This is a genomic window from Streptantibioticus cattleyicolor NRRL 8057 = DSM 46488 (genome assembly GCF_000240165.1).
Lineage (GTDB): Bacteria > Actinomycetota > Actinomycetes > Streptomycetales > Streptomycetaceae > Streptantibioticus > Streptantibioticus cattleyicolor.
Map to the genome: position 1 here is coordinate 1123526 of NC_017585.1, position 57032 is coordinate 1180557.

General features: G+C 74.5%; 50 protein-coding genes and 1 pseudogene (2 of these 51 running past the window's edge). 25 read left to right on the plus strand and 26 right to left on the minus strand.

What is annotated here, in order from left to right; genetic code table 11:
• Both SCATT_RS32685 and SCATT_RS32690 read right to left on the minus strand, forming a co-directional pair.
• Positions 1 to 1644: the 5' portion of a non-ribosomal peptide synthetase gene (locus tag SCATT_RS32685; RefSeq protein ID WP_014151071.1), read on the minus strand. It extends 1554 nt beyond the left edge of the window; the window shows 1644 of its 3198 coding nt (coding positions 1-1644); the start codon lies at positions 1642 to 1644; its stop codon lies off the left edge, out of view.
• Positions 1641 to 6032, minus strand: a complete 4392-nt coding sequence (locus tag SCATT_RS32690) for a condensation domain-containing protein (RefSeq protein ID WP_014151070.1) — start codon at positions 6030 to 6032, stop codon at positions 1641 to 1643. Before SCATT_RS32690 ends, SCATT_RS32685 begins: the two co-directional genes overlap by 4 nt.
• Positions 6033 to 6355: 323 nt before the next feature.
• Here SCATT_RS32690 and SCATT_RS32695 point away from each other — a divergent pair, with 323 nt between their 5' ends.
• Positions 6356 to 7744 (plus strand): glycoside hydrolase family 16 protein, encoded by a 1389-nt coding sequence (locus tag SCATT_RS32695; protein WP_014626989.1) that lies wholly within the window; start codon positions 6356 to 6358, stop codon positions 7742 to 7744.
• A gap of 84 nt (positions 7745 to 7828) precedes the next feature.
• On the opposite strand, the gene SCATT_RS32700 is transcribed toward SCATT_RS32695, so the two are convergent.
• Complete coding sequence (locus SCATT_RS32700) at positions 7829 to 8497, minus strand: hypothetical protein (RefSeq protein WP_014151068.1); 669 nt, start codon at positions 8495 to 8497, stop codon at positions 7829 to 7831.
• 275 nt (positions 8498 to 8772) lie between these two features.
• Between SCATT_RS32700 and SCATT_RS32705 the strand changes: the two genes are divergently transcribed.
• A complete protein-coding gene (locus SCATT_RS32705) occupies positions 8773 to 9033 on the plus strand; it encodes a hypothetical protein (protein ID WP_157894781.1) in 261 nt (86 codons plus the stop codon).
• Positions 9034 to 9047: 14 nt separating this feature from the next.
• Here SCATT_RS32705 and SCATT_RS32710 read toward each other — a convergent pair whose 3' ends face one another.
• The 3 genes from SCATT_RS32710 to SCATT_RS32720 all read right to left on the minus strand — a co-directional run bounded on the left by SCATT_RS32710 (position 9048) and on the right by SCATT_RS32720 (position 11379).
• Positions 9048 to 9317 (minus strand): GlsB/YeaQ/YmgE family stress response membrane protein, encoded by a 270-nt coding sequence (locus tag SCATT_RS32710; protein ID WP_014151065.1) that lies wholly within the window; start codon positions 9315 to 9317, stop codon positions 9048 to 9050.
• Between the two features lie 102 nt (positions 9318 to 9419).
• Positions 9420 to 11018 (minus strand): fatty acyl-CoA synthetase, encoded by a 1599-nt coding sequence (locus tag SCATT_RS32715; protein WP_014151064.1) that lies wholly within the window; start codon positions 11016 to 11018, stop codon positions 9420 to 9422.
• A gap of 61 nt (positions 11019 to 11079) precedes the next feature.
• A complete protein-coding gene (locus tag SCATT_RS32720) occupies positions 11080 to 11379 on the minus strand; it encodes a hypothetical protein (protein ID WP_014626991.1) in 300 nt (99 codons plus the stop codon).
• A 265-nt stretch (positions 11380 to 11644) separates the two neighbouring features.
• Between SCATT_RS32720 and SCATT_RS32725 the strand changes: the two genes are divergently transcribed.
• Both SCATT_RS32725 and SCATT_RS32730 read left to right on the plus strand, forming a co-directional pair.
• Positions 11645 to 12391 (plus strand): (2Fe-2S)-binding protein, encoded by a 747-nt coding sequence (locus SCATT_RS32725; RefSeq protein ID WP_014151062.1) that lies wholly within the window; start codon positions 11645 to 11647, stop codon positions 12389 to 12391.
• A 186-nt stretch (positions 12392 to 12577) separates the two neighbouring features.
• Complete coding sequence (locus tag SCATT_RS32730; protein WP_014151061.1) at positions 12578 to 14182, plus strand: FAD-dependent monooxygenase; 1605 nt, start codon at positions 12578 to 12580, stop codon at positions 14180 to 14182.
• A 21-nt stretch (positions 14183 to 14203) separates the two neighbouring features.
• Here SCATT_RS32730 and SCATT_RS32735 read toward each other — a convergent pair.
• The 7 genes and pseudogenes from SCATT_RS32735 to SCATT_RS40045 form a co-directional block, all read right to left on the minus strand.
• A pseudogene (locus tag SCATT_RS32735) lies at positions 14204 to 15376 on the minus strand (winged helix DNA-binding domain-containing protein).
• A gap of 37 nt (positions 15377 to 15413) precedes the next feature.
• The gene (locus SCATT_RS32740; protein ID WP_042507724.1) at positions 15414 to 16388 is read right to left on the minus strand and encodes an alpha/beta fold hydrolase; all 975 of its coding nucleotides are present in this window, start codon (positions 16386 to 16388) and stop codon (positions 15414 to 15416) included.
• The gene (locus SCATT_RS32745) at positions 16375 to 16608 is read right to left on the minus strand and encodes an acyl carrier protein (protein ID WP_014151058.1); all 234 of its coding nucleotides are present in this window, start codon (positions 16606 to 16608) and stop codon (positions 16375 to 16377) included. The genes SCATT_RS32740 and SCATT_RS32745 overlap by 14 nt, the downstream gene beginning before the upstream one ends.
• Positions 16609 to 16634: 26 nt before the next feature.
• Positions 16635 to 17642: a beta-ketoacyl-ACP synthase 3 gene (locus tag SCATT_RS32750; protein WP_014151057.1), complete on the minus strand. Its 1008-nt coding sequence runs from the start codon at positions 17640 to 17642 to the stop codon at positions 16635 to 16637.
• Between the two features lie 177 nt (positions 17643 to 17819).
• Positions 17820 to 18563, minus strand: coding sequence for an SDR family NAD(P)-dependent oxidoreductase (locus SCATT_RS32755; RefSeq protein ID WP_014151056.1), 744 nt, complete (start codon positions 18561 to 18563; stop codon positions 17820 to 17822).
• A gap of 113 nt (positions 18564 to 18676) precedes the next feature.
• Entirely contained in the window at positions 18677 to 19198 is a 522-nt protein-coding gene (locus tag SCATT_RS32760; protein WP_014151055.1) for a CGNR zinc finger domain-containing protein, read from the minus strand.
• Between the two features lie 7 nt (positions 19199 to 19205).
• A complete protein-coding gene (locus SCATT_RS40045; RefSeq protein WP_231904899.1) occupies positions 19206 to 19361 on the minus strand; it encodes a hypothetical protein in 156 nt (51 codons plus the stop codon).
• Positions 19362 to 19627: 266 nt separating this feature from the next.
• On the opposite strand from SCATT_RS40045, the gene SCATT_RS40050 reads away from it, so the two are divergent.
• The gene (locus tag SCATT_RS40050) at positions 19628 to 20041 is read left to right on the plus strand and encodes an MFS transporter (protein WP_014151054.1); all 414 of its coding nucleotides are present in this window, start codon (positions 19628 to 19630) and stop codon (positions 20039 to 20041) included.
• Positions 20008 to 20595: an MFS transporter gene (locus tag SCATT_RS40055; RefSeq protein ID WP_065762360.1), complete on the plus strand. Its 588-nt coding sequence runs from the start codon at positions 20008 to 20010 to the stop codon at positions 20593 to 20595. The genes SCATT_RS40050 and SCATT_RS40055 overlap by 34 nt, the downstream gene beginning before the upstream one ends.
• A gap of 159 nt (positions 20596 to 20754) precedes the next feature.
• On the opposite strand, the gene SCATT_RS32770 is transcribed toward SCATT_RS40055, so the two are convergent.
• From SCATT_RS32770 to SCATT_RS32790, 5 genes are all read right to left on the minus strand, one after another.
• A complete protein-coding gene (locus SCATT_RS32770; protein WP_014151052.1) occupies positions 20755 to 21318 on the minus strand; it encodes a hypothetical protein in 564 nt (187 codons plus the stop codon).
• A gap of 71 nt (positions 21319 to 21389) precedes the next feature.
• Positions 21390 to 21950 (minus strand): hypothetical protein, encoded by a 561-nt coding sequence (locus SCATT_RS32775; protein ID WP_014151051.1) that lies wholly within the window; start codon positions 21948 to 21950, stop codon positions 21390 to 21392.
• A 113-nt stretch (positions 21951 to 22063) separates the two neighbouring features.
• Positions 22064 to 23095 (minus strand): phytoene/squalene synthase family protein, encoded by a 1032-nt coding sequence (locus SCATT_RS32780; RefSeq protein ID WP_014151050.1) that lies wholly within the window; start codon positions 23093 to 23095, stop codon positions 22064 to 22066.
• Positions 23092 to 23907, minus strand: coding sequence for a class I SAM-dependent DNA methyltransferase (locus tag SCATT_RS32785; protein ID WP_014151049.1), 816 nt, complete (start codon positions 23905 to 23907; stop codon positions 23092 to 23094). The genes SCATT_RS32780 and SCATT_RS32785 overlap by 4 nt, the downstream gene beginning before the upstream one ends.
• Before the next feature lie 131 nt (positions 23908 to 24038).
• Entirely contained in the window at positions 24039 to 24905 is an 867-nt protein-coding gene (locus SCATT_RS32790; protein WP_014151048.1) for a neprosin family prolyl endopeptidase, read from the minus strand.
• Positions 24906 to 25122: 217 nt separating this feature from the next.
• On the opposite strand from SCATT_RS32790, the gene SCATT_RS32795 reads away from it, so the two are divergent.
• The gene (locus tag SCATT_RS32795) at positions 25123 to 26481 is read left to right on the plus strand and encodes a helix-turn-helix domain-containing protein (protein WP_014151047.1); all 1359 of its coding nucleotides are present in this window, start codon (positions 25123 to 25125) and stop codon (positions 26479 to 26481) included.
• Positions 26482 to 26512: 31 nt separating this feature from the next.
• Here the strand turns inward: SCATT_RS32795 and SCATT_RS32800 are convergent, their stop codons facing one another.
• Positions 26513 to 27070, minus strand: a complete 558-nt coding sequence (locus SCATT_RS32800) for a quercetin 2,3-dioxygenase (protein WP_014151046.1) — start codon at positions 27068 to 27070, stop codon at positions 26513 to 26515.
• Between the two features lie 133 nt (positions 27071 to 27203).
• Between SCATT_RS32800 and SCATT_RS32805 the strand changes: the two genes are divergently transcribed.
• Positions 27204 to 27647 (plus strand): MarR family winged helix-turn-helix transcriptional regulator, encoded by a 444-nt coding sequence (locus SCATT_RS32805; RefSeq protein ID WP_014151045.1) that lies wholly within the window; start codon positions 27204 to 27206, stop codon positions 27645 to 27647.
• A 99-nt stretch (positions 27648 to 27746) separates the two neighbouring features.
• A complete protein-coding gene (locus tag SCATT_RS32810; RefSeq protein WP_014626995.1) occupies positions 27747 to 28571 on the plus strand; it encodes a M55 family metallopeptidase in 825 nt (274 codons plus the stop codon).
• 37 nt (positions 28572 to 28608) lie between these two features.
• Here the strand turns inward: SCATT_RS32810 and SCATT_RS32815 are convergent, their stop codons facing one another.
• A complete protein-coding gene (locus tag SCATT_RS32815; RefSeq protein ID WP_014151043.1) occupies positions 28609 to 30153 on the minus strand; it encodes a glycoside hydrolase family 3 protein in 1545 nt (514 codons plus the stop codon).
• A gap of 473 nt (positions 30154 to 30626) precedes the next feature.
• Between SCATT_RS32815 and SCATT_RS32820 the strand changes: the two genes are divergently transcribed.
• Genes SCATT_RS32820 through SCATT_RS32845 form a run of 6 tightly spaced genes read left to right on the plus strand, consistent with a single transcriptional unit; the run spans position 30627 to position 36249 of the window.
• Positions 30627 to 31694 (plus strand): phytanoyl-CoA dioxygenase family protein, encoded by a 1068-nt coding sequence (locus SCATT_RS32820; protein ID WP_014626997.1) that lies wholly within the window; start codon positions 30627 to 30629, stop codon positions 31692 to 31694.
• Positions 31676 to 32992, plus strand: coding sequence for a DUF6271 family protein (locus SCATT_RS32825; protein WP_014151041.1), 1317 nt, complete (start codon positions 31676 to 31678; stop codon positions 32990 to 32992). Before SCATT_RS32820 ends, SCATT_RS32825 begins: the two co-directional genes overlap by 19 nt.
• Position 32993: 1 nt before the next feature.
• Entirely contained in the window at positions 32994 to 34175 is a 1182-nt protein-coding gene (locus SCATT_RS32830; protein ID WP_014151040.1) for a type III PLP-dependent enzyme, read from the plus strand.
• Positions 34172 to 34768: a GNAT family N-acetyltransferase gene (locus SCATT_RS32835; RefSeq protein ID WP_014151039.1), complete on the plus strand. Its 597-nt coding sequence runs from the start codon at positions 34172 to 34174 to the stop codon at positions 34766 to 34768. The genes SCATT_RS32830 and SCATT_RS32835 overlap by 4 nt, the downstream gene beginning before the upstream one ends.
• Before the next feature lie 5 nt (positions 34769 to 34773).
• On the plus strand, positions 34774 to 35943 hold the full coding sequence (locus tag SCATT_RS32840) for an MFS transporter (RefSeq protein ID WP_014151038.1): 1170 nt from the start codon (positions 34774 to 34776) through the stop codon (positions 35941 to 35943).
• A 30-nt stretch (positions 35944 to 35973) separates the two neighbouring features.
• Positions 35974 to 36249 carry a hypothetical protein gene (locus SCATT_RS32845; protein ID WP_014151037.1) on the plus strand — a complete coding sequence of 92 codons (276 nt, stop codon included), beginning with the start codon at positions 35974 to 35976 and terminating at the stop codon, positions 36247 to 36249.
• A gap of 105 nt (positions 36250 to 36354) precedes the next feature.
• Here the strand turns inward: SCATT_RS32845 and SCATT_RS32850 are convergent, their stop codons facing one another.
• A complete protein-coding gene (locus SCATT_RS32850) occupies positions 36355 to 37299 on the minus strand; it encodes a sensor histidine kinase (protein ID WP_014151036.1) in 945 nt (314 codons plus the stop codon).
• Positions 37296 to 38174 carry an MEDS domain-containing protein gene (locus SCATT_RS32855; RefSeq protein WP_014151035.1) on the minus strand — a complete coding sequence of 293 codons (879 nt, stop codon included), beginning with the start codon at positions 38172 to 38174 and terminating at the stop codon, positions 37296 to 37298. The genes SCATT_RS32850 and SCATT_RS32855 overlap by 4 nt, the downstream gene beginning before the upstream one ends.
• A 461-nt stretch (positions 38175 to 38635) precedes the next feature.
• On the opposite strand from SCATT_RS32855, the gene SCATT_RS32860 reads away from it, so the two are divergent.
• From SCATT_RS32860 to SCATT_RS32870, 3 genes are all read left to right on the plus strand, one after another.
• A complete protein-coding gene (locus tag SCATT_RS32860) occupies positions 38636 to 42598 on the plus strand; it encodes a HAMP domain-containing protein (RefSeq protein WP_014151034.1) in 3963 nt (1320 codons plus the stop codon).
• Positions 42595 to 44913 carry a SpoIIE family protein phosphatase gene (locus SCATT_RS32865; RefSeq protein WP_014151033.1) on the plus strand — a complete coding sequence of 773 codons (2319 nt, stop codon included), beginning with the start codon at positions 42595 to 42597 and terminating at the stop codon, positions 44911 to 44913. Before SCATT_RS32860 ends, SCATT_RS32865 begins: the two co-directional genes overlap by 4 nt.
• 107 nt (positions 44914 to 45020) lie before the next feature.
• On the plus strand, positions 45021 to 46463 hold the full coding sequence (locus SCATT_RS32870; RefSeq protein WP_014151032.1) for a glutamate decarboxylase: 1443 nt from the start codon (positions 45021 to 45023) through the stop codon (positions 46461 to 46463).
• 36 nt (positions 46464 to 46499) lie between these two features.
• On the opposite strand, the gene SCATT_RS32875 is transcribed toward SCATT_RS32870, so the two are convergent.
• The 3 genes from SCATT_RS32875 to SCATT_RS32885 all read right to left on the minus strand — a co-directional run bounded on the left by SCATT_RS32875 (position 46500) and on the right by SCATT_RS32885 (position 48939).
• Positions 46500 to 46745: a DUF5133 domain-containing protein gene (locus SCATT_RS32875; protein WP_014151031.1), complete on the minus strand. Its 246-nt coding sequence runs from the start codon at positions 46743 to 46745 to the stop codon at positions 46500 to 46502.
• Positions 46746 to 46932: 187 nt separating this feature from the next.
• On the minus strand, positions 46933 to 48039 hold the full coding sequence (locus SCATT_RS32880) for a glutamate--cysteine ligase 2 (protein ID WP_041823909.1): 1107 nt from the start codon (positions 48037 to 48039) through the stop codon (positions 46933 to 46935).
• A gap of 93 nt (positions 48040 to 48132) precedes the next feature.
• Complete coding sequence (locus SCATT_RS32885) at positions 48133 to 48939, minus strand: sulfite exporter TauE/SafE family protein (RefSeq protein ID WP_014151029.1); 807 nt, start codon at positions 48937 to 48939, stop codon at positions 48133 to 48135.
• A 91-nt stretch (positions 48940 to 49030) separates the two neighbouring features.
• Here SCATT_RS32885 and SCATT_RS32890 point away from each other — a divergent pair, with 91 nt between their 5' ends.
• From SCATT_RS32890 to SCATT_RS32920, 7 genes are all read left to right on the plus strand, one after another.
• Complete coding sequence (locus SCATT_RS32890) at positions 49031 to 49825, plus strand: AraC family transcriptional regulator (protein WP_014151028.1); 795 nt, start codon at positions 49031 to 49033, stop codon at positions 49823 to 49825.
• Positions 49826 to 49995: 170 nt separating this feature from the next.
• Entirely contained in the window at positions 49996 to 50562 is a 567-nt protein-coding gene (locus SCATT_RS32895; protein WP_014151027.1) for an Rv1733c family protein, read from the plus strand.
• Between the two features lie 168 nt (positions 50563 to 50730).
• Positions 50731 to 53112 (plus strand): carbamoyltransferase HypF, encoded by a 2382-nt coding sequence (gene hypF, locus SCATT_RS32900; RefSeq protein ID WP_014151026.1) that lies wholly within the window; start codon positions 50731 to 50733, stop codon positions 53110 to 53112.
• A gap of 20 nt (positions 53113 to 53132) precedes the next feature.
• The gene (locus SCATT_RS32905; protein ID WP_014151025.1) at positions 53133 to 53459 is read left to right on the plus strand and encodes a HypC/HybG/HupF family hydrogenase formation chaperone; all 327 of its coding nucleotides are present in this window, start codon (positions 53133 to 53135) and stop codon (positions 53457 to 53459) included.
• Positions 53456 to 54586: a hydrogenase formation protein HypD gene (hypD, locus tag SCATT_RS32910; protein ID WP_014151024.1), complete on the plus strand. Its 1131-nt coding sequence runs from the start codon at positions 53456 to 53458 to the stop codon at positions 54584 to 54586. Before SCATT_RS32905 ends, hypD begins: the two co-directional genes overlap by 4 nt.
• The gene (gene hypE, locus SCATT_RS32915; protein WP_014627004.1) at positions 54579 to 55655 is read left to right on the plus strand and encodes a hydrogenase expression/formation protein HypE; all 1077 of its coding nucleotides are present in this window, start codon (positions 54579 to 54581) and stop codon (positions 55653 to 55655) included. Before hypD ends, hypE begins: the two co-directional genes overlap by 8 nt.
• 195 nt (positions 55656 to 55850) lie before the next feature.
• Positions 55851 to 56345 carry an inorganic diphosphatase gene (locus SCATT_RS32920; protein ID WP_014151022.1) on the plus strand — a complete coding sequence of 165 codons (495 nt, stop codon included), beginning with the start codon at positions 55851 to 55853 and terminating at the stop codon, positions 56343 to 56345.
• 15 nt (positions 56346 to 56360) lie between these two features.
• Here the strand turns inward: SCATT_RS32920 and SCATT_RS32925 are convergent, their stop codons facing one another.
• Positions 56361 to 57032: the 3' portion of an amidohydrolase family protein gene (locus tag SCATT_RS32925; RefSeq protein ID WP_014151021.1), read on the minus strand. Its footprint extends 105 nt past the window's final position; 672 of the gene's 777 nt are visible here — the last part of the coding sequence; its start codon lies beyond the right edge, outside the window; it ends in the stop codon at positions 56361 to 56363.

The window sequence follows — 57032 nt, forward strand, 5'->3', positions numbered from 1 at the left end:
GCCGCCCGCCTTGAGCACCGCCAGCAGCCACACCACCAGGTCGGCCGAGCGTTCCAACAGCAGCGCCACCGGGGTCTCCGGGCCCACCCCGGCCGCGCGCAGCCGTCGCGCCGCGAGCCCGGCCGCCCGGTCCAACTCCCCGTGGCTCAGCCGCCGTTCACCGCAGACCACGGCGGTGGCGTCGGGGCACCGCGCGGCCCGGGCGGCGATCAGCGCGTGCAGGGATCCGGGGACGCGACCGGGCGGCCGGGGCGTGTTCCACCCGTCGACCAGCCGCGACCGCTCGGCCGGCGTCAGCAGCGGCAGCCGCGCCACCGGCCGCTCCGGGGCGTCCAGCGCGGCCCCCAGCAGCGTGGTGAAGTGGCCCGCCAGCGCCGTGACGCGCTCGGCGTCGAAGAGTTCGGTGCTGTACTCGAAGGCGCCGCGATGGCCGCCCGCCCACGGCTCGATCTCCAGCAGCAGCTCGTACTTGGCCCGCCGCGCGGCGATCGTCAGCGGCTCGAAGACCAGGTCGCCGGCGCTCCACGGCTCCTGCGGGATGTTCTGGAACGAGAACATCGTCTGCGCCAGCGGGGAGCCGAGGGTGTTGGTGCGCGGTGGCCGGAGCAGTTCGACGACCTTCTCGAAGGGCGCGTCCTGGTGCGCGTAGGCGCCCAGGCAGTGCTCGCGCACCTGGTCCAGCACCTCGGCGAAGCAGGCGCCCCCGGCCACCCGGGTACGGATCACCACGGTGTTGACGAACAGGCCGATCAGCCCGGCGAGTTCGGGGCGGCCCCGGCCGGCCACCGGGGTGGCCACCGCGATGTCGTCACCGCCGCAGATCCGGGCCAGCAGCACCTGGTACGCGGCGAGCAGCACCATGAACGGGGTGGCCTGGTGGCGTGCCGCCAGCGCCCCGACCCGGTCCATCAGGCCGTCCGGCAGGTCGAAGAAGTACACCGCGCCGGCCGAGGAGGGCCGTGCCGGACGCGGCCGGTCGGTCGGCAGCGCGAGCGGGGCCACCCCCGCGAGCCGTTCCCGCCAGTAGTCCGCCGCCTCCTCCAGCGCCGTGCCCTCCAGCGTCTCGCGCTGCCAGACCGCGTAGTCGGCGTACTGGAGCGCGGGCGGCGGCAACCGCGGCTCGCGCCCGGCCGCGTACGCCTCCAGGCAGGCCGCCAGCTCCTGGAAGAGCACCCCGGACGACCAGCCGTCGGTGACGATGTGGTGCATCACCACCACCGCCACGTGGTGGTCGGCGGCCAGCCGCAGCAGCCGCATCCGCAGCAGCGGACCGCGCGCCAGGTCGAACGGCGTGTCCGCCTCGGCCTCGATCAGCCCCGGCACCTGGTCCTCGGTCACCTCGGTCACCGGCACCACCGGACGCGCCCCGGGCGCGATCACCTGCATCGGGACCTCGGGACCTGCCTCGAACACGGTGCGCAGCGACTCGTGCCGCCGCACCACCTCGCCCAGCGCCCGCTCCAGCGCCCCGGCGTCCAGCGCGCCGCGCACCCGCACCGCCGCCGCCACGTTGTAGGTGGGCGTGCCCGGCTCCAACTGGTCGAGGAACCACAGGCTCTGCTGCGCGAAGGAGGTCTCGACCAGCAACTCGCCCTCGGCGGCGGCCGGTTCCGGCTCGGGGGGCCGGATCAACGCGTCGGTCATGTACGTGTCCTCCGCCGGTAGCGGTCTCGGTCGATGCGCGGGATCGGGGCCCGCGCGGACGCGGGGGAGGGGCCCGCCGCCGTGGCGCCGTTCGCGCGTTCGGCGTCGATGTACCGGGCGACGGCGGCCACCGTCGGCGACTCGAAGAGCCGGGCCAGCGGGAGGTCGGCGTCGAGCACGTCCCGCAGCCGGTCGGCGATCTCGGCGGCGAGCAGCGAGTGGCCGCCGAGGGCGAAGAAGTCCTCGTCCACCCCGACCCGGTCGATGCCCAGCGCGTCCGCCCACACCCGGGCCACCGCCCGCTCGGTCTCGGTACGCGGCGCCACCGGGCCGTCGCCGGTGCGCCCGGCGTCCGTGCCGGGCAGCGGCAGCAGCTCCGGTGCCACGGTGCCGTCCGGGCCCAGCGGCCAGCGGCCCACCGCGATCAGCTCGACGCGGTCCGCCGCCTCCGGCAGCCGCTCCCGCAACCGGGCCCGCAGCCGTGGCAGCAGCGCCTCGGCCCGGGCCGGTGCCGCCGGGTCGTTGACCAGGGGCCCGGTGGGCGGCGCGTCGACGGTGAGCCGCAGCGCCTCGGGCGGGCCGCCACGCCGGCGGTCCTCGCCGGTGCGGCGGCGCAACGCGTAGTCCAGCACCCCGGGCCGCGCGGTGGCCACCGCGTCGGTGTCGTAACCCGCCTCGGCGGCGAGGACGGCCAGCGCCTCGGGGTCGGCCCCGGGCACCCCGGGCGGCGCGTCGGCGGTCAGCTCGGCGACGGTGCCCGGGGCGTCCGGCGGCCATCCGGACAGCCGCCGCCACAGTGCGGCATCGGCGGCCACCCTGGCGTCCGGCACGTCACGCAGCACCAGCCGCTCCGGGCGCGCGGCGAGCCGCCGCCCCACCGCCGCCAGGTCCAGCCCCTCGGCGCCCCAGTCCGCCTCCGGCCACGGTTGACCGTCCGGCGGCCCGTCGCCCACCCGCAGCAGCACGTCGTACCGGTACGCCGTCAACTCCCGGGCCGCCCCCGCGGTACGCGCCCACGCCGTCACCGCGGCCACCCCGGGCAGCCGGCCGGCCAACGCGGCGAACAGCCGTGGATCGGCGGCCAGTTCACGCCGTTCGTCCACCCGGGCCGCGACCCCCGCGGCCAGCGCCGCCACCGTCGTCCCCGGCGGCGCCTGCGCGAGCGCGCCCGCCGTCTCCCGTACCGGCAGCAGCGCCAGGTGGGCGACGTCGGTCAGCAGCACGTGGCCGCCGGGCCGCACCGCCCGCACGGCTGCCGCGAGGACGCGTTCGAGGTAGCCGGGGCCGGGGAAGTACCCGGCGAGCACGGGCAGGACGACGACGTCGAAGGCGCCCTGCGGCAGCCCGGAGAAGTCATGGGGCGCGCGCTGGAGCAGCCGCACCCGGTCGGCGTGGCCGGCCAGCCGGTCGCGGTCCTCGCGGATGTGGCCGAGGCTGCGCGCGGACGGGTCGGTGGCCCAGTACTCGGCGCAGCGCGGCGCCACCCGGAACAGCAGCGCGCCGGTACGGCAGCCGACCTCCAGCACCCGCCGCGGGGCGAACCCCAGCACCCGCGCCGCCGTCGCCTCCAGCCAGGCCCGCATCTCGCCCGCCGCCACCGGCTCCGCGCCCCGGCCGGGGGACCACCCGGCCAGCCCCAGCATCGGGTCCTCCTCCGGGGCCCGCCCGGCGAACGCGGCGGCGAACGCCGCCTCCTGCTCCTCGGCGCCGCCTGGCGGCACGGCACGCGGTGCCACGTACGCCCGGCAGCCGCCGTCGCCGTCGGCGGTCACCTCCGCCCGCGCCACCTCCGCCCGCTCCAGCAACACCGCCCGCACCCGCCCCGCCGTCGCGTCGGAGTCGGCGGGACCGAGCAGCCGCAACTCCCCGCCAGGCGTCAGCACCGCCCGCTCCCCGGTACGCCACAGCCGCCGCCCGGGCCGGAACGGATCGGCCACGCCGGTCCCGTCCCCGGCCAGGTGGAGCAGCCCGGGCACGCCGAAGGGCACCGGCATCCCGTGGTCGTCCAGGAGTTGCCAGCGGGTCCGCGAACGGACGCGGTGGGCGGGGGTCGGCGAGGTCGGCTCGGCCGGGGAGGGGACGCGTTCCACCAGGAGTTCCCCGGCGGCGCCGGCCGGTCGGCGTACCACGTACAACTCGGCGGCGGGCAGCGTGCGGTGGCAGCGTTCGATCAGCCGCGGCCACAACTCCTCGCCGGAGCAGACCACATGGCGGACCCGGTCGGCCCACCGGTCGTCGTCGGGGGCGTCGGTCAGCGTGGCCAGCAGTGACGGCGTGGTGTGGAGCACGCCGGCGCCGGAGGCGGCCACCAGTTCCCGGGTCCGCCGCGCCCATTCCGGCGAGCCGGGGGGCGCCGTCCGCTCCGGCAGCACCACCGTGCGTCCGGCGGCCACCGGCCACAGCAGGAAGGGCCGGGCCGACTCCAGCAGCGCCGGGCCGACGACCGCGACGGCGCCGCCGGACGGATCGTCCAGCGTCCGCGCCAGCCAGCGCGCCACCGCGTCCCGCACCTTCGGCGGTCGCGCGCCGGGCACACCGTCGTCCGGCCGCACCAGGCGGGTGTCCGGCGGCAGCAGGACCCCCGGGTCGCCCGGCCGGTCGCCGACCGCGATCCGGGCGCCGCACCGCCGTGCGACGGACCGGATCTCCTCGTCGGGGCGGCCCGGGTCCACCGCGACGGCCACCGCCCCGCAGTCGTCCACCGCGAGCAGCGTGGCCACCGCCGACGGCGACGTCCGCTGGAGCACCAGCACCGGGTCGCCGGGTGCCACCCCGAGCGCGCGCAGCCGCGCGGCGAGCGCGCCCGCGCGCTCCCGCAACCCCCGGTGGCTCCACCGGACGCCGTCCGCCAGCACCGCGGGGGCGTCGTCGGCCGGCTCCGGGGCGGCGGGCTCCCGTGCCCCGGGGCGGTCGGCGGTGCCCCGGGAGAGCGCGTCGAGCGCGGCCCGTTCCCTCGGCCCGACCGCGGGCAGCCGGCGCACCGGGGTGTCGGGGGCGGCCACCGCCGCGTCGAGCACGGCCCCGAGGGCGTCGGTGATCCGGTCCACGTCGGCCTTGTCGAACAGGTCCACCGCGTACCACACCAGGCCGTCGATCCCGCCGTCCGGCGCCGGGGAGAGCTCCAGCTCCAGGTCGAACCGGGCCTTGCCGGTGCCGACGCCGACCAGTTCGATGCCGACGCCGGGCAGGTCGAGCGAGGGCCGGGGCATGTTGTGCAGCCCCAGCATGTGGCGGATCAGCGGGGTCCGGCCGCTGGCGTCGCGCTCCGGGTTGACCTCCTCGACGATCTTCTCGAACGGCACCTCCTGGTGGGCGTACCCGCCCAGGCAGACCTCGCGGGCCTGCCGCAGCACCTCGCGGAAGGCCGGATCACCCGAGACGTCCATGCGCAGCGGCAGGGTGTTGACGAAGCAGCCGACGATGCCCTCGGTCTCCGAACGCCCCCGGTTGGCCACCGGCGCCCCGATCACCAGGTCGTCCTGGCCGCTGCGCCGGGCGAGCACCAGCGCGTACGCGGCCAGCAGCACCATGTACGGGGTGGCGCGCTCGGCGTCGGCCAGCGCCGAGATCCGGCGCATCGTCTCCGGTGGGATCCGGAACGAGGAGGAGCCGCCGTCCCAACCGCGCGCGGCGGTCGGCGGACGCGCCGACGGCAGCTGCAACAGCCGTGCCCCGGTGAGCCGTTCACGCCAGTAGGCGAGCTGCCGCTCCAGCGTCTCCCCGGTGAGCCATTCGCGCTGCCAGTCCGCGTAGTCGGCGTACTGCACGGGGAGTTCGGGCAGGCGTGGCTCCCGGCCGCGCACGGCGGCCTCGTAGAGCGTGCCGACCTCGCGCAGCAGGATGTTGAGCGACCAGCCGTCGGTGGCGATGTGGTGCTGGACGAGGAGGAGCAGGTGCTCGTGGTCGGCCAGGCGCAGCAGTACCGGGCGCAGCATGGGCCCGTTCTCCAGGTCGAACGGGCGGGCCACCTCCTCCTCGCACCGCCGCGTGACGGCGGCGTCCCGCTCGGCGGGCGGCAGGCCCCGCAGGTCGTGCACCGGGACGGCGAGCGGACGCGGCGGCTCCACCCGCTGCACCGGGCGCCCCTGATGGAGGTGGAAGGTGGTGCGCAGCGCCTCGTGGCGGCGGACCACCTCGTCCAGGCAGTGCCGCAGCACGCCCTCGTCCAGCGGCCCGCGCATCCGGGCGGCCCCGGCCACGTTGTAGACCGCCGAGGTCGGCGCCAGCCGGTGGAAGAACCAGATCCGCTGCTGCGCGAAGGACAACGGCAGGGCGGAACGGTCGCGTGGCGAGCGGGGGATGCCCGGCACCCGGGGGGCGACCCCGCGTTGGTCGAGCAGGCGGGCGAGCAACCGCTGCCGCTCCGCGGTCGGTGTGGCGTTCGGCATGCTCTGGCAGCACCTCCGCGACGTCGGGCGGGCTCGGCCCACGGCCCCTCGCGGCCCCGGTGCCCGACCGCGCGGCATGGCCTCGTCCCGCACGACCAGTCTGCCGATGGCGTCCGGCGCCGGTAGTCGGGAGACTCCCGGACTGGTCCGGGGACCGGCGGTTCCGCATCGCGCCGCCAACTCGCCCTCGCGCACGGCCCCGTGTTCACAAGTCAAAGGAATCACAGCATGGGGGGCGTGTTGACGCGTAAGGTCTTGACGTTGTCATGCTCGCGGCGCATTGTTCCTGCGGTCCCACTCCACCAGTGACCGGAGGAACCCCCATGCCTCCCGCAACCACGCCTTTCCCGCCACCCCGGACCGTCCGGCGCCGGGTGCGGCGGGGTGCCGTGCTCGGCGCCCTGGCCGCCGCCGCGGCACTCGTCGGTTCGTGTTTCGCCGCTCCCGGCGCCGCCCGCGCCTCCGTCCCGCCGCCGCCCTCCGGGTGGACGCAGGTGTGGTCGGACGACTTCGACGGCCCGGCCGGCACCCCGCCCTCGGGCGCCAACTGGAAGTACGACCTCGGCACCGGCTTCGGCACCGGCGAGATCGAGACGATGACCAACAGCACCGCCAACGTCGCCCTCGACGGCAACGGCGACCTGCGGATCACCGCGCTGCGCGACGCAGGCGGCAACTGGACCTCGGGCCGCATCGAATCGCTGCGGGACGACTTCCAGCCCCCGGCCGGCGGCAAACTGCGCATCGAGAGCCGCATCCAGATGCCCGGCCTCACCGGCGCCGCGGCGGCCGGCTACTGGCCCGCGTTCTGGACACTCGGCCAGCCGCTGCGCACCGGCGGCACCTGGCCGAGCGTCGGCGAGTTCGACATCCTGGAGGACGTCAACGGGCAGAACCTGGCGTACGGCACCCTGCACTGCGGGGTCGACCCCGGCGGCCCCTGCAACGAGAGCTCCGGCCTCGGCGGCCGTACCGCCTGCCCCGGCAGCCCCTGCCCCGGCAACTGGCACACCTACGCGCTGGAATGGGACCGCAGCGTCTCACCCGAGCAACTGCGCTGGTACGTCGACGGCCAGCAGTACTGGTCGGTCAACTCCTCCCAGGTCGACGCCACCACCTGGGCCAACGCCACCAACCACGGGGTCTTCGTCATCTACGACCTGGCGATGGGCGGCGGCTTCCCCAACGGCGTGGCCGGCACCACCACCCCGACCGGCGCCACCCAGTCCGGCGGCTCCATGCTGATCGACTACGTCTCCGTGCTCAGCAGCGGCGGCGGCTTCACCCCGCCGCCGAGCGGCCAGAGCGCCTACGGCACCATCCAGGCCGAGTCCTACTCCGCCCAGTCCGGCACGCAGACCGAGAACTGCTCGGACTCCGGCGGCGGCCAGGACGTCGGCTGGATCGCCAACGGAGACTGGCTGGAGTACAACGGCCTGGACTTCGGCTCCAGCGGCGCCACCCAGTTCAGAGCGCGGGTGGCCTCCGGGGCCGCGGCCGGGGTCAGCGGACTGGTGCAGGTGCGCCTGGACAGCCCGACGGCCACCCCGGTCGGTGACTTCGCGGTCGCCAACACCGGCGGCTGGCAGAGCTGGACGACGGTCCCGGCCAACATCTCCCGGGTCACCGGGGTCCACGACGTCTATCTGACGTTCGCCAGCGGCCAGCCCGCCGACTTCGTCAACGTCAACTGGTTCACCTTCGGTTCCTGAACCCGGCCGGCGGCGTCGGTGACGACACCGGCGTCCGCCGTCCGGCAGGCCGTGTCCCGCGCCCGGCGCGGGGCACGGCCGTCCTCACGCGGCGAGGGCGGCCAGCGGCGAGCGGCGGTCGCGCTCGACGGAACGCAGCGCCGTCCAGTCGATCTCCGGATGGGTGGCCGGCAGCGCGTCGATGTCGGCGGTGCGGAACAACGGCAGGTCGGCCACCCCGCGTCCGGCGCCGAACCGCACGGCCCGCCACTCCACGGGGTGCACCCAGCCCAGCCGGACCATGTGGTCGAAGTCGGTGCGGCGCACCCCGATCCGGTCGGACGCCTGGGCCGGGGTGAGCGGCGACTCCTCGGCCACCAGGCGGGCCAGATCGGGGCGGGCGCACACGGCGTCCACCTGGTCGGGGTTGAGCAGCTCGGCGGCGGAGGCCACGGCGAGGTCGGTGAGCAGCCGGCGCTCGATGAGCCGGCGGACCACGAAGGCGGTGACGGCGCCCTTGTCGCCGCCCCGGTCGCGCAGGTCCAGGGCGGCGGCGACGCGGTCGGCGGCGGCCTCGGCGGAGATCGCCTCGCGGGGCATGGCCGCCTTCACCGCCTCGGCGTCCATCGCCTCGACCGCCTCCGGCGACCACTGCCAGGAGGACGCGTCCGGAGCCGGGACGACACCGGTGTGCCAGGCCCACCGGAACGCGGCGGCCGGCACACACAGCTGTCCGGCGACCTCGTCGGCATCGTATCCGGAGCGTCGTGCCATCGCGGATCTTCCTTCCTCGGTCGGCCGGGGGCGAGCGAACAGACGGTGACAGAACACGTGAAAGGCTGTCAACAAGCGACCCCGGCGGCGGGCGGCCGGTACGGGCCGGAAAACCACCCCTTCCACCCCTGTGTCCGAGGCGGATACCGGTTTCAGCGCGCCAGTGCGGTTACCCGTACCGTATGGGAGAGCCTTGCTCGCAGTTGCCGCAGCCCTGGATCGGTGGCCGGTCCCGGCACGCGGTGGAACATGCGTACGAAGAGTTGACCGATCAGGTGACGCGGACGGACGCCCGCACCCCGTACGCCGACGGCGCACTCGCCGCCTACCGGTGGGCGCTGGGGGCCGGCGGCAGCGGTCCGATCACCGGCACCCCGGGCGCGGCCCCGCCGGACGTGGAACGGCTCACCGCCGAGGTGGACGCCTCCGTGGTGCAGACCGAGGACCGCACCCAGTCGGCGGCCGGCCACGCCTTCGCCGAGGGCGTGCACGACGTGCTGACCTGGGTCTGCGGGCTGCGGGACGGGGCGCCCTGAGGCCGGGCACCGGGTCACGGCTGCCGGTTCCTGCCCAGCGTGAGCCGGTACAGCAGCAGCACGATGACCGAGCCGACGATCGCGGCGATCCAGGTCGACAGATGGAAGAACCCGTTGATCGAGTGGACCCCGAAGATCACCTTGCCGAGCCACCCGCCGAGCAGCCCTCCGGCGATGCCGATCAACATGGTGACCAGGCAGCCGCCCGGGTCCTTCCCTGGCATGAGAGCTTTGGCGATGAGGCCGGCCAGCAGGCCGAGCACCGCCCAGGCAATGATTCCCACGGCAGTCCTCCGATCGTCGGGGTACGTTCCGACCACCGGTTGCCCCGTGTCGGACGGGGGAAACGCACGCCGTACGGGTGATCGCCGAAGGCAGCCGCCGGATCAGCCGGAACCGGCCAGCGACGCGTACTCCTCGCGCAGCCGCCGCTTGAGGATCTTGCCGCTGGGGTTCTTCGGCAGCGTGCCGGTGACCACCACGTACTTGGGGACCTTGAACCCGGCCAGGTGCGCGCGGCAGTGGGCGATCAGCTCCTCGGGGGTGGGCCGCACGCCGTCGCGGGGGACCACCGCGGCGGTCACCGCCTCGACCCAGTAGGGGTGGGCGATCCCGAAGACCGCGGCCTCGGCCACCCCGGGGTGGCGGTGCAGCACCTCCTCGACCTCGCGGCCGGAGACGTTCTCGCCGCCGGTCTTGATCATGTCCTTCTTGCGGTCCACCACGTACAAGAACCCCTCGTCGTCGAGGAAGCCCAGGTCACCGCTGTGGAACCAGCCGCCCCGGAACGCCTCGGCGGTGCGCCGCGGATCGTTCCAGTAGCCGAGCATCGCCTGCGGAGAGCGGTGGACGATCTCCCCGGTCACCCCGGGCGCCACCGGCCGCCCCGCGTCGTCCACCACCCGCGTCTCGACGTTGAGCACCGGCCGCCCGGCCGAACCGGGACGCGCCGCGTGCTCCCCGGGGCGCAGCACGGTGGCCACCGGGGACATCTCCGTCTGGCCGTAGAAGTTGGTCAGCCCCATCTCCGGCAGCCGCCGCCGCAGCTCCGCCAGCACCTCACGCGGCATCGCGCTCGCCCCGTAGTACCCCTTGCGCAGCGACGACAGGTCGTGGCGGTCGAACTCGGGGCTGCGCAGCAACGCCACCCACACCGTCGGCGGGCAGAACAGCTTGGTGGCCCGCTCCCGCTCCACCGCGCGCAGGATCGCCACCGGGTCGGGACCGGGCAGCACGACGCTGGTGGCGCCGAGGTAGACGTCCGGGGTGAGGAAGCCGTGCAACTGGGCGCAGTGGTACAGGGGGAGCGCGTGCACCTCGATGTCGTCACCGGTCATGGCGCCGCCCTCGATCGCGCTCACGTAGTTGGCGATCAGCGACCGGCTGGAGAGGACCGCGCCCTTGGGCCGCGACTCGGTGCCGGAGGTGTACATCAGCTGCACCGGTTCGTCCTCGCCGAGCAGCACCCCCGGAACGCCGGTGTGCTGGTGGGCCTCCCACGCCGCGACGTCCTCCCAGCCGTCCGGGGCCGCCCCGGCCGGCCCGCCGATCCGGCCGCGCAGCCGCACCCGCCCCGGTGCCAGGGCGGCGAGCGCGGCGGTCGCCGGGGCGAGCAGGGCGTCCTGCGCGACCAGCCCGGTCGCGCCGCTGTGGTCGAGCACGTAGGCCAACTCCTCGGCGCCGAGCATGAAGTTGACCGGCACCGAGATCGCGCCCAGCCGGGCCAGCGCGAAGTAGACCACCACGAACTCGCGGCAGTTGCGGGAGAAGAGCGCGACCCGGTCGCCCTTGGCCACCCCGCGCGCGGCGAGCGCCCCTGCGGTGCGGCCGACCGCCGCGTCCAGCTCGGCGAAGGTCTCCCGGCGCTCCCCCCACACCAGCGCGGTCTTCGCCGGCAGCCTCGCCGCGGTTCGCCGCAGCAGATCCGCGATGGTCTGCCCACGGGTCGCGCCCACGGCCGCCCCCGCGTCCGGTTCGTCGCCCACACCGGCCTCCCTCCAGATGCGCCGCCGCACCGCACGCGACGCCGGGGGCGGCCCTCCTGGGTCAGATGCCGTCGACCGCCGCCACCGAGAACGGTACCGGGGTCCCCGGGCCCATCGGGCCGCCCTTGTCGAACTGGGAGCGTACGACGAGCAGACGGCCGTGGACGCGGACGGCGGTGGTGGGGATCTGGAGCGCCGGGTTGGTGACGCTCCGCTCCAGCCGGGCCGAGGCGCCGTCCGGCGAGACGTGCCAGCGGCTGGCGGTGTCGGTCACGTTCCGAACGACCCACAGCGTCCGGCCGCGCATCTCCAGCCCGTCGCCGTGGCGCATGTCGCCGCCGCGCAGGGCGACTTGGCGCACCGCGCCCGACGCGGTGTCGATCCGGAACAGGGTGGAGGAACGCGCCGCCCTCGTCGGCCTCCTGAACCGCTGCGCCGCCTTCCTCGACTCCGTCCGTCCCTAGGGCCGCGTCAGTCAGGGTTCGCCCCGTCGCGGCGCCTCGCGGCGTTGCCGGACCGACCGAGGGGCAGGGGGAACGCGGCCGATCCGGCGCCTTGCGACGCACCGCACCGGACGCCGCTCCTCACCGGGCGAACCCCGGCTGGCGCGGCCCTAAACTCCCCCCATGACCGAGTCGACGGCGGACAGGGCACGGCGGGTCGCGGCGCTGGGGCCGTTCTTCGCTTTCGAGGCGCACGACGTGGGGGCGGCGGCCATGGGGCCCTGGCGACCGCTGGACCAACTGGTGCGGGAACCGGGGGCGTTGGCGGAGCGGGTGGCCTCGGTGCGGGGCCGGCTCGCGGCGGGCAACGGGCGGCGGCCGGAGGAGGTCGCGGCGCGGGTCGCGGCCTCGGTGACCCATCTCGGCGTCGTCGCCCGCCTGGTGTCGCCGTTGCTGGCAGTGGCCGCGGCGTACGGGTTGCCGTCGGCCCCCGGTCTGGCCGAGATGTGGTGGCGGCCCGGGTCCGGCGGGGCGTTCCCGCTGTCGCTGCCGTTCGGCGCGCCGGCGGACGAGGGGCGGCCGGGGCGCGGGTTGTCCGAGCCGGTGGCGGCCGGGCTGGTCGACGGGGCGCTCGGCCAACTCGTCGGTGTCTTCGCCGAGTTGTCGGTCTCCCGGCGCGTGCTGTGGGGGAACGTCGCCTCCGCGGTCAACGGCGCTGTGGCCGCCGCGGCCTACTCGGCGCCCGGCGCGGCGGGGCCGATACGCCAGGCCGCCGATGTCCTGCTGGCGCAGCCGGCTCTGCGGGCCGCTCACGTCCGCACGGGCGCCGCCGGGGCGTTCCGGCGCCGCAGCTGCTGCCTGATCTACCGCGCGGCGCCGGGCGGGACGGGCGCGGTCTGCGGTGACTGCGTGCTGGCGTCGCGCCGCTGACGCCGCCGCACCGCCGAGGCCGTCGCGCTGTCGCGTCGTGCCACTGTATCGCGTTTCCCTGATACCGCGCCCAAACCCGCTCCGACCAGCGGCACTTGACGTCACGCTAACGCGATATAACGTGTTGCTCGACGGCGGTCGACCGCTGCCGTCATACGGATGCGTGACCATGGGGAGGGGATCGGTATGTCCGAAACACGGGTTCCGGTGCTGGTGGTGGGCGCCGGGTACGCGGGGTTGAGCGCGGCGGCCGGGCTGGCCTGGCGCGGGGTGCCGACGCTGCTGGTGGAACGGCGCGCGTCGACGTCCGTGCAGCCCAAGGCGTTCGGGCTGATGCCCAGGACGATGGAGATGCTGCGTCCGCTGCCGGGCGTGGCGGACGCGCTGATGGCGCAGTCGCGCTTCGACTTCATGGCCGAGGCCAGGATCGTCGTCGGCCGTTCCCTCACCGACCCCGACCCCAAGGTGGTGCTCGGCGGCCCCGGACGCGACATGACGCCCTACCGCAACCTCAGCCCGGCCGGCTTCGCCGCGGTCAGCCAGGCCGTCGGCGAACGCGTCCTGCGCGAGGCCGCCGAACGCCTCGGCGCCGAACTGCGCTTCTCCACCGCCCTGCGCCACCTGCGGGTGGACCCCGACGGGGTGACCGCCGAGCTGTCCGACGGCACCACGGTGCGCGCCGACCACCTCGTCGCGGCCGACGGCCACCGCAGCCCGGTCCGCGAGGCCCTCGGCATCCCCGTCCACGGCAAGGGCGTCCTCGGCCACACCCACGTCATCGTCTTCGCCGCCGACCTCGACGGGATCGTCGACCGCACCTCCTTCCTGCTGCACTACCTCCAGAACGAGGTCTTCGACGGCGCCTTCATCGTCATCGACCAGGGACACTACGGACTCGCCGTCAACTACGACCCCGGGCGCGGCCAGTCCGCCGCCGACTTCACCGACGAACGCTGCGCCGAACTGGCCCGCGTCGCCACCGGCGTACCCGACCTGGCGATCGAGGTCGTCGACCACGCCGACTTCACCATGGCGCACCAGGTGGCCGCGCGCTTCACCGACCCGCACCGCAGGGTGCTGCTGGCCGGCGACGCGGCGCACACCATGCCGCCCACCGGCGGCCAGGGCGGCAACCTCGCCGTGCAGGACGGCGCCGACGCGGCCTGGCGGCTCGCCCTGGCCGTCGGCGGCGCCACCGGCCCGGAGTTCCTGGACACCTACGACGCCGAACGACGCCCCGTCGGCGAACTCGTCGCCGGCCAGCAACTCGCCAACTACGCCGAGCGGATGGCCCCGCACCTGCGCGGCGGCGACGACCTCCCCGACCTCGTCGACCCCATGGCCGCGGCCTTCGGGGCCGGTGTGGTGGACGGCGCGGTGGAACTGGAGGACCCGCTGCGCCCCAGCGCCCGCGTCGGTTTCCGGGCACCCAACGCCACCATCCGCCACGACGGCCGCGAGATCTCCGTGATCGACCTCTTCGGGGCCGGCTTCACCCTCCTCACCGGGGCGGACGGCCACGCCTGGCGCACCGCCGCCGGAGCCGTCGGCGCCCGGCTCGGCGTCCCCGTACGCGCCCACCTGGCCGACTCCGCCGAGTGCGCCGACCGCTACCGGCTGACCGGCCGCGGCGCGGTGCTGGTGCGCCCGGACGGGATCATCGCCTGGCGGCACGACGACACCGCCCACGACGACGCCACGCGCGACGCCGACCGCCCCGCCGGCCGTCCGCTCGACGAGGAACGGCTGCTCGCCGACGCCTTCGCCGGCGTTCTGCGGCTGCCCCGGTGACCCGGGGATCCGTGGTGTGCCTCAGCCGCTCAGCCGACGCTCCAGGGGCGTGCGGAACCGCGGGGTGACCCGTACCCCGTCCAGCCAGCCGGCGAGGCGTCCGGCCTCGGCCTCGATCAGGGCGACCGCCTCGGGGCCGGGGTCGGACAGCAGCTCCCGGACGACCTCCCCGTCGGCGCGCTGGGCCCAGCCGCCGACGATCCGCCCGTTTCACCACACGGTGGGGCCGATGTTGCCCGCCCGGTCGAAGAGGTGGGGTATGTGACCGGGGTCGAGGTACCAGTCGCGCTCGCGCCAGCCCATCGCCGTCGGGTCGAGCCCGGGGAGCAGCGCGGCCCACGCCTCGCCGGCCTCCTCCGGACCCTCGTCGCCGGGCAGGACGTACCCGGTGCCGCCGGTCAGCTCCACCTCCACCGCCGCGACGTCCGCGAGCGCCGCCCGGACGTCCCGCAGCGACCACCCCGTCCACCACTTCACGTCCGCCTCGCTCCCCGGGCCGAACGCGCCCAGCCAGCGGCGCACCACCTCCGCCCTGGCCTCCCGCACGGGTACGTCGGGGAGCTGCGGTATCGGGGCCCAGGGGTACAGGCTGCTGGTCCACGAGCCACGCGGCCGGCCCCGGCGCACGTGCCCGTCCGAGGCGAGCAGCCGCAGCAGCCGGCTCCCCACGCTCTGCCGGGCCTCGTAGGGCTTGCCGGGCGACCTCAGGATCGTCTCGCGCAGCGCGGGGACGTGCTCGGACAGCTCGGCGGTGGTGGCCTCACCGTGCCGGGCGAGCGCCTGGAGCACCTCGCGCTCGGCCTCCACCAGCCGCCGCTCGTCCCAGCCGGTCGCGCCCTCGCGCAAGTGCTTGAGGAGCTGGGCGCGTTCACGTGCCGCGACGGCGCGGGCGGTGGAGGAGGCGACGTACGGCGCGAAGCCCGCGGTGACCGCGAACAGCGTGCGCCGCATCGACAACAGCTTGACCAGTGACACCTCCTCGTACAGCGCCCGGTCGACCTCGGCGGCGTCCGGCCGGGCGAGCCGGGCGCAGGCCGACAGGTAGACCGTCGCCGGATCCGTCGCGTGCAGCGCCACCACCGCGTCCGCGACCGACCCGACGTCCGGCGCCCGCCACGAGGGCGCCAGCAGATGACGCCGCGCGAGCCGGGCGCGGCGCTGCTCGTGGTCGAGCCGAGGAAGGTGAACGGTCATGACGGCGACGATACGGCAGGGGTACGACAACCCCCGCTCACCTGCGGCCGGTCGCCCCGAGGCGCTCGATCGCAGTGCAGTACCCCGGCGTCCGCGCGAGGTCGTCGGTGAAGAAACGGCGCAGCAGATCGGTGCACTCGGCGCGGCGCTCCAGCAGGGCCAGGTGCCAGCTGTCGCGGACCGTGGTGAACGTCGCGTCGGCGAAGGCGGCGGTGAAGGCGCGGACGCGTTCCGGGGTGGCCAGCGTGTCGCCGGCCCCGGTGAACAGCAGGGTGGGCACGGCCAGGGGGGCGCCGTCCGCCGGGCCGGTGATCCATGAACCACGGTGCTCGTAGGCGTACTTGAGGCGTTCGAGGTTGGCGAGGTACTGCCGCGTCCTGTCCGCGGACAAGGTGGTGAACTGGCGGTGCACGAGCAACTGGACGGCGGCGGACGCGTCGGTGCGCGTGATGCCGGTGGTGCGGGTGAGGACGTCGGCGGCCCGGCGGGCGAAGGCGTCCCAGGCGCCGTCCTGGAGGAGCCGCGCCATCTCCCGTATCTCGGCGGCGTCCTCGGCCTGTTCCGGTTCCGGCTCGCCCATCCCGGCCAGGGCGAGCCGTGCCACGCGGCCGGGGAAGGCGCACGCCAACTGGTAGGCGATCAGGGCCCCGTAGGAGTAACCGAGCACGTTCACCGAGGGCATCGCCAGGCGGTCGAGCGCGTGCCGCAGCGCGTCGGCGTGGAAGTCGAGGCCGTGGTGGACCGGGAGTGGATCGGCGTCGCCGAGCCCGGGGACGTCGATGGCGACCGTGGTGGCCCAGGTGGCGAAGTCCATCTCGTGGAGGCGCCAGGCGTCCTTGCTCTGCAGCGCCCCGCCGAGGACGAGCAACGGTTCGGTCCGCGCCTCCGCACACGGGCTCACCCGGGCCGCGTAGCGGTATCCCCGGTACCCGAACTCCACCACGTGGGGCTCGGCGGGCGCCGGACGGGGCGGGGCGCCGGGGCCCGGGGCGGCGGCGTCAGGCGGAGGCATGGTGCTTGCGCTCGATGGCCCGCGCCAGTTCGGCGAGCGTGTCCGCCCCGAGCAGGTCGCCGACCTCCACGTGGACCCCCGGGTCCTTCCGCAGGACGAGGGAGAGCTCCACCATGAACAGCGAGTCCAGGCCCAGCGCCCGCACCGGGGCGTCCGGCCGGATCAGCTCCGGCTTGACCCGGAACCGGCTGGTGAGGATGGACGTGAGGATGTCGTACATGACGCCTCCCGGTGTGCCGGTGGTGGTCAGGTGGGACGATCCAGGCGGGGCCAGACCAAGGTGGTGGCACCCCAGGCGAGCCCGCCGCCGAACGCGGTGAGCAGGACGCGCTGCCCCGGCGCGAGGCCGCCGTCCCGGTGGGCGTGGTCGAGCAGCAACGGGACGGACGCCGCCGAGGTGTTGCCCACGTCTTCGATGTTGGTGAGGATCCGGTCCGCCGCGATGCCGAGCTGCTCCCCGAGCATGGTGATGATCCGCGCGTTGGCCTGGTGCGGCACCACGCGGTCCACCTCGTCCGCCTTCCAGCCGGCCGCGTCGAGGGCCTGGCGGGAGGCGGCCTCCATGCACTCCACCGCCCGGGCGAACACCTCACGTCCCCGCATCCGCAGATACCGCTCGGACGTCGCCCCGGTGGCGCCGACGGCCTCCTCGCACCCGCCGCCGGGCACGGTGATCAGGTCCCGGCCCCGGCCGTCGGCGCCGAGCACCGTGGGCCCCAGCGCCCCGGGCTCGCCCTCCCGTCCCGCCCGCAGGACGACGGCGCCGGCCCCGTCACCGAAGAGCGGGAAGACACCGGGGTCGGAGGGGTCCCGCAACGGCGACATCACATCGGCCCCGATCACCAGCACGCTGTCCGCGGTACCGGCCGCGATCAGCCCCTGCGCGGTGCCCAGCGCGTAGACGAAGCCCGCGCACACCGCCTGCACGTCCAGCGCCGCGGCCCCCGCCAGCCCCAGCCGGGCCGCGACCGCCGGCGCGGTGCCCGGGCACGGGCGGTCCGGTGACGTGGTGGCCACCACCACCGCCGAGACGGAGTCGGCGCGCGCCGACGCCAGCGCCGCGCGGCCGGCCGCCACGGCGAGGTCGCCGGTGGTGACCCCGGGGTCCACCACGTGCCGGGAGCGGATGCCGGTACGGGTGTGGATCCACCGCGCGGTCCCGCCGATGTGAGCCGCGACCTCCTCGCTGGTCACCTCGCGTGCCGGAAGCCGTGAACCGACGCCCGCCAGTACCGATGTCCGCACGGCGATCACGTCCCTTCCGCGGTGGGGTCACCGGCCTGCCAGGGGCCGCCGACGTGCCGTGGTCCCTGCCGACGCTACCGCCCCGCGTTCCCGGGCGCGGCAGGCCACCGGCCATCCGGGTGCCGCCGCGCCCGCCCGTACCGTCCACGGCCCGGGCACCGCCACCCGGTGGACTCCTGCGGCGGGTCAGGCGGCGAAACCGCCGTCCACGGCGATCTCGGCACCGGTGACGTACCGGCCGCCCTCCCCGGCGAGGTGGGCCACCATGGCGGCGACGTCCCACGGCAGGCCGTAGCGGCCCAGGGCGGTGAGCGCGCGCTGCGGGTCGGCCGCGGGGCCGTCCGCCGGGTTGAGGTCGGTGTCGATCGGCCCGGGGGTGATCAGGTTGACGGTGACGCCACGGGGACCCAGTTCGCGGGCGAGGGAACGGGTCAGCCCGGTCAACGCCGCCTTGCTGGTGCCGTAGAGCACGCTGCCGGGGAAGGCCGCCCGCTCCGCGACACAGCTGCCGATGGTGACGATCCGTCCGCCCTCCGCCATGTGCGCCGCCGCCTCCTGGCACGCGACGAACGGCGCCCGGACGTTGACGTGCAGCACGCGGTCGATGTCCTGCGGCGTCATCTCGGCCAGCGGGCCGAGCACGCCGATGCCGGCGTTGTTGACCAGGACGTCGAGGCGCCCGGCGTCACCAACCGTGCGGCGCACCGCGTCCCGTACCGCCTCCGGGTCCGCCGCGTCGGCCCGTACGGCCCAGCCGCGGCGGCCCAGCGCCTTGACGCGGTCGACCACCTCGGCCGCGCGGTCTCCGGAGTCGCGGTAGGTCACCGCCACGTCGGCGCCGTCCTCGGCGAGGCGCAGCGCGACGCCCTCGCCGATCCCCCGGCTGCCGCCGGTCACCAGTGCCACCTTGCCGTACAACTGCCCGGTCATGTCGTTCTCCGTCTCACGTTCCCGGATGGGTTGACGACTCGATCATGGTCGGGCCGGGGCGTGGGGTCCGGCGGCATTCGGACGCCGCGTTCGAGGGCGCCGTCGGCCCGGTGTCAGCCGGCGTTCCGGCGGCGGTGGCGGCGGACGGCGTCGCGGTTGGCGCAGGCGCGGGAGCAGTAGCGCTGCCGGCCGCCACGGCTGAAGTCGACGAAGGCCAGGCGGCATTCGTCCAGCGCGCAGCGGCCGAGCCGGTCCATGCCGAGCTGGGTGAGGTGTTGTGCGGCGGCCACGCCGGTCACGGCACGCAGCACGGCGGCGAGGCCGACGCCGTCGTCGCGGTAGTGCAGATGCCAGCCGCAGCCGTCGTGGGTGGTGATCCGGGGGTAGGCGGCGGCCTCGGCGAGCAGTGCGTTGAGCAGCGCGACCCGGCGTTCCTCGGTGTCCGCGTCGACGATCTCGGCCCAGCGGTCGCCGAGACGGCGGATCTCCGCGAGGTCGGCGGGGCCCGCCGGGATGCCGGGGCCCAGGCCGGCTGTCACGCAGCGGTGGCGCAGATCGTCCAGTCCGGTCGGCGGGCGGTTGGTGATGTCGGTCACCAGACGCAGGATCGCGGGGTAGTAATGGCTCTCAGGCACAAGGGCATTACAGCATCGTGCGGTGCATGGCCGACGCCTCGTACCCCGACCGTCCCGACACCACCGCCGCGACGAACGGTTCCGGCCCCGCCGCCGAACCCCCGCCCGTCTCCTGGCGTCCGCTGACCGCCGCCTGCGTGGGCACCTTCCTGCTGCTGCTCAACACCACGATCGTCACCGTGGCCCTGCCCGCGATCGGCGCCGACCTCGGCGGCGGGACCGGTGCCCGGCAGAGGATCGTGGACGTGTTCACCGTCGCCCTCGCCGGACTGCTGCTCGGCATGGGCTCGATCAGCGACAACCTGGGCCGCAAACGCGTCCACCTGGCCGGGCTGACCGTCTTCAGCCTGGCCACCCTCGCCTGCGGGCTCACCGGTTCGGTGGGCACGCTGATCACCGCGCGCCGTGCAGGGGGCGGCGGGTGCCGCGATGTTCGCCACCATCCTGCCGCTGGTCGGACTCACCTACCACGGCCGGGCCCGGGCGCGCGCGTTCGCCGTCTGGGGAACGGTGGCCGGCGCCTCCGGGGCCGTGGGCACCCTCTCCGGCGGCCTCCTCGCCCAACTCCTCGGCTGGCGCTGGATCTTCCTCGCGCCGCTGCCGGTCTGCGTGGCCGCCGTCGTCCTCGCCGTCACCTCACTGACCGACGGCGCCCGCACCGGCACCCGCGTCGACCCCGCCGGGATCGGCACCTTCACACTCGCCGCCACCGCGCTCACCTACGCCGTGATCAACGGGGCGACCGCGGCTGGACCGCGCCCGGAACGCTCGTCGCCGCCCTGGTCGCCGTCCTCGCCGTCGCCGGGTTCGTGGCCGCCGAACGGCTCGGCCCGCAGCCGATGATGCCGCCACGGCTCTTCGCCCGGCGCGGTCTCGTCGGCGTGCTGGTCGTCGCCTTCGGCTACTACTTCGCGTCGTTCGGCGCGTTACCGGTGCTGTCGCTGTGGTTGCAGGGCACAACGGGGCTAGGACCGTTGGGCACCTCACTGGTGCTGACCGTCCAGGTGGTGTCGTTCTTCGTGGCGTCGGCGCTGGTCAGCGAAGGGCTGCACGGCGCGGCCCCGGCCCGGGTGCTCGGCGGGGCGACCGTCGTGATCGGTTCGGGCTGCGCGGCCGGTCTGCTGCTCCCCGCCTGGCCCGGGTGGCCGGCGCTCCTGCCGGCGCTGGTGATCACCGGCTTCGGCGCCGGCATCGTCTCCCCGGTGCTCCCCGCCGTGGCCATCGCCGCCGTCCCGCCCGAGTACGGCACCGCCGGCGCCGCCGCCAACAGCTCCCGCCAACTCGGCCTCGCCCTCGGCATCGCAGCCTGCGGCACCCTCTACGGCGCCCAATCCCCAGGCTCCACCGGCAGGTTGGTGACCGCGCTGCTGTGCTGCGCCGTGGTGGCGGTGGGGTGAGGGGTGGCGGCGGTGGCGTTGTCGCGGCGCGAGGGGGTGTGATCCGCGCCGGGGGCGCGGGTGGGTGGCGCGGCCCGTACGGCGCCGCCGGCGGGGGCTCGGTGCCGCGGCGGGTGCGGTGTCGCCGGGTGCTTCGGGCCGGGCCGCCGGGGGCTGCGGTCAGGCGCTGAGGAGGCGGTTGAAGAAGGTCCGGTAGCGTTGGAGGGCGACGCGGAGGTCTTCGGTCGGGACCTGGGCGCCGCTGTGCCACTGGTGTTCCAGTTGTTGTTTGTGTTCGGCGAAGGACGCGGCGAGAGCTTGCATCACTTCGGCGACGAGTGCGTCGGCTTGGTGGACGGAGTCCTCGGGGCGGTCGACGAATCCGCTCTGGATCTCCTGCCAGCGGTTGCGGAAGTCCTCGCCGGCGTCGCCGAGCAGGGACTCCTCCGTCGTCCCGGGGCGGTCGGTGTCGGTGTCCTTGTCCGCGTCGCTGACCGTGGTGCCGCCGACAGGTTCGGCTGCCGTGGGTCCCTCCTCGGCGCCGGCCTGGGGTTCGGCCTCGGGTTCCGGTTCCGGCTCGGGTTCCGTCTCCGTCTCCGTCTCCGTCTTCGTACCGGTGTCGATCGCCTCGCCGGGGAACTGCGGGGCGTCGGGCGGGGTGGGCGGTTCGCCCGCGGTGGTGCCGGCCAGGTCCTCCGTGGAGAGGTCGCCCGTGCCGGGCTGGTCGGGTCGCGTGTTGCGCATCGGTGTTCACCTCCGTGCGGCGGGGCGGCTGGTGGCGTCCCGCCGGATGGCCTGGCTCGGGACCGGCCCGTTCAGGACCGGTCGCCGGAGGGGCGCTCCTGTCCGTCCTCCAGGAGGTCGTCGAAGAGGGCGCGGTAGTGCACCATGGCGCCGCGCAGTTCCTCGGTGGTCGCCTGGTGGCGGACGGCTCGTTCGTCGACCGCGTGGGCGGCCCGGTAGTGCTCCAGGGTGCGGGCGTGCCGCACCGACAGGTCGCGGGCCTGCTGCTGGAACCCGCCGGTGGGGTAGCCGCGCTCGCCCATCAGCGAGGTGACCAGCCGGTCGGCCTCCCGCACGGTCTCCTCGGGCCGGTCGACGAAGTGCTCCTGCACCCGCGTCCAGTCCTCGGCGTAACGCTGCCGGGTGCTCGGCGGCAGCGGCTTGATCTCCATTTCCTCGTGGCGCGTCTCGCGTTCCCGTAGCTCGCGCTCGGCCGCCAGACGGCTGCCGTCCTCGGCGACCGCGCGGTCGTACTCCGGGCCGAAACGTTCCCGCAGCCGGCGCCGTCTGGCCAGCATCCAGACCACCACCGCCAGCGCGGCCAGGACGACCACGACCGGCACGATGATGGCGACAAGGGTCCCTGCCGACATCGGGTCCACCACCTCGGCTGTTCGGCCCCCGCGAGCGCTGCTACCCCCGCGCCCCTCCGTCAAACCACCTTGAATCCGGCATTTCGTTCCGAGTTCCGGAGAGGGCGGGAGGATCAGGTCAACCGGGTGACGGCGGCGGGCGGCGCCCAGAGCGGACGCAGCAGACCGTGGGCGTAGGCGGCGCCGGTGCGGGCGGTGGCCAGCGCGGCCCGGCCGGTCGCCAGGGCCGGGGACGCCGGGCGCGGCACCTCGTATCCGCCGCGCACCAGGTCGTGGAGGGCGTCGCGGGCCAGCGCGTGGTAGCGGTGGGCGAACTGCCGCGAGGCGGGGTGCAGCAGCCGCCACCAGCCGTCGGAGGCGGCCAGCAGTTGGTGGACGCGGACGGCCTGGTGGCGGATGAGCAGCCGCACCGGCTCGCTCGGGCGCCCGGTGCTGGCGGCCGTCGCCAGCGCGCTGCGGGTGACGCCGTACCGGCCGAGGTCCTCCTGCGGCAGGTAGACCCGGCCCAGCCGCAGGTCTTCGCCGATGTCGCCGATGAAGTGCAGCAGGTAGATCCCGTGGCTGAGGGCGACCACCATGCGGCGGGAGTGCTCGGCCGGGGCGGCCGGCTGCAACAGGGTGTTGATCCACACCGCCGGTTCCCCGCTGACGTCCCGCATGTAGGCGTGCAGATCCTGGTACGTCGGGTAGGCCGTCACCCGCAGATCGCCGCGGATCGTGCGCAGGAACCGGGAGACCGACTCGGCCGGGATCCGCCAGACGCGGGTGAAGTGCGCGAACGCCACGGCGATCAGGGCACCCGGCGGCTCCTCGCCGTCGCCCGGGGACGGGGACGGGGACGGCACGTACGGGGGCGCCGTCCCGTCGGGCGCGGCCTCCATCAACCCCGTCAGGTACGCCGCGAACGCGTCGAACCGGCGCTCCCGCTCCGCCACCTCCACCGTCGGGTCGTCGAGCAGGTCGTCGGTGTGCCGGCAGAAGGCGAGGAGGGCGTCGTAGTAGGGGCGTTTGCCGGGCGGCAGCAGGCACCGGGTGGTGGGGAAGGCGGCGGGGTTGCGCCCGCGCAGCCGGTCGGCGCACGCCTGGTAGGCGCGGGCCAGCCGTGGGTCGGTGAGGCCGGCCGCGCCGAGTTCGTGACGCTTCACCCGTGCTCCCCCGCGGCGGGTGCGGCGGGGAGGGCCAGCGTCCAGGTCTCGTAGAGGGTTTCCGGGCCGGCCCGGTGCGGCCCGTAGTTGTCGTGGACGGCGACGTCCGTGAAGCCGGCCCGGTCGGCCGCGCGGCGGACGGCCTCCTGGGGCACCGGATACATGCGGTGCACCTCGCGCGTCTTGACGTACGTCTGGCCCGGGGCGTCCGGCCGGCGCAGGAACTGCACGTAGGTGAGGTCGAAGTGGGCCCTGGAGGGCGGGGTCTCGAAGGTCCACAGATAGGAGACGTCCTCCAGCTCGGCGCCCTGCACCCGGGGCGCGGCCGGGTCGAAGGAGCGCTCCAGGAGGGTGGTGCTCAGCAGGTCGAAGACGAAGGTGCCGCCGGGGGCGAGGACGCGTGCCACGGCGGCCAGCGTCTCGGTCAGCGCCGTCTCGTCGGGCAGGTAGTTGAGGCCGGCCGCCGCGCTGATCACGGCGTCGAACCCGGGGCGCAGCGGGATGCTCGGCAACTGCGCCTGCACCAGCGGGACGTCGGGCCCGAGGCGCCGGGCGGCCTGCTCCAGCATGGCCGCCGAGCGGTCGAGCCCGGTGACGGCGTAGCCGCGCCCGGCCAGCTCGGCGAGGGTCAGCCCGGTGCCGCAGCAGACCTCCAGCACCGTGCGGACCGGGCGCGGCCGTCCGCCCCAGTATTCCGCCAGGAAGTCGGCGATCCTGCCGCGCGGGCACTCACCGCGCTCGGTGACCACCCAGTCGACCAGCCGGTCGTAGGCGGGTGCGAGATGGGCGTAGGGCTCGGTGGTGGTGGTCATCGGTACGGCTCCCCCGTCGTGTGTTGATCAACTCACGCCGGTCATCCCCCGCCCGTCGTCCCGTCAGACCCGTCCCACCGCACCTGCACTCGAAAGAAGTAACGGATGCGAGCCGGCGCCGGAAGTCCCGGTCAGCCGCCGGTCACCGGGGCGGGCGGGGCCGCGGGGCAGCGGCCGGAGCCGGGGCCGCCCAGGCGGAAGGAGGTCGCGGTGGCCCGGCCGTAACCGTAGGCGTCCGGGCTGGACGCGCTCACCGTGAACGCGGGCCGGTCGGCGGACCCGAAGAGCCGGTAGCCGGCGATCCAGGAGGCACCGGGGGAGGCGCCGGGGACGCCGTTGCCCATGTCGGTGCAGGACGGCAGGTCGTCGGCGTCCGCGGCCACCTCGCCGAAGGCGGTGACGACCTGGGCCCTGGGGTAGCCGCCGTTCCACAGGGCGCCGGGGAAGTAGCCGACCGCGTGGTGGTCGTAGAAGATCCACCAGTCGCCGCCGAGGTTGCGGATGGCGAACCGCGCGGCGTGGCCGGCCCGCAGCGGCATGCCCGCCGTGACCGTCCGGGAGACCGGGACGAAGCCGCAGCCGTTGTAGCAGGAGGTCTGCCCGTCGACCCAGTGGTAGACGAAGAGGTGGGGGCGGTCGTCGCCGTTGAGCCCGCGGTCCACCGTCCAGCCGACCTCGACGGTGGACTTGCGGGCGGTGTCCTGGAGGGAGAGTTCCTGGAGCGAGTGCTCGTCGTCCCTGGCCGGGTCGACCTCGGGGGCGGCGATGGCCATGCGTATCTCGGCGCCCGTGGTGTCGGTGGTCTGGCGGCCGTAGACGTAGTCGTAGCAGGCTCCGTACCAGCAGGTGGGCCCGGTCGCGGCGGCGGTACGGGCGGCGGGCGGCACGGTGGGCGCCACGGCGGACGGCGTGGCGGCTCCGGCGGCCGGGGCGCACAGCGACGCGAGCGCGGAGGTGAGGACGGCGGCGAGGGCGAGGCGTTTGCGCAAGGGTGCCATGGATGCTCCGGGAGGTGGCGGACGGCGGGGCGCGGTGACGGCCGGGGACGCGGGGGCCGGCGACTTAAGTCGGCGAATAAGAACGGTTACGCGATCAGTTAAGTTAGGGGCCCGGGTCCGCCCCCGCAAGGGTCCGGTACGGATCCGTACGGACCCGCAGGGCAAGCACGCAACGGGCACGCGGCCGTCAGCGCCGCTCCGGGACGGGAAGGTGCCGATGTCGAACGCCGGTCACGGTGCGGACCTCCAGGTCGGCGACGCCAAGGAGGTCGGCGAGCGGATCCAACGGCTGCGTAACGCCAGGAAGTTGACGCAACGTCAGCTCGCCGAGCCGAAGTACACCGCCGCCTACGTCTCCACCCTGGAGGCTGGCAAGGCACGCGCCTCCGAGACCGCGCTGCGCTACTTCGCCGAGAAGCTGGACACCACCTACGAGCAACTGGCCAGCGGCGTCCCCGCCACCCTCCGCACCGAACTGCGCGAGGGGCTCGCCGAGGCCGGACGCCTGATGGACGCGGGCGAGGAGACCGGACCGCTGCTCACCGCCCTTATCGCCCGCGCCCGGCGGCACGGTGTGGCCGACCTGGAGTCCGAACTGCGGGTCGCCCTCGGCAACGGGCTGGTGCGGCGCGGCGCCCTGGCCGAGGCGCAGGAGGAGTTCGAGCGGGCACAGCGTCTGCTCGCCGACGCACCGCTGCCCGAGCGGGTACGGGCGGTACGCGGTCTCGCCACCGTCCACCAACTGCGCGGTGACGTGCGGTACGCGTGCTATCTGCTGGAGAAGACCATCGACGAACTCAACGCCGAGGGGCTGCCCGACCCCGCGGCGTTGCTGCTGCTGTACGCCACCGTCATCACCCCGTACATGGACCTGGGCGCCTACGAGCGCGCCGCGAAGGCCGCCTCGCTCGCCCTCGGGCTGGCGCCCTCGGTGCCCGATCCGGTGGCGGTGGCCGGGCTGCACCGTTCGGTGGCGCGCACCCTGGCCGCGCGCGGCCGGTACGCCGAGGCCGAAACGCACCTGGTCAAGGCGGAGGAGCTGTACCAGCGCCGGGAGATCCGCACCGAGCTGGCCCAGTGCCACTGGATGCGCGGCTATCTGCACACCCAGCACGGGCGGCTCGCCGAGGCCGAGGACGAGTTGCGTACCGCCCGGGAGATGCTGCGCGCGGTCGGCGCGGAGTTCTACGCCGTCCAGGTCGAGGTGGAGCTCGCCGACGTCCGCCGGCGCCGCGGTCGCCCCGCCGAGGCCGAGGAGGTGCTGCGCGGACTGCTGGCCGGACTCGGCCCCGGCAACGGTGCCGTCCACGCCGCCGCCGCGCACCGGCTGCTCGGCCTGATCCACGAGGAACGCGGCGAGGACGCCGCCGCCGAGGCGCACTACCGGGCCGCCATCCCGCTCCAGGAGGAGGCCGAGGTCACCGGCGACCTGGCGGACACCGCACGCCTCCTGGGCGACCTGCTGCACCGGCACGGCCGCACCGAGGAGGCGGTCGTCGTCTACCGCCGCGGCCTGACCCGGCTGGCCCGCCCCGGCACCACCACGCTGGGCCCGCCGCTGCCCGACCGCGCGTGACGCGCCCCCGGGCTGCCGGGCGCAGCCGCGTTCACCCGGTGCGCCACCGGTGGTCGGGGAGGAAGCGCACGTCGTAACGGCCGGGCACGGTACGGAACTTCTCCGGGGCGGGGACGACGGGTTCGGACGGCAGGCCGAGTTCACCGGTGGGGGCGCCGAGGTTCTCGAAGAAGCGCTCGAAGGTCCCGCCGGGTCCGGCGGCGACGCCGACGACCTGGGTGTGGTGGCGTTCCATGCGGTAGGCGTGCGGGCAGTTCTTCGGCACGAAGCCGAAGTCACCGGCGGTGAGCAGCTTTTCCCGCTGTTCGCCCGCGGTGTCCTCGACGAACAGCCGGACCGCGCCCTGGGTGACGTAGAACACCTCGTAGGTCTCCGGGTGCAGATGGGCCGGGATGATGTCGCCCTTGGGGCCTTCGCAGGTGAAGAAGTTGAAGGTGTTCTCGGTCTGCTCGCCGCCCGCGTAGATGGTGATCAGGTCGCCGAAGAGGTGGGCGCGGTCGCCCTCGCCCTTCTCGACGAAGTAGGGCCTGCCCGGCTCGGCGGGGATGCGCGAGGCGCTGCGGTAACGGGTGGCGTACTCGAAGGTCATGGCACTCCCAGCGGAACGGAGGTATGTTATGTCAGGCAGCCTGACATAACAGTGCGGCGGACGGCAAGACGGCGCGCGTACCCGTAGGCTGACCGGCGTACGTCCGCCGTACCCCGTCCCTCGTGAGGAGCCCATGCACACCGGCCGCAACCTTCCGCAACTGCTCGGCGAGGCCCGCAGGTGGTTCGAGGACGCGCTGGTGGCGGCCATGGAGCGGGCGGGCACCCCGCCGGTCTCCCCGACCCAGCTCCAGCTCTTCGCGGAGCTGGACGAGGCCGGCACCACCGTCTCCGAGCTGGCCCGGCGGATGGCGGTCACCCGGCAGACCGCCCACCAGGCCGTGCACAGCCTGGTCGCCGCCGGGCTGCTGGAACAGGTGGCGCACCCCGCCTCGGCCCGGCAACGGCTCATCCGCCGCACCGAGCGCGGCGCGGACGCGCACCGGCAGGCGCTCGCCGTCCTGCGGCGGCTGGAGGACGAACTCGCCGCCCGCATCGGCCGCCGGACGCTCGACGCGCTGCGCACCGCGCTGGAGACCCCGTGGGGCGACCCGCCCGTGGTGGCGCCCCCGGCGTGACCCCGCGCGGCGCCGATGCCCCCTGGTCACCGGCCCGATCCCGGCGTACGGTGACGATCACCGCGCCCGGCGCGCGGCAGAGCACCCTTGGAGCGTGGCGTGAAAATCTTCCTCTCGTCCGACATGGAGGGCACCGCGGGGGTCGTCGACTGGTCGCAGTGCAGGCCCTCGGAGCCCGAATACGCCTACTACCGCGGCCTGTTGCAGGAGGAGGTCAACGCCGCGATCGAGGGCGCCATGGCCGGCGGGGCCTCCGCCTTCCTGGTCAACGACTCCCACTCGACCATGGCCAACCTGCGCCCCGACGCCCTGGCCGGCCGGGCCCGTTACCTCTCCGGACGCCACAAGCCGCTGTACATGATGGAGGGGCTGGACGCCTCGTTCGACGGTGTCTTCTTCGTCTCGTACCACGGCTCGATGTCGGGCGCTCCGGCCACGCTCTCGCACACCTACAACCCGCTGGCCATCGCCGAGGTGCGGCTCAACGGGGTGACGGCGGGGGAGAGCGGCATCAACGCGCTGGTGGCGCTGGGGCACGGGGTGCCGGTGGTGCTCATCACCGGTGACGACACCACGGCCGCCGAGATCGAGCCGTTCTGCCCCGGGATCCACCGCGCCGTGGTCAAGACGTCCATCTCCCGGTTCGCCGCCGACAGCCTCCACCCCGAGCAGGCCCGCGAACTGATCCGGGACGCCGCCCGCGAGGCGGTGCGTGCCCTGCCGGACGCCGCCCCGCCGCGCATCACGCTCCCCGCCACGCTCACCGTACGGTTCCGCAACCCCGACCTCGCCGACATGGCGACGTGGATCACCGGGGTGACCCGGATCGACCCGGTGACCGTGGAGCTCACCGACGCCGACCCGGTCCGCCTCTACCGGCGGTTCGTCACCGTGGTCGTGCTCACCCGGGGCATCGCGGAGTGACCGCGAGGTAGCCCGGCACCGGGCGCCCGGCCGGCGGTCACACGGGCTCGGCGGTCCGCGCCGGCACCGTGTGTCCCGCGCCCGCCAGGATCTCCGCGGCGGCCACCCCGGACGCCGCGGTGGCACCGCAGGTGTCGATGCGCACCGCGCCCGGGTGCGGTGCGCCGGGCAGGCCCATCTCCACCACGATGGCGTCGGGGCGGGCGGTGGCCAGGGTGCCCAGGGCGCGCTCCATCCACGCGTGCCGGGAGGCGTCCCGCACCACGACGACCAGCGGGCGTCCCGAGGCGGGCGCCAGCGCGTGCGCGTCCAGGAACCCGGCGTCGGCCGCCAGCTGCCGCTGGTGCACCCGGACGAAGGTGGTTCCGGGGAGCCGTTCGCGCAGCGGGACGGCCACGCCCCACGGGGTCTCCTTGCCGATGGCGAGGTTGGTGGCGGGCACCAGTTCCACCACGTGCGGCGCGGTGGTCAGCGGCAGGACGTCGTGGACGGGGCCGGTCAGCCGCACGGCGCGGCGGGCCGCGGTGAAACCGATGTCGCCGCCGACCGGGTCCACGGGTACGGACCGGCCCAGCCCCGTCGACCAGGCGGCGAAGGCACGCAGGCGTCCGGCCGCCTCGGCGAGGCGTTCCTCGGCCAGGTCGCCGCGGACCACGGCAGCCGCCAGCGCCTCGGCGAGGAGTTCGGTGGTGCCCTGGTCGGCGCTCTCGCCGCCCACGCAGATGGCGTCGGCGCCGGCCGCGATGGCGCGGACCGTGGCCCCGTCGATGCCGTAGCGGTCGGCGACCGCGCCCATCTCGATGCCGTCGGTGACGATCAGGCCGTCGAAGCCCAGTTCCTTGCGGAGCAGTTCTTCCAGGACGCTGCTGCTCAAGGTGGCCGGCAGGTCGCGGTCGTAGGCGGGCACCAGGAGGTGGGCGCTCATCACCGCGCGCACCCCCGCCTGGAGCGCGGCGCGGAACGGGGGCAGCGCCCGCGCGGCGATCTCCTCGGCGTCGGCCTCGTACCGCGGCAGTCCGTGGTGGGAGTCGACGGCGGTGTCACCGTGGCCGGGGAAGTGCTTGGCGCAGGCGGCCACGCCGGCCGACTGGAGGCCGCGGATCCAGGCGGCGGCGTGCCGGGAGACCAGTTCCGTGCCGGTGCCGAACGACCGCACGCCGATGACCGGGTTGTCGGGGTTGGAGTTGACGTCGACACTGGGCGCGTAGTCCAGGCTGACCCCGGCGGCGTGGAGTTCGCGGCCGAGGTCGCGGGCGACGGACTCGGTGAGTTCGACGTCGTCCACGGCGCCGAGGGCGAAGTTGCCGGGGCGGGTGGAGCCGGTCCAGGACTCGATGCGGGTGACGTCGCCGGCCTCCTCGTCGATCGCGATGACCAACTCGGGGTTCTCGGCGCGCAGTCGGGCGGTGAGCCGGGCCACCTGCTCGGGGGTGGCGATGTTGCGGGCGAAGAGGACGACCGAGCCGAGGCCCTCACCGATCGCGCGCAGCACCCAGTCCGGCGCCTCGGTGCCCTCGAAGCCCGGCTGGAGGACGGAGAGCGCCAGGCGCCGCAACTCGCTGCTGTGGTTACTGGAGGACATCGACTGGGCCTTCCGCGATGGTGCCGACACGCCGATCGCACCGGGGGCAATTGGTATGGACCAACGGTGGCCCACCCCGATCTGACGTGTCAAGGGGAGCGTCCGCCTTCCGGACGGCGCGCAGTCGTTGTCGTAACCATGCCAATCACTCGAAGTGCCGTATCCGTCACCGCGTCGCGACGTCCCGGGTTTCTCCCCAAATCAATGGTTGACAGGGCAAGTTGGTCTAGTCCACCTTAGTGGCGAGAGTTGAGCGGGGGATGGTTGTGGCGAATCCCCTTGGCGGATGCGTGAGTCGGCCGCCGTGCGCCTTGAGTTCACCGCGGCGGTGACGACCCCGTGACGATCCCGAGCGGCGCGGCGCGCGCCGAAGGCAGCCCGGTGCGGACCGCACCGGTGTACCCGACACCCACCGCCGCCGGAGAACGGTCCGTCCGGACAGCCACGGTAATCGCGAGCCTTGGAGCGTTTTCATGCCGACATCGGACCGCTACCTGTACCGAGCCCCATCTGACATTCCGTATTTCAGCGCGGACGGCGAGAGCTACCTGGCGCAGACACCACTGCGGGACCTGAGGAAAACCCGGCCGCTGCGCGTGCTCTCCGAAGCCGACTTCGACTTCTGGCAGACCTACGGTTACGTGGTGGTGAAGGAAGCCATCCCGGCCGACGCGGCCCGGCGTCTGCTCGACTTCGCCTGGGACTTCCAGGGCCTCGACCCCGAGCGCCCGGAGACCTGGTACGAGGAGCGCCCCTACCGCTCCGACCTCGACCGCGAACTGCACATCTACGGCTTCGTGGAGGCCTACCACCACCAGCTGATCTGGGACAGCAGGCAGAACCGGCGGGTCTACGACGCCTTCGTCGACGTCTGGGACTGCGAAGAACTCTGGGTCACCCTCGACCGGCTCAACCTCAACCCGCCCAACATCCGCAACCGCGACCGCGCGCTCATCGCCCCCACCGACAAGGGGTTCGACATCGAACTCCACTGGGACGTCGACACCTCGCTCAGCGTCCCGCCGCAACGGGTGCAGGGAATCATCGCCCTCAACGACACCACCCCGGAGTGCGGCGGGTTCCAGTGTTCCCCCGAACTCTTCCGCCGGTTCGACCGCTGGCGGGTGGAACAGCCCGCCGGCCGCGACCCCATCCGCCCCGACGTCGACCGCGCCGAATTCCCCGTCGTCCGCCCCGAACTCGCCGCCGGCGACCTGCTCATCTGGAACGGACTGCTCGCCCACGGAGTCGCCCGCAACACCTCACGCGACGGGGTGCGGGCCGTGCAGTACCTGTCCATGATGCCCGCCCTGGAATCCCACGGGAAACTGCGGAACTCCCGGGTCGAATCCTGGCGCGACCTCAGCACACCGGACTGGAACGCCACCCTCCTCGGCGACGCCGTCACACCCGAATCACTCCGCTACGCCACCGCCGAACTCGACGAACTCGGCGCCCGGCTGCTGGGGCTGAAGTCCTGGCACGGCAAGCAGGAATCCGACCAGACCTCCGGGGACCGGGAATGCGTAAAGTCTGCCTGACCCTTCCCACCAACCGCCCCTGCGCCGAGACCATATCCGCGGTGGGCGACGAAGCAGCCTACGCCGCCGGGCACTTCGACGCCGAGGTGTACCTGCTGATCCTCGACTCCTCCGACCCGGACACCTTCGCCCGGCACGCGGAAGCCGCGCGGCGGGTGCGGGAGACCCGTCCGGTCACCGTGCACCACCTGGACGAGGCAGCCCAGCGCGGCTTCCTCCAGCGGGTGATCGACCACGCCGGAGCCGTCAAACCCGACCTCGTGCTCGACCTCATGCTCCCGGCCGGCGTCTCCTACGGTGCCTGCACCAACCGCGCCTTCCTGATCGCCGCCGCCCTCGGCTGCGACTCCGTCCACCGCCGCGACTCCGACAGCCGCTACCAGTACCTCGACGGGGAGCCCCTCTACCCCGTCCACCACGAGCTGACCTCCCTCGGGCTGCGGGCCGGCGAGGCGGCGACCCGGGTGGACGCCAACACCCTGGCGGAACGCCACGCCGGCAAGCCGGTGACCATGGTGGGCAGCTCCTTCGTGGGCGAACTCTCCGTCGACATCGGCGAGATCCACGCCATCGACCCCGGCATCTACCACGACATCGTCAGCCTCTGGGCCCCCGCCGACTGGTCCGGCGAACGCAAGCGCCGCCTCGTCGAGGAGTCGTTCAAGGGCGCGGGCAGCGAGCCGTTCACCGCCGACCACGCGGTGCTGACCGTGGTCGACCCCATGCGGGTGGACATGTGCAACATCAGTTTCCACCGGGTGCACGAACAGGTGCCGCTGCCACCGGCCACCGACACCATCGGCAGCGACTACTTCCTCATCCACCTCGTCCACGACGCCGCACTCCCCGGCGTCCTGCACAACCGCAACATCGTCAACTTCCACACCCCGGAACGCAAGACCGGCCAGGGGTTCACCGGCTACCAGCTGCGCCTGGTCAAGTTCTTCCTGTCGATGCTCTACTTCAACGCCGTCTACGCCAGGATGGCCGAAGCCGGCGAAGCGCTGCTGGACGAGGAGAACCGGATACGGACCCGGCTCGTCGCCGGCTTCGTCCGGGACGCCACCGCGCTCGACACCACCGAGAACGTCAAACGCCTGCGCAGCCTGGACCGTTCCTACCGCGCGCTCGGCGGACGGTACGCCGCCTTCGCCGACCTGCTGGCCTCCCGCACCGACCAACTGCTGGACGAGGCACAGGCGGACACCGAGGACTTCGCGTTCCTCATCGAGGCGTGGGAACCCCTGGTACGGGCGAGCAGGGCCGTCGGCTTCCCCGTACCGCACCGGGACCGCTGACATGGACCGCAACGCACCCGGCGCACCGCTGCGCGCCGCCCTGGCCGAGGCCACCGAGGACCGGCTCGTCCTCGACCTGGCCGGCATCACCGGGAACCACCGTGCCCTGCGGCGCGAACTGCCCGGGGTCGCCGTCCGGTTCGCCATGAAGGCATGCCCGGTGGACGAGGTCGTGTCCGCCCTGGCACGCCAGGGCGCCGGGGCCGACGCGGCGAGCCCCAACGAGATCGCCCAGGCGATCGCGGCCGGCGTCCCCGTCGCCGACATCCACTACGGCAACACCATCAAGTCCGACCACAACATCGCCGAGGCGTACCGGCTCGGGGTGCGCGACTTCGCCACCGACAGCGTCGAGGACGTGACGGCGGTCGCCGCCCACGCCCCGGGCGCCCGGGTCTTCTGCCGCCTGGCCACCAGCGGGCACGGCGCGCTGTGGGGGCTCACCAGGAAGTACGGCTGCGCGGTGCCGGAGGCGGTACGCGTGCTGGACACGGCGCGGGAGGCCGGGCTGACCCCGGCCGGCCTCTCCGTCCACGTCGGCTCCCAGCAGATGACCACCGAAGCGTGGCACGACGCCGTCGACCTCCTCGCCGAAGCGATCACCGCGCTGAAGCGGCGGGGGATCCGGCCCGACCACGTCAACCTCGGCGGCGGACTGCCCGCGCTCGGCTACCTCGACCGGCGCGGCAGACCGCTGGAGCCGCCGCTGGACAAGATGTTCGCCGTGCTCCGCGAGGGCATGCAGCGGCTGCGGGAGGTGGCCGGTCACCCGCTGCGCTTCGTGCTGGAGCCCGGCCGCCACCTCGTCGCCGACCACGGCGCCATCCGGGCCCACGTCGCCCGGCTCGCCGCCCGGCGGCAGCCCGACGGCGAACGCCGCCACTGGCTCTACCTCAGCTGCGGCAAGTTCAACGGGCTCTACGAGATGGACGCCGTGCAGTACCCCCTGGTCTTCCCCACGCACCGGGGCGCGAAGACCGTCCCCGCCGTCGTCGCCGGACCCACCTGCGACAGCGACGACGCCTACGACGCCGAGTACGGCCTGGTGGCAGTGCCCGAGGACGTCGCCTCCGGCGACCCGGTGTGGTTGCTGGCCTGCGGCGCCTACGCCACCAGTTACACCACCACGGGGTTCAACGGCTTCGACCCGCTGCCGTACACCGTGATCGGGGGCGAGGGATGAGCGACCGCCCGCGCGTGCGGCACATCCAGGATGCCGACTGGCCGGCCATCGTGGCGCTGGAGGCCGGCGCGTACACCCGGCACGGACTCTCCGAGGGGCGCGCCGCGCTCCAGTCCAGGGTGCGTGCCTCGCCGCGGACGTGTTTCGTGCTCGACCACCACGACCGGGTGGCCGGCTATCTGCTGGCCCTGCCCTACCCCCCGTTCCGCGTCCCCGACCTGGCCCGGACCGAAGGCAGCGCCGCCCGCCACCACGGCAACCTGCACCTGCACGACGTCGTCGTCGCCGAACCGCTGCGCGGCCGGGGACTCGGCGGCCACCTGCTGCGCCACCTGACCACCACCGCGGCGCCGGCCGGCTACCGGCGCCTCTCCCTGGTCGCCGTGGCCGGCAGCGGGACCTACTGGGCGGGCCACGGCTTCACCGCCCACCCGGGGGTCGAACTCCCCGACAGCTACGGCACGGACGCCGTCTACATGTCCCGGCCGTGGCGGGCGGTGGAGCCGCCGGCCCGGTCATCGGCCCGCTCCGCGGAGCCGACGCCACCCGGCGGCCCGGGGCACCGGCCGCCGTCCGAGTACGAAGTGGGCTGATCGACGTGTTCCCCGTTCACGACCCGTTCCGGCGGTCCCTGCTGGCGATCGCGGCGCTCTTCGCCGCGCTCGGCTTCCAGTACGCCACCTGGGCCTCCCGGATCCCCACCGTCAAGGCGCACCTGGGGCTGAGCGCCGCCGAGGTCGGGCTGCTGCTGATGGCCTGCGGCGCGGGCGCGGCGGCCTCGTTCCCGCTGGTGGCCGCGTTGATGAGACGCCTCGGCTCACGGCGGCTGGCGTGTCTTTCCGCGCTCGCCCTGGCGCTGCTGCTCCTCGCGCTCGCCGTGGCGCCCGACTACCCGGTGGCCATGGTCGTCATGTGCTGCGACGGGGTCGCCGTCGGCTGCCTCAACGTCGCCATGAACGCCCAGGGCGCCGCGCTGGAGGCGGTCCACGGGCGCACCGCCATGGCCAAGTTGCACGCCACGTTCAGCGGCGGCTCGCTCTTCGCCGCGCTCCTCGCCTCCGGCGTCAACCTGCTGACCCCGGCGATGACCGCCCACTTCGCGGTGGCCGCCGTGGTGATCGTGCTGCTGGTCGCGGTCGCCAGGACCGGTCTGCTGACGGAGGATCAGCAGACGGCGGCCCCGGAGAAGAAGAAGCGGCGGGGCCGGCTCACCCTGCCGTCGCGGGTGACGTTGTGGATGGGGTGTGCCATGGTGTTCGGCACGGTGACCGAGGGCGCCATGAACGACTGGTCGGCGCTGTACATGCGGGATGTCGTGGGCGCCTCGTCGGAAATGGCGCCGTTGGGGATCGCCGTGGTCTCGGTGATGATGGTGGCGGCCCGCCTCTTCGCCGACGGCTGGCGCAGCCGCTGGGGGGACGGACGCGTGGTGCGGGTCGGCAGCGTGCTCGCCGCGGCCGGGCTGGCGCTCGCCCTGGTCAGCGGGGGAGTGGTGCCCGCGCTGCTCGGCTTCGCCTGCGTGGGCCTGGGCATCGCCGCGGTGACCCCGTGCGTCTACGTGGCCGCCGCCGGCCAGGGCTCCGACGCGCTGACCCTGGTCGCCGCCATGGGGACCGCGGGGCTGCTGGCCGGGCCGCCGGTGATCGGCTTCATCGCCAACGCCAGCAGCCTGGTGTGGGGCATGGCGGCCGTCGCCGTCTCCGCGGTCCTGGTCTCGTTGTGCACCACCCGGATCCGCTGGCCGCGGCCGGCCGGACAGAACGCCTGACCGCCCGGGCGCGGCTGCCTTCATGGCGCCATGAGGGCCGCCGCCCAGCTCACCCGCGCCCCGTGCGACATACCCGGCAACGTACGGCGGCTCGTCGCCCTCGCCGCCGACCCCGGACCGCGGACGGGTCCTTACGACCCCCGGCTCGACCCGGTCCGGGCGAGCGGCATCGCCGTCGTGCTCAACTGCGCGGTGCCGATGGTCAGTTCGCGTCCCGACATCGGCACCCCGGTCTTCGGCGCCGACGGCGACCAGGACGACCACTTCCAATTCGGCGGCGTCCGCGTCTCGTTGGCCACCTGCTGAACGCGCCGCCGTGTGGCCCCGGCGGAGCCCTCCTCGCCGGGGCCGACGACCGTACGCCCGCGGTGGTCACCGCGGACGTCGGCTGAGCGCGCCGGGCGCGCGGCGTCAGCCGGAGAAGTGCAGCCGCAACGTCAGCCCGGTGGCGCCGGCCCGGACCTCCACCAGGTCGCACAGCTGGTGGATGATCCACAGCCCCCGGCCGCCGTCGGTGCCGGTGATCTCCGGACGCCGCCGACCCGCCAGCGGGTTCTTCAGCCGGCCGTTGTCGCGCACCTCGGCGACCACCGTGCCGTCGGCGGTGGTCCACAGCCGCAGCGTGCCCCGGCCGCCGCCGTGCGCCAGGGAGTTGGCGGTGGCCTCGCCGACCGCCAGCACGAGGTCGGCGCGGCGCCCCGGGGAGAGCGCGGTGCCCCGGGCCCAGGCGTCGGCGTGCTCACGGACCTCGCCGAGCTGCCCCGCGCCGTACGACAGCGGCGGGGCGTTCGACGGCTCCGGCAGCGGCTCGTCGCAGTCGGCGCAGACCACGGCCGGGTCGCAGTAGTCGGCGCTGGAATCCGTGCGGCCGTTCTCGATCAGCGTGGGGTGGGTGCGCCGGGCGTCGGCGACCACGGCGTCCGGCAGGCCGGAGACGTCGTAGGGGCACAGGATGGTCGCCGGGCGTCCGGCGAACGCGGTGTTGATGAGGGCTTCGTGCCGGGTGGCCTCCAGCACCTCCGAACGCGAGCGGCCGGGCCAGATCGGCTCGCCCACGATCCGCGCCGGGCGCCCCCGGTACCGGTCGGCGAACCCCTGCAACGCGGCGAGGATCCGCCCCGGGTTGCGCCCCAGCTCCGTCATGTCGGCGAACTCCACGCCGTCCGCGCCCGCCCCCAGCGCCTCGCGCAGCACCGCCGAACGCCCGCCCGGCACCGCCACGAGGACCGGCTCACCGGCGTCGAGCGCGTCCCGGACGAAGCCGCCGACCCCGGCCGCGTACTCGTCCGGCGTGCGGTAGAAGAGCGCGGGGTGCACGAAGGGGTGGCCCGGGGAGGTGGTCTCGGTGTCGGTCATGGGGCCGGCTCCAGCACGCTGCACTCCTCGGGGAAGAATCCGGCCGTCCGTCGCAACGTCTCCGGCGGCTCGACCAGCACCAGCCGACGGCCCTGTTCCCGCAGCGCCCGCGTGGTGCGCACCAGCGCCCCGACCGCCGCCACGTCGAGGTGGCCGACGGCGGACAGGTCGAGGCGCACCACGGTGCCGCCGATGCGCGCCAGCGCCTCCAGCGCGGCGGTCAGCACCGGCCGGGTGTCCAGATCGGCGTCGCCCAGCAGCCGCAGGCCCGTGTTCCCGGACAGCGGCGCCACCGCCAACGGCGGCTCGCCGACGGCCCGTCCGGCCGGGCCGCCCTCCGAAAGCCGCCGCGGGTGCGCCGCCGCCAGCAGATCGACGGGCGCGGCCCGCCGGTCGTACAGGCACACCCCGGTGAGGGGCAGCTCGGCGTACACCTCCGCCTCCAACCGCAGTTCGTACTCCAACAGCCGCTCGGCGTCGGGTGGTTGTCGCTCCGCCCAGCCCAGGTCACCGACGAGCCGCAGCCCCGGGCACCCGTCGGCGAGCCCGCGTTCGCAGGCGGCCCGCACCCCGGCGACCACGGCGCCCGGGTCGAACGGGCCGGGGGCCGTCCCGGCGGCGGCGCTCGCCACCACGAGCTGCCCCCGGTCCACCGCGGCGGCCACGTCCCCGTCCCGGACGCGCAGCAGGTCGAGCACCTCCGGCGGATCACCGGTGCCGGTGACGTAGAGCACGCGCTGGCCGCGTGCCAGGCCCTCGTGGACGAAGCCGCTCACCGCCTCGGCGTGCTCCCGCTCGTCACCGTAGGCGTGGCACAGGTGCTTGCCCCGGGGCGCGGCGGACGGACCGGGGTGACCGCGGTCGGGTGTGGGCATCCACCTCTCCTCGAAGCGCCGGGAAACGGGCGGGCGTCCCGCCGAGCGTACCTCGTACCCCGGCGACGTGCCGCAGGCCACCGGATCGGTGTGATCCCTAACGCACCGCGGGCTCCGGTGAGTTGGCCACGGCGTACCGACGGGCGCGGGGAGGGCCACCGGCCGCGCCGCCCGTGCGGGGTGCTCCACGGCACGTCGGCACCGGCGTGGGGGCTGAGCGCGGGCGCGCGGCGGGAGCGCGGACCGCCCGGCCGTGCACCGGCCGCTAAGCGGCCGGGGTCCGCCGTTCTCCCTCCGCGGGGTCGGGGCGCCCGCATAATGGCAGCACTGCCTCGACCGGTGAGCGGCCGGCCGAGTCGTTGGGGGACACCTGCCCGTCCCACAGGGGACGTCGAGGGCACGAGGCAGCGCGTGACCGTGCGGCACGGTGCCGGACGACGAGGCCGTGGACGAGGGTGGGCATGACCGGGGCTACCGGGACCGGGGACGTTACGCAGGGCCCGGCGGCGACGGCCGGGACGGACGGCGGGCACGTCGGTGACGTGGACCTGCGGCAGTTGCTGGTGGGGCTGACCGCGGTGCGCGACGGCGACTTCTCGACCCGGCTGCCCGAGGGCGGGGCCGGGCTGCTCGGGGAGATCGGCACCGTCTTCAACGGGATGGTCGACCAACTGTCGCTGTTCAGCTCGGAGGTGACCCGGGTCGCCCGGGAGGTGGGCAGCGAGGGGCGCCTCGGCGGACAGGCCCAGGTGCCCGCGGTCGGCGGGGCGTGGCGTGATCTGACGGATTCGGTCAACTTCATGGCCGAGAACCTCACCACGCAGGTGCGCTCCATCGCCCAGGTGGCCACCGCGGTCGCCCGCGGCGACCTGACCCGCAAGGTCGCGGTCGACGCGCGCGGGGAGATCCTGGAGCTGAAGGAGACCATCAACACGATGGTCGATCAGCTCTCGTCGTTCGCGGACGAGGTGACCCGGGTGGCCCGTGAGGTGGGTACCGAGGGGCGGCTCGGCGGGCAGGCGGACGTCAAGGGCGTCTCCGGTACCTGGAAGGCGCTGACCGAGTCGGTCAACGTGATGGCGGACAACCTCACCGCGCAGGTGCGTTCCATCGCCCAGGTCACCACGGCGGTGGCCCGCGGCGACCTCACCCAGAAGATCCGGGTGGACGCGCGCGGGGAGATCCTGGAGCTGAAGGAGACCATCAACACGATGGTGGACCAGCTCTCGTCGTTCGCGGACGAGGTGACCCGGGTGGCCCGTGAGGTGGGTACCGAGGGGCGGCTCGGCGGGCAGGCGGACGTCAAGGGCGTCTCCGGCACCTGGAAGGACCTCACCGACAACGTCAACGTGATGGCCGACAACCTCACCGCGCAGGTGCGCTCCATCGCCCAGGTGGCCACCGCGGTCGCCCGCGGCGACCTGTCGCAGAAGATCACCGTCGAGGCGAAGGGCGAGGTGGCCGCCCTCGCCGGGGTGATCAACACCATGGTGGACACCCTCTCCGCCTTCGCCGACGAAGTCACCCGGGTCGCCCGCGAGGTGGGCACCGAAGGCATCCTCGGCGGCCAGGCCAGGGTGCCCAACGTCGCCGGCACCTGGAAGGACCTCACCGACAACGTCAACTCGATGGCGAACAACCTCACCAACCAGGTGCGCAACATCGCCCAGGTCACCACGGCGGTCGCGCAGGGCGACCTGACCCGCAAGATCGACGTGGACGCGCGCGGCGAGATCCTGGCGCTGAAGACCACCATCAACACCATGGTCGACCAGCTCTCCTCGTTCGCCGCCGAGGTCACCCGGGTGGCCCGGGAGGTCGGCAGCGAGGGGCGCCTCGGCGGCCAGGCCGAGGTGGAAGGGGTCTCCGGCACCTGGAAGCGGCTGACGGAGAACGTCAACGAACTCGCCGGCAACCTGACCCGCCAGGTACGCGCCATCGCCGGCGTCACCAGCGCGGTCGCCGAGGGCGACCTGACCCGCTCCATCACGGTGGACGCCTCCGGCGAGGTGGCCGACCTCAAGGACAACATCAACGCGATGGTGAAGTCGCTGCGCGAGACCACCCGGGCCAACCAGGAACAGGACTGGCTCAAGACCAACCTCGCCCGCATCACCGCGCTGATGCAGGGCCGCCGCGACCTGCCCGCCGTCGCCGAGTCGGTCATGGACGAGCTGACCCCGCTGGTGGACGCGCAGTACGGCGTCTTCTTCCTGGCCGAGGAGGACGCGGACGGCACCGTGCTGCGTCCCATCGGCCGCTACGGCCACCCCGGCGGCACCGGGGCGCCCGCCTCCTTCCGGCTCGGCCAGGGGCTCGTCGGCCAGGCGGCCCGCAGCCGACGCGGCATCGTCGTCGACGACGTCCCGCCCGGCTACGCCACCATCATCTCCGGCCTCGGCCACACCGACCCCACCGCCCTCGCCGTGCTCCCCATCGTCGCCGAGGACCAGGTGCTCGGCGTCATAGAACTCGCCTCCGTACACGGCTTCACCCCGGTCCACCACACCTTCCTCGAACAGCTGATGGAGGCCATCGGGGTCAACGTCAACACCATCGTGGCCAACGCGCGCACCGACGAACTGCTGGCCGAGTCGCAGCGGCTCGCCGGCGAACTCCAGGTGCGCTCCGAGGAACTCCAGGCCAGGCAGGAGGAGTTGCAGCGCTCCAACGCCGAACTGGAGGAGAAGGCGGCGCTGCTGGTCCGGCAGAACCGTGACATCGAGACCAAGAACCTGGAGATCGAGCAGGCCCGCCAGGAGCTGGAGGCCCGCGCCCAGCAACTCGCCCTCGCCTCCAAGTACAAGTCGGAATTCCTCGCCAACATGAGCCATGAGCTGCGCACCCCGCTCAACAGCCTGCTCATCCTGGCCCAGTTACTCGCCCAGAACCCGGCACGCAACCTCACCCCCAAGCAGGTCGAGTACGCCGGGGTGATCCACTCCGCCGGCTCCGACCTGCTCCAGCTGATCAACGACATCCTCGACCTGTCCAAGGTCGAGGCGGGCAAGATGGACGTCCACCTCGAACCGGTCTCGCTGGCCCGGCTGCTGGAGTACGTCGAGGCCACCTTCCGCCCGCTGACCTCGCAGAAGGGGCTGCGGTTCGCCGTCACCACGCAGCCGTCCGTCCCCGACGAGCTGTGCACCGACGACTCCCGGCTGCGCCAGGTGCTGCGCAACCTGCTCTCCAACGCCGTGAAGTTCACCGAGTCCGGCGAGGTGGAGCTGCGGATCAGCACGGTCGCCGACGACGGACTGCCGCCCGGCTGCCACGGCCACGGCCCGGCGGTCGCCTTCCAGGTCCGCGACACCGGCATCGGCATCGCCGAACACAACCTGGAGTCCGTCTTCGGCGCCTTCCAGCAGGCCGACGGCACCACCAGCCGCAAGTACGGCGGCACCGGACTCGGCCTGTCCATCAGCCGGGAGATCGCCCAGCTCCTCGGCGGCGCCATCACCGCCGAGAGCACCCTGGGCCGCGGCAGTGTCTTCACCCTCTACCTGCCGGTGCGCCACCCCGACGAGCCGCGCCACCGCTCCGCCGTCGCCGTGGCCCGCGACGAACGGCGGCTGCTGGTGGTCGAGGACCGGCCCCGCGGACTGCTCTCGCTGGTCGCCGAGAGCGCCGTCGGCGAACTGCCGGGCGCCACCGCGGCCGACGGCACCGTACGGGTGGCCACCGCGGTCGGCGCCGAGGAGGCCGTCGCCCTCCTGGGCGGCACCCCGCACCATTGCGTGGTGCTCGCCCTCGACATGACCGAGGACGGCGCGTTCCGCTTCCTGGACGCCTGGCACACCGCGCCCGCGCTGCACACCGTCCCCGTCCTCGCCCACCACAACCACCGGCTCACCCCGTTCCAGGAACGCATGCTCGCCGCCTACGCCGAGCAGGGGCCGCTGGAACTCCTCGCCAGCCTCGACGAGTTGCGAGAACGCATCACCTTGCACCTGACCGCCGAGGGCCCGGCCGACGTACTGCCGCTGGCCCGCCCCGCCCACCGCCCGGTGGCCGGCCCCGCGCCCACGGACGGACGGCTGGCCGGGCGCACCGTCCTCGTCGTCGACGACGACGCCCGCAACCTCTTCGCGATCAGCGGCATCCTGGAGACCCAGGGCATGCGCGTGCTCCACGCCGAGGACGGCCGCAAGGGCATCGAGGCGCTGCTGGCCAACAGGGACGTCGACCTGGTGCTGATGGACGTGATGATGCCGGAGATGGACGGCTACGCCGCCACCGCCGCCATCCGCGCCATGCCCGAGTACGCCCGGCTGCCCATCATCGCCGTCACCGCCAAGGCGATGCCCGGCGACCGGGAGAAGTCGCTGGCCTCCGGCGCCACCGCCTACGTGACCAAGCCGGTGGACGCCCGGGAACTGATCGACCGCATCCACCGCCTCCTCGTCCCGGCCGACCCCTCGTGACCGTTCCCGATCCGGCACCGCCGGACGACGGCCCGCCCCGCGCCACCGACCCCCTGGACCCCGGACCCGCCGACGAGGCCGCCCGGCTCGCCGCCACCGTCGAACGGCTGCGCGCGCGGCTGGCGGACGCCGAGTACGCCGCCGCCACGCACGCCCTGGCCGGGGTCGCCAAGGGCGTGCTGATGGAACGCCTGGGGTGCGACCAGGCCGAGGCCACCCGGCAGTTGGAGCGGCTGGCCCGGGAGAGCGGGCTGCCGCCGGCCGAGTTGTGCGCCGACATCGTCGGCCACTCCGCCGTACCCCCGCAGGCCCCGGCCCGCGGCGCCGGCGCGCTGCGGACCGCCGAGGCCGGGATGCTCGCCGCCGACGACACCCGGGCCGCCGCCCGCGTCCTGCTCGACCAGGCGCTGGCGCCGCTGGGCGCGGTGGCCGTCGCGGTGTGGGCCGCCGCCCCGGACGGCACGCTGACCCTCGCCGGGCAGGCCGGCTTCCCCGGCGCGGAGGAACACCGCTGGTGCCATGTGCCGCCCGGGGTGACCACGCTCGCCCGGCGGGCGCTGGACGAGCGGCGGGACGTCCGGGTCACCACGGCCACGGCCGAACCCACCATCGGGGCCGGGCAGTTCACCGCGGACGCCTGCCGGGTCGTGGTCCCGGCCGAGTACGCCGGGCGGCTTCTCGGCGTGCTGGAGGTGTGCTGGCCCGGCCCGGCCGGTCCGTTCCCGCCCGCCGTCCACCGCCAGCTCCGGGCCCTGGCCGAGGTGTGCGCCCACACCCTGACGACCGTCCCGGCGACGCCGTCCGCCCCGTCCGCCCGACCGGTCCCGGCCGAACTGGCCGCGCTCGCCGAGGCGTTGCCGGACCCCGCGCTGATCCTGCTGCCGCTGCTCGACGCGGACGGCACCGTCGCCGACTTCCGGATCGCCCACGCCAACGAACGCTTCACCGACCCCGCCGGCCGGCCCCGTACCGCCGTCACCGGGCTGCCGCTGCTGGAGGCGTACCCCACGGCGGCGCGGGGCGGCGGCCTCTCCGAGGCGGCGCACCGGGTCTACGCCACCGGTGAGCCGCACCACGGCACCCGCGTGAGGCCGGCCGCACACGCCCCCACCCTCACCGCGGGCATCGGCCGAGTCGGCGAGGCCCTGCTGCTCACCTGGCGCCCCGAGGACGACACCACCGCGCGGACGGCCCTGCTGGAGCACGCCCAACGCCTCGGCCGGATCGGCGGGTTCGAGGAGAATCTGATCACCGGCCGGATACTGTGGAACAGCCAGCTCCACGAGTTGTTCGGACTGGAGCCGACCGCCCCGCCGATACCGCTGACCCGGCTGCGCGACCACGCCCACCCCGACGACACGGTGGCCCTCTCCCGCTTCCTGCGCACCGTCCTCCACCACCAGCGGCCCGCCTCCACCGCCTTCCGGCTGCGCCGCGCGGACGGCGTGGTCCGCCACCTGCGGGTGGTCGCCGAACCGGTGGCCGACGGCGCCGGGCTGCCCACCGCCGTCCGCGGCGTCTGCCAGGACGTCTCCGCGCAGCACTGGACCGAGATCGCGCTCGCCGCCACCCGCGCCGAACTCGCCGACGCCGAACAGCGCTCCGCCGAGAGCGACCGGCTCGCCCTCCAGCTCCAGCGGGCCATCATGCCCCCCGAACCCGGCCCCAAGGAGGTCGCCGGCCTGGAGATCGTCGTACGGTACCGGCCCGCCCAGGCGGAACACCTGGTCGGCGGCGACTGGTACGACGCGGTGCGCCTGCCCGACGGCCGGGTGCTGCTGGCCGTCGGGGACGTCGCCGGCCACGGCATCGGCGCCGTCACCGGCATGGTGGCGCTGCGCAACGCGCTGCGCGGCCTCGCCGCCACCGGGGCCGGCCCGGCCCGGCTGCTCGGCTGGCTCAACTCCGTCACCCACCACCTCACCGAGCGGGTCACCGCCACCGCCGTCTGCGGTGTGTACCACCCCGGGCGCCAGGTGCTCACCTGGGCCCGGGCCGGCCATCTGCCGCCGCTGCTGGTACGCGACGGGGTGGCCACCGCGCTGCCCCGCGTCCCCGGCCTGCTGCTCGGCGCGGTCCCCCGGACCCGCTACCGCGAACACACCCTGGAACTGCGCTCCGGCGACACCCTGCTGATGTACACCGACGGCCTGATCGAACGGCGGGACCGCTCGGTCGACCACTCGCTGCGCCAACTCCTCGGCGCCGCCCAGCACCCCCGGCCCGGCCTCGCCGACCAGCTCGACCACCTGCTGCTGCACAGCAAGGCCGACACCGACGACGACACCTGCCTGGTCGGCGTCCGCCTGCCCTGACCGCCTCCGCCGCCACCGCCGTTTCGGCGGCGTGTTTCGACCGTCACCGACGGGTACGTGTGCACGGTCCGCGCCGCCGCGGACCCGAGCTTAAGGAGTCACCGAGCATGCCGCTGAAGCACCCGCACCACCAAGCGGACCACCCCGGCCACGGCAACCGGGACATCGAGGTCAACCCCATCTTCGCCCGCGAGCCGCTGAGCGTCCCGCGCTACGCGCTGCCGTCCGGCGAGATGGAGCCGGAGACCGCCTACCAACTCGTCCACGACGAGCTGATGCTGGACGGCAACGCCCGCCTCAACCTGGCCACGTTCGTCTCCACCTGGGCCGAGCCGGCCGCGCTGCGGCTGATGTCCGAGTGCGCCGAGAAGAACATGATCGACAAGGACGAGTACCCGCAGACCGCGGAGCTGGAGAACCGCTGCGTCCACATGCTCGCCCGGCTGTGGCACGCGCCGGACCCGCGGCACGCGGTCGGCTGCTCGACCACCGGCTCCAGCGAGGCCGCCATGCTCGGCGGCCTGGCGCTCAAGCGCCGCTGGCAGCACCGCCGGCGCGCGGAGGGCAAGCCGGCCGACCGGCCCAACCTGGTGATGGGCGTCAACGTGCAGATCTGCTGGGAGAAGTTCGCCGACTACTTCGAGGTCGAACCGCGCTACGTCCCCATGGAGGGCGACCGCTTCCACCTGGACGCCCGCCACGCGGTGGAGCTGTGCGACGAGAACACCATCGGCGTCGTCGCCGTCCTCGGCTCCACCTTCGACGGCTCCTACGAACCCGTCGCCGAGATCGCCGCCGCCCTCGACGACCTCCAGCGGCGCACCGGCCTGGACGTCCCCGTCCACGTCGACGGCGCCTCCGGCGGCATGATCGCCCCGTTCCTCGACCCCGACCTGGAGTGGGACTTCCGGCTGCCCCGGGTCGCCTCGATCAACACCTCCGGCCACAAGTACGGGCTGGTGATGCCGGGCGTCGGCTGGGCGCTGTGGCGGGACGCCGACGCCCTCCCGGACGACCTGGTGTTCCATGTGAACTACCTCGGCGGCGACATGCCGACGTTCGCCCTGAACTTCTCCCGCCCCGGCGCCCAGGTGGTGGCCCAGTACTACAACTTCCTGCGGCTGGGGTTCGACGGCTACCGCCGCGTCCAGCAGACCTGCCGGGACGTCGCCACCTCCCTGGCCGCCCGGATCGCCGAGCTGGGCCCGTTCGAGCTGATCACCGACGGCAGCGACATCCCGGTCTTCGCCTTCCGGGTCCGCGACGAGGTCGACAACTTCACCGTCTTCGACGTCTCCGCCGCCCTGCGTGAACGCGGCTGGCTGGTGCCCGCCTACACCTTCCCCAAGAACCGCACCGACCTCGCCGTGCTGCGCATCGTGGTGCGCAACGGGTTCAGCCACGACCTCGCCGACCTCCTCCTGGCCGACCTGCGCCGGGTGCTGCCCCGGCTGGAGAAGCAACCGGGGCCCTACCGCAGCGAGGAGGACGCCGGAGGCTTCGCACACGGCGCCGAGACCAAGAACCCGCGCCACCCCGGCCGCCATTGAGCCACCGGCGGCACGGTCACGCCGCCGCGGCCGGTGTCACGCCGCGGCCGGCGGCGTGACCGGGCGGGCGGCGCCGGCCGGCGGGTCGGCGAGCAGCCGGCGCGCCACGGCCTTGGCCGCCCCCGGCTCGGTCGTGGCGGTGGACACGCACAACGTGTAGGCGGTGTCCTCCAGTTCGCGGCGCAGCTGCGGCGAGACCCGTTCGCCGGACCGGGCCCGGGCCTCCAGGCTCTCGTAACGATCGAGGAGCTTGCGCAGCACGACCGGGTGGGGCTTGAGCACGTGTTCCACTCCTTCTCGTCGGGTGAACGGACGGCGGGGCCAGGTCACACGGCGGCCCGGGGCCGTCGGCGGTGAGGGTGGACGCCTTCCGTCCGGCACCGGGTGCGAACGCCCACGGTGCGAACCGCGTCTACCCGCTCACGGACGTTCAAACCACCCCAGTGGTCAGCGTCACATCGGGTGCGTATCACAGCGTTCCGGACGCGTCCTGGGTCCGCCGGACGCACTCGGCGACCACCTCGCGCAGGCTGCCGGTGCGCCGCAGGATCTCCCGTTGCACCCGGGCCCCGTTGCCCCGGCGGGCCAGCTCGTCCAGGCCCGCCGTGACGAACTCCAGGTCGCCGTCGGCCGCCAGCGCCGCGCGGACGTGGTCGAGCAGGGCGTCCAGCACCTCCCCGGCGGGCGCGGGGCGCCGGGTGACCGGATGCACCAGCGTGTCGTCGAGCCCGGAGCGCGCCGCCCGCCACGCCGCCAGCCGCAGCAGCGCCACCGGGTGGTCCGGCGGCGGCGTACCGTCGCGCCACTCCCGCGCCGCGGTCTCCACCAGACCCCGGGCGAGCGCCGCCACCAGGGCGGTGGTGGACGCGTCCAGCGGCACGTCGGCCACCCTGACCTCCACGGTCGGGTAGTTGCGGGAGAGCCGGGCGTCGAAGTAGACCATGCCCTCGTCCCGCAGCACCCCGGTGGCCAGCAGATCGTCCACCAGCCGGTGGTATCTCCCGGCGTCACCGAAGAGCTCCGCGGGCCCCGCCGACGGCCAACGCCCCCACACCCGGCTGCGGTAGCTGTGGTACGAGGTGTCACCGCCCTGCCACAACGGCGAGTTGGCGCTGAGCGCCAGCAGCACCGCCAGCCACGGCCGGATCCGGTCCAGGACGGCGACCCCCTCCTCGTCGGAGCCGACCGAGACGTGCACATGGCAGCCGCAGGTGAGCTGTTCCTGTGCGGTGAGGCCGAAGTGCTCCTCGATCCACCGGTAGCGTTCACCGGTGCCGAGCGCCGGGCCGGCCGGCAGCGGACTGGTGGCCAGCGCCGCCACGGTGGCCTGTGCCTTCTCGGCGTGCCGGGCGGCCTCGGCCCGGCAGCGCACGATCTCGGCGGCCAGTTCCCGCAGGTCCGTGCAGGGGTGGGTGGCGAACTCCAGTTGCTGTTCCTGGAGTTCGCGCTCGAAGGTGTCGCGCGCCTCGCTGCCGTCCCGGGCGGCGAGGGCGAGCACCGCGGCGGAGACCGCCCGCGGCTCGCCGGTCGCCGGATCCACCAGCAGCAGTTCCTCTTCCACCCCGACACTGCGCACCACGGTCACCCCTTCCCGAGCGTCCCCGGCCCGAACCGTCCGGGGAACGCACGCCTGCCCGGGAACCCCGTGGGCAACCCCACCACGTACCGGTCAGATCCCGGTGGCCGCCATCACGACCAGCACCAGCACCAGCAGGGCCACGTAGGCCACCGAGTGGACGCGGTCCGGGACGCGGCCCACCACGCGCCGGGCCACCGCGATGGTGGGCAGCGATCCGCACCACAGCGCGGCGCAGGCCAGCAGGTCGACGTAGCCGAGGCGGCCCGGATGCGCCGGCACGTGCGGGGCGAGCGCGTACACCAGCGTGCCGGCCACCGCCACCGGCACGCTCAACGGGTTGGCCATCGCGGTGGCGTCGGCCATCGGCAGCCCCCGGCGGCGCAGCAGCGGAACGGTCATGACACTGCCGCCCACCCCCAGGCACGAGGCGACCACCCCGATCCCGACCCCGCCGAACGTGGTGGTGGACCGGCCGAGCGGCCTCGGACCCGAGCGGTCCGCGACCGACAGGAAACCCTTGCGCAGCACGCTGTCGGCGATGGTCACCAGCAGGTAGAGCGCGAACAGCACCCGCAGCGCGGTGCCGCCGATCGACGTGGCCGCGAACGACCCGGCCACCGCGCCCACCGCGACGAACGCCACCAGCGGCCACACGTACTCCCGGCGCAGCCGCCCCTGGCGCCCCTGGGCCACGGTCGCCGTCACCGAGTTCACCAGCATCACCGCGGTCGACGTCGCCACCGCCACATGCATCGCGTCCGCGCCGCGACCCGCCGTGACGGTCAGGAAACCGTAGACCACCGGCACCGTCACGAAGCCGCCGCCGAAGCCGAAGACCACCGTCGTGACACCGGTCAGGCAGCCGAAGAACAACAAGGTGAGGAACGAGATCAGCACCCGGTCGACGCTACGGGCGCCGACCGATGGCGGGCAATCGATCCTTCGCCAGCTTCTTACGCGCAGCGGACAGAGCGCGTACGGTGGTGCCGTGCGCAACATCCCCCTCGCCGAGGTGGACGACCTCGACCGCGCCGTGCTGGCCATCGCCACCGACTACCCGCCCGAGCACTTCCTCCCGCGCCACGAGCACCGCCGGGCCCAGGTGCTCTACGCCGCCACCGGCGTCATGCGGGTGGAGACCACCGACGGCACCTGGACCGTCCCCACCGACCGCGCCGTCCTCATCCCGCCCGGCACCAGACACCAGGTCACCATGACCGGGGTGACCACGTGCAGCCTGTACATCGAGGCGGGCGCCGTGCCCTGGTTCCCCGCGCGCTGCCGGGTCGTCGAGGTCTCCGCCCTGCTGCGGGAACTGGTCCTCGAAGCGGTCGACATGGCACCCCGCTACCCCCCGCACGGCCGCGACGCGACCCTGGCCGCCCTCGTCCTCCACGAGCTGAGAAGCCTCGCGCCGCTCCCCCTGGACCTCCCGCTCCCCGCCGAACCACGGCTGCGCCGGCTGTGCGACGCCTTCCTGCGCGCCCCCGACATCCACGACCCGCCCGCCCGCTGGGCCGGCGCCCTCAACGTCAGCGAACGCACCCTGGGCCGGCTGTTCCACCGGGGCACCGGCCTGGGGTTCGCCCAGTGGCGGCAACGCGCCTGCGTCCTCCACGCCGTGCAGCGGCTGGCCGCCGGCGAACCCGTCGGCCGGCTGGCGGCCACCCTCGGCTACGAGAACCCCGCCGCCTTCACCGCCGCCTTCAAGACCGTCCTCGGCCGCCCGCCCTCCGCGTACAAGGCCCCCGAGCACCCCGTCGGCCGTGCCGCGCCCGGCTGACCCGGCACCAGGCCCGAACGTCCCCTCCGCACGGGCCCGTCGGCCCTGTGCCCGGCCCGCTCCCGTCCGCCATGGTGGGGCCACGGCACGACACCACCACCGAAGCGACCCGTTACCGTGACCCACCGGCGGCGCGGCAACGGGAACGACCACCAGGAGGTGCACGTCGGATGCGTAACCGCGGACCCCGGCCCGGCCGGGACGGCAACCCGCTGCGGCGCCCCGTCGACCGGGCCCGCGCCCGGCTCGCGCCGGCCACCGCGGCGGGCGGTGTGCTCGCCGCGGTCACCGCCGCCGTGGTCGCCGTCGCCGCCCACCGCGCCGGGACCGACGCCGCCCGCCGCACCGCCGCCCACCGCCACCAGGTCACCGCCATCACCCTCCCGGTGCCCGGGGCACCCCTCGCCGGCCACGTCCCCGTACCGGCCCGCTGGAGCTACCCCGCGGGACACCCGCACACCGGCCACGTCCGGGCCCTGGCCACCACCGCCGTCGGCACCCGGATCCCGCTGTGGGTCGACGACTCCGGCGACCCCGCCCCGCCCCCGCCGACCCCCGGCCGGATCACCGGGGAGGCCGTCGACGCCGCCCTGGCCGCCCTCACCGTCGCCGCGCTCGTCGGCACCTGTGTCCAGGCCGCCGTACGCCGCCACCTCGACGCCCGGGCCGCCGCCGGGTGGGCCCGCGACTGGGAACGCGTCGAGCCGCACTGGTCCGGCCGCTCCCGTTCGGCGTGACCGCGCCGACGCCCGCACGGCCCACCCCGACGGGGCCACCGGGGCGAAACACCGCGCCCGGCCCTTCCGCCTCCCGCCGGGCACCCGCACCGGACGCATAGCGTGAGCCGCCGTGCACCCAACCCCGCCACACGTGAGCCGCCGTACCGCGCCGTACCCCCGCACCGCATGACCGCCGGGCTTCCCGAACGGGCGGACGCCTGCCGCCGCCGGGTCAGCGTCCACGGCACCGTGCAGGGCGTCGGATTCCGGCCGTTCGTCCACCGGCTCGCCGGGGAACTGCGCCTCGCCGGCTTCGTCCGCAACGGCGGCGGACGCGTGGTCGCCGAGGTCGAGGGGGACCCCGGCGCCGTCGCCGAGTTCTGCCGCCGCGTCCGCGAGGAGCCGCCACCGCTGGCCGAGGTGCGGCAGGTCGCGATCGAGCCACTGGAACCGCTCGGCGCCCGCGGCTTCTCCATCCAGCACTCACAGGCCGCCGCCGGCCCCTCCGCACCCCTCCCGCCGGACACCGCCACCTGCGACGACTGCCTCGCCGAACTGACCGACCCGGCCGACCGCCGCCACCGCCACCCCTTCATCACCTGCACCCACTGCGGCCCGCGCTTCACCATCGCCGCCCGGCTGCCCTACGACCGGGCCACCACCACCATGGCCCGCTTCCCGATGTGCGCCGACTGCGCCCGGGAGTACGCCGACCCGCGCGACCGCCGCTTCCACGCCCAGCCCATCGCCTGCCACGCCTGCGGCCCGGTGCTGCGTTTCACCCCGGCCGACGGGACCCGGGCCGAGCCGGCCGAGGCGGCGAAGGCGCTCACCGCCGCCCGCCGATGGCTGGCCCGCGGGGCGATCCTCGCCGTCAAGGGCGTCGGCGGCTACCACCTGGCCTGCGACGCGGCCGACGAGGCGGCCGTGACGCGGCTGCGCGCCACCAAGGAACGCGGCGGCAAACCCTTCGCCGTGATGTGCGCCGACCTGACCGCCGTGGCCGCCCTCGCCCACCCGACCCCGGCCGAACGCGCCGCCCTCACCGGCCCCGGCCGGCCCGTGGTACTGCTGCGCCGCGCCGCCGGGGCCGCCACCGGCCTCGCTCCCGCCGTCTGCCCCGGCAGCCCGGACATCGGCGTCATGCTGCCGTACAGCCCGCTGCACCACCTGCTGTTCGGTCTGCCGCCCGACCCGCCCGGGCCCCGGACCCTCGTCATGACCAGCGGCAACCGTTCCGGCGAACCCATCGCCACCGACGACGCCGACGCCCGCGCGCGGCTGACCGGGATCGCCGACGCCTTCCTGTGGCACGACCGCCCCATCGAGACACCCTGCGACGACTCGGTGGTACGGGTCCGCGCCGACGGTGAGGAGGTCGTGCTGCGCCGCTCCCGCGGCTACGCGCCCGCCCCGGTCGACCTGCCGTTCCCGGTGCCGCCCGCCCTCGCCTTCGGCGCCGACCTGAAGAACACCCTGTGCCTCGCCGACGGCCGCCAGGCGTGGCTCTCCGCGCACCTCGGCGACCTCGGCGACTACGCCACGCTGCGCGCCGCCGAACACGCCCAACGCCATCTCACGGCGCTCACCGGCGTCCGCCCCCGGCTGCTCGCCGCCGACCCGCACCCCGGCTACCACTCGACCCGCCGGGCCCGCCGCCACGCGGCCGGCGCCGGACTGCCGCTCCTGCTCGTCCAGCACCACCACGCCCACGTCGCCTCCCTCATGGCCGAGGCGCGACTGGCCGGCACCGCGCCCGTCATCGGGGTCGCCTTCGACGGCACCGGCTACGGCGACGACCACGCCGTATGGGGCGGTGAGGTGCTCCTCGCCGACTACACCGGCTACCGCCGCCTGGCCCACCTGACCTACGTACCGCTGCCCGGCGGCGACTCCGGCGTGGCCCACACCCGCCGCATGGCCCTGGCCCACCTGCGGGCCGCCGACGTCCCCTGGGACCCCGCACTGCCCTCCGTCGCCGCCTGCGATCCCGGCGAACTGCGCCTGCTGGAACGGCAGTTGGAGCGCGGCGTGGGATGCGTGGCCACCTCCAGCATGGGCCGCCTGTTCGACGCGGTCTCCTCGCTCGCCGGGATCTGCCACGAGGCCGGCTACGAGGCGCAGGCCGCCGTCGAACTGGAGGCCGCCGCGATCACCGCGTGGCCGGCGGAGACCGGAAGCTACACCTTCGCCGCCCGGCGCGAGGCCACCTCGGCGGCGATCGGCCTCGATGCGGCCCCCGTGGTCCGCGCCGTCGTCGCCGACCTGCGCGCCGGCGTCCCGGCGCCGGTGATCGCCGCCCGCTTCCACCGCGCCGTCGCCGCCGCCGTCGAGACGGTGGCGGTACGCGCCCGGGAGGAGACCGGCGCCGCCGTGGTGGCCCTCACCGGCGGTGTCTTCGCCAACGCGCTCCTCGACGAGGAGTGCGCCCGCCGGCTGACGGCGGCCGGCTTCCCGGTGCTGCGCCACCGGCGGGTGCCGCCGACCGACGGCGGCATCGCCCTGGGCCAACTCGTCGTCGCCGCCCGCCGGTCCGGCGACGCCACCACGGGGGCCGGCCACCGGTGACAGACGAATCGGAGGACTCCATGTGCCTGGCGGTACCCGGAAAAGTGGTCGACGTCGGCGAACGGGACGGCGTCCGCACGGCTCGCGTCGACTTCGGCGGAGTGGTCAAGGACGTGTGCCTGGCCTACCTGCCCGACGTCGAGGCCGGTGAATACGTCATCGTCCACGTCGGCTTCGCGCTGCAACGGCTGGACGAGGAGTCCGCCCTCGCCTCGCTGCGCCTCTTCGCCGAACTCGGGCTGCTGGACGAGGAGTTCGGCGACCCCTGGCAGCGGGCGGCGGCGGAGGCGGGGGTGGCCGGGTCGGCACCGGCAGCCACCACGACGTCCCGGGAAGGCACGCGATGAGATACATCGACGAGTTCAACGACCCCGCCCTGGCCCGCGCGCTGCTGGCGGACATCCGCGCCACCGTCACCCGGCCGTGGACGATGATGGAGGTCTGCGGCGGCCAGACGCACTCCATCATCCGGCACGGCATCGACCAGCTCCTCCCCGACGAGGTCGAACTCGTCCACGGCCCCGGCTGCCCGGTGTGCGTCACCCCGCTGGAGATGATTGACAAGGCGCTGGCGATCGCCGCCCGCCCCGAGGTGACCTTCTGCTCCTTCGGCGACATGCTGCGCGTCCCCGGCACCGACGGCGACCTGTTCCGGGTGCGCGGCGCAGGCGGTGACGTCCGCGTCGTCTACTCCCCGATGGACGCGCTCGGCCTGGCCCGCCGCCACCCCGACCGGCAGGTCGTCTTCTTCGCCATCGGCTTCGAGACCACCGCCCCCGCCAACGCCATGGCGGTGCACGAGGCCAGACGGCTCGGGGTGCGCAACTTCAGCCTGCTCGTCTCCCACGTCCGCGTCCCGCCCGCCATCGAGGCCATCATGACGGCACCCCGCTGCCGCGTACAGGCGTTCCTCGCCGCCGGCCACGTGTGCAGCGTGATGGGCACCGGCGAATACCCCTCCCTCGCCGAACGGTTCGCGGTGCCCCTCGTCGTCACCGGCTTCGAACCGCTCGACATCCTGGAGGGCGTCCGCCGTACGGTGCGCCAACTGGAGCGCGGCGAGCACCGGGTGGAGAACGCCTACGCCCGCGCGGTGCGCCCCGAGGGCAACCCGGCCGCGCTGCGCATGGTGCGGGAGGTCTTCGAGGTCACCGACCGGGCCTGGCGCGGCATCGGCACCATCCCGGACAGCGGCTGGCGGCTGCGGGACGCGCTGCGCGATTACGACGCCGAGCACCGCTTCGACGTCGGCGCGGTACGCACCCGTGAGCCCGCCGTGTGCCGCAGCGGCGAAGTCCTCCAGGGACTGATCAAACCGCACGAGTGCGAGGCGTTCGGCACCACCTGCACCCCGCGCACCCCGCTGGGCGCCACCATGGTCTCCAGCGAGGGCGCCTGCGCCGCCTACCACCTCTACCGGCGCCTGGCCCCCCAGGAACGCCCGGCCGCCGAGGAGGGCGTCACCATTGGCTGACACAACATCACATACCGTCCCGGTCGACCCCACCGCGTGGTCGTGCCCGGTGCCATTGCGGGATCACCCGGTGGTGGTGACCGGACACGGCGGTGGCGGCGCGCTCTCCGCCGAACTCACCGAACACCTCTTCCTGCCGGCGTACGGCAACACCGTGCTGGCCGCCATGGCGGACTCGGCGACGGTCACGCTCGGCGGGGCACGGCTCGCCTTCTCCACCGACTCCTACGTGGTGCGCCCGCTGTTCTTCCCCGGCGGGAGCATCGGCGACCTGGCGGTCAACGGAACCGTCAACGACCTGGCGATGAGCGGGGCCCGGCCGGCCTTCCTGTCCTGCGGGTTCATCCTGGAGGAAGGCGTCGAGCTGTCCGTGGTCCGGCGGGTGGCCGAGGCCGTCGGAACGGCCGCCGCCGCGGCCGGGGTCCAGGTCGTCACCGGTGACACCAAGGTGGTCGAGGCCGGCCACGGGGACGGCGTCTACCTCAACACCTCCGGCATCGGACTCGTCCCCGAGGGCGTGGCCCCGTGCCCCCAACGGGCGGTCCCCGGCGATGTGGTGATCGTCAGCGGCCCGGTCGGGGCGCACGGCATCGCCATCATGAGCGTGCGCGAGGGGCTGGAGTTCGGCGCGGACGTCGTCAGCGACACCGCACCGCTCGGCGGACTGGTCGAGGCGATGCTCGCGGTCGCCCCCGATCTGCACGCCCTGCGGGACCCGACCCGGGGCGGACTGGCCACCTCGCTGCACGAGATCGCCACCGCCTCCGGCACCGGCGTGGAGATCGTGGAACGCGACGTCCCGGTGCCCGACGCCGTCTCGGCCGCCTGCGGGTTCCTCGGCCTCGATCCGCTCTACGTGGCCAACGAGGGGCGGCTGGTCGCCTTCGTCCCCCGCGACCGGGCCGACGCCGTGCTGGCCGCCATGCGCGCCTACCCCCACGGATCCGGCGCCGCCGTCATCGGCGAGTGCGTGGCCGACCACCCGGGTCTGGTGGTCGCCCGCACCTCACTCGGCGGCACCCGGGTCGTCGACCTCCCGCTCGGCGAGCAACTCCCGCGCATCTGCTGACCCCCGAGATCGCGTCAACGTCACCGCCCCGGCCATGGTGGTCGCCCTGGAGGCCGGGCGGGGTCGCGGGCTGACGTCCCGTCACCGAAGACGGCCGGTTCCGCACTCCACCGGGTGCTTCCGGCACCGCCGCAGGACTGGTCGCGATCCGGCCTGGGCACACTGACCGGACACCCCGCCCTCAAGGAGGAGGACGTGACGGAGTTCGACGTGATCGTGGAGATCCCCCAGGGGTCCCGCAACAAGTACGAGATGGATCACCGACTGCACCGGATCCGCCTCGACCGCATGCTGTTCACCTCGACCAAGTACCCGGCGGACTACGGGTACGTCGACGGCACCCTCGGCCGCGACGGCGACCCGCTGGACGCCCTCGTCACGGTGGGGGAGCCGACCTTTCCCGGCTGCGTGATCCGGTGCCGGGCGATCGGGATGTTCGTCATGACCGACGAGAAGGGACCCGACGAGAAATTGCTGTGCGTACCCGCCCGTGACCCGCGGTACGCGCACGTCAAGGAGATCACCGACGTACCCGACTTCGACCGGCTGGAGATCACCCACTTCTTCGAGGTCTACAAGGACCTGGAACCCGGCAAGTCGGTGGAGGGCTCGCACTGGGAGGGTCGCGAGAAGGCGTACGCGGAGATCGAGGCGTCCCGGCTGCGGGCCGCCTCGGGTACCGAACGGTAGCCGCGCGTCCGGCCGTTACCCGTCCACCCCGTAGAACGCCATCGCGTTGCCGTACAGCGCCTTGCCGGCCCACTCCTCGCCCAGCGCCTCACGCACCACGTCCACGTCCGCGTCGGCGAAGGGGCGCGGGGCGCGGGTGGAGGGCAGGTCGGTGCCGAACATCAGGGCGTCGGGGTTGACCCGGGCGACGGCACGCAGCGTCGCGGGGACGTCGAGGTCGCCGCGGCCGAAGCCGGTGGCCTTCACCCGGGCCCCGCGTTCGACCAGTTTCAGCAGGTCGGGGGTGCCTTCGGCGGTCAGGCCCAGGTGGTCGACGCTGAGCCGGGGCAGGGTGGCGAGGCGGTCGGCGAGGTCGGGGAGGCGGCGGGCGTCCAGGTACACCTCGACGTGCCAGCCGGCCACCGCCGCCGCCCGGTGGCCGAGGGCGACCAGCGCGTCGAGGTCGTGCTCGCCGCCGCGGCGCAGGTTGAAGCGGACCGCGCGCACCCCGGCCGCGTCCAGCTCGGCTATCCGCTCCTCCCCGGTGTCCGGCGGGAGTTGGGCCACCCCGACGAAGCCGGGGCCGAGCCGGTCGAGGGCGTCGAGGAGGTAGCTCTGGTCGTACCCCTGGAACGAGCCGGAGACCACGGCCCCGCCGGTGACCGGCAGCGCGGCGGTGCGGGCGCGGTAGTCGGCCACCGTGAACGG

Bases quoted from the DNA above. Each gene is read 5' to 3' on its own strand.
- SCATT_RS32805 (WP_014151045.1), top strand. From the start codon at position 27,204: ATGCACACCGGCCGCAACCTTCCGCAACTGCTCGGCGAGGCCCGCAGG.
- SCATT_RS32815 (WP_014151043.1), bottom strand. From the start codon at position 30,153: ATGTCCTCCAGTAACCACAGCAGCGAGTTGCGGCGCCTGGCGCTCTCC.
- SCATT_RS32870 (WP_014151032.1), top strand. From the start codon at position 45,021: ATGCCGCTGAAGCACCCGCACCACCAAGCGGACCACCCCGGCCACGGC.
- SCATT_RS32895 (WP_014151027.1), top strand. From the start codon at position 49,996: ATGCGTAACCGCGGACCCCGGCCCGGCCGGGACGGCAACCCGCTGCGG.
- SCATT_RS32745 (WP_014151058.1), bottom strand. From the start codon at position 16,608: ATGTACGACATCCTCACGTCCATCCTCACCAGCCGGTTCCGGGTCAAG.
- SCATT_RS32850 (WP_014151036.1), bottom strand. From the start codon at position 37,299: ATGACCGACACCGAGACCACCTCCCCGGGCCACCCCTTCGTGCACCCC.
- SCATT_RS32860 (WP_014151034.1), top strand. From the start codon at position 38,636: ATGACCGGGGCTACCGGGACCGGGGACGTTACGCAGGGCCCGGCGGCG.
- hypF (WP_014151026.1), top strand. From the start codon at position 50,731: ATGACCGCCGGGCTTCCCGAACGGGCGGACGCCTGCCGCCGCCGGGTC.
- SCATT_RS32845 (WP_014151037.1), top strand. From the start codon at position 35,974: ATGAGGGCCGCCGCCCAGCTCACCCGCGCCCCGTGCGACATACCCGGC.
- SCATT_RS32725 (WP_014151062.1), top strand. From the start codon at position 11,645: ATGACCGAGTCGACGGCGGACAGGGCACGGCGGGTCGCGGCGCTGGGG.
- SCATT_RS32835 (WP_014151039.1), top strand. From the start codon at position 34,172: ATGAGCGACCGCCCGCGCGTGCGGCACATCCAGGATGCCGACTGGCCG.
- SCATT_RS32795 (WP_014151047.1), top strand. From the start codon at position 25,123: ATGTCGAACGCCGGTCACGGTGCGGACCTCCAGGTCGGCGACGCCAAG.
- SCATT_RS32785 (WP_014151049.1), bottom strand. From the start codon at position 23,907: ATGACCACCACCACCGAGCCCTACGCCCATCTCGCACCCGCCTACGAC.
- SCATT_RS32700 (WP_014151068.1), bottom strand. From the start codon at position 8,497: ATGGCACGACGCTCCGGATACGATGCCGACGAGGTCGCCGGACAGCTG.
- SCATT_RS32730 (WP_014151061.1), top strand. From the start codon at position 12,578: ATGTCCGAAACACGGGTTCCGGTGCTGGTGGTGGGCGCCGGGTACGCG.
- SCATT_RS32800 (WP_014151046.1), bottom strand. From the start codon at position 27,070: ATGACCTTCGAGTACGCCACCCGTTACCGCAGCGCCTCGCGCATCCCC.
- SCATT_RS32790 (WP_014151048.1), bottom strand. From the start codon at position 24,905: ATGGCACCCTTGCGCAAACGCCTCGCCCTCGCCGCCGTCCTCACCTCC.
- SCATT_RS32690 (WP_014151070.1), bottom strand. From the start codon at position 6,032: ATGCCGAACGCCACACCGACCGCGGAGCGGCAGCGGTTGCTCGCCCGC.
- hypD (WP_014151024.1), top strand. From the start codon at position 53,456: ATGAGATACATCGACGAGTTCAACGACCCCGCCCTGGCCCGCGCGCTG.
- SCATT_RS32820 (WP_014626997.1), top strand. From the start codon at position 30,627: ATGCCGACATCGGACCGCTACCTGTACCGAGCCCCATCTGACATTCCG.
- SCATT_RS32825 (WP_014151041.1), top strand. From the start codon at position 31,676: ATGCGTAAAGTCTGCCTGACCCTTCCCACCAACCGCCCCTGCGCCGAG.
- SCATT_RS32855 (WP_014151035.1), bottom strand. From the start codon at position 38,174: ATGCCCACACCCGACCGCGGTCACCCCGGTCCGTCCGCCGCGCCCCGG.
- SCATT_RS40050 (WP_014151054.1), top strand. From the start codon at position 19,628: ATGTTCGCCACCATCCTGCCGCTGGTCGGACTCACCTACCACGGCCGG.
- SCATT_RS32740 (WP_042507724.1), bottom strand. From the start codon at position 16,388: ATGCCTCCGCCTGACGCCGCCGCCCCGGGCCCCGGCGCCCCGCCCCGT.
- SCATT_RS32695 (WP_014626989.1), top strand. From the start codon at position 6,356: ATGCCTCCCGCAACCACGCCTTTCCCGCCACCCCGGACCGTCCGGCGC.
- SCATT_RS32755 (WP_014151056.1), bottom strand. From the start codon at position 18,563: ATGACCGGGCAGTTGTACGGCAAGGTGGCACTGGTGACCGGCGGCAGC.
- SCATT_RS32905 (WP_014151025.1), top strand. From the start codon at position 53,133: ATGTGCCTGGCGGTACCCGGAAAAGTGGTCGACGTCGGCGAACGGGAC.
- SCATT_RS32830 (WP_014151040.1), top strand. From the start codon at position 32,994: ATGGACCGCAACGCACCCGGCGCACCGCTGCGCGCCGCCCTGGCCGAG.
- SCATT_RS32775 (WP_014151051.1), bottom strand. From the start codon at position 21,950: ATGTCGGCAGGGACCCTTGTCGCCATCATCGTGCCGGTCGTGGTCGTC.
- SCATT_RS32770 (WP_014151052.1), bottom strand. From the start codon at position 21,318: ATGCGCAACACGCGACCCGACCAGCCCGGCACGGGCGACCTCTCCACG.